Genomic DNA, 56,143 nt, shown 5'->3' with positions numbered 1-56,143 from the left:
AGGTTGGTGCGGAACACCCGCTCGAGCTCGGCGGTCTCGAGCTTGTCGAGTCCCTCGCGGTCCTTCTGGTACGCGGCGTTGAGCACGAGGATGTCGAGGCCGCCGAACTCGCCGACGGCGCGTTCCACGATCTCGGCGCAGAAGTCCTCCTCGCGCAGGTCGCCGACCAGCGGCAGCGCCCGGGCGCCCGCTTCGGTGATCAGACGCGCGGTGTCGTCGGCATCGTCCTGCTCCTCGGGCATATGGGTGAGTGCGACGTCGGCGCCCTCGCGGGCGAACGCGATCGCCGCGGCGCGGCCGATGCCGGAGTCGCCACCGGTGATGAGGGCACGCCGGCCCTTCAGTCGCTCGGCGCCGCGATACGACTCTTCGCCGTGGTCCGGTTCAGGGCGGGTCTCGTCGGTGAGGCCCGGCTGCTCCTGCTCCTGCGCGGGGAAGCCGTCGTCGTGGTGTGCGGTCGTCGGATCGGTGGGCGCAGGTCTGCTCATATCCGCGACGGTACGGGCGGCCGCGCCGGCGCTCACGGGGGTTGACTTCCCTGTGCGTCGCCTCTAGTCCGCCGGAAATCCGCGGCGTATCACCGGCGAAGGAGGCTCGTCAAGCCCCTACGAGGTGTGCCGCTCCGGTGCCACTGTCGAGGTGTGCCCAAGAGGCATTCGATGCATCCCGTGCACCGAGAGACAGAAGGAGAACCTCCCATGAACCTCGCCCTGATCATCATCATCGTCGTCGCGATCATCCTGGCGATCGTCGGCGGCCTCAACTCGGCGCTGAACTGGCTGCTGTGGGTGGCCATCATCGTCGGCGTGATCGCGCTGATCGTCTGGTTGTTCCGAGTGATCAGCGGGAACCGTACGCGCTGACCTGCATTGCCCCGGATTGAAGACAGACGGATGCCGCGGCCACTGCTGGCCGCGGCATCCGCCTTTCTCCGCGTGGACGACGTCACCCGCTACAGGTTCGCCTCCGCGTAGACGCGCAGCGCGTCGCGCACGAACTCGGCGCCGTGCGTGCCTCCGTGGCTCGTCGCGTAGTTGGCGCCGAAGCGCGGATCGGCGACGTACATCTCACCGAGCCCGAGTACGTACCCCTTGACGTCGGCACCTCCACCGGTCGCTGAGCCCGCCGAAGCGGCTGGAGTGCCGGGGATGCCGGTCAGCCACTCGACGTGGCGCTTCGCGATCGCCTGGGCCTCGTCGCTGTCGGGTGCGATCCCGGCCTCCGCGGCCGCGATCCAGTCGCGACCGAGATCCGAGACGCGCTGCTGCCACGCGGCCTTGTCGTCGGCGCTCATCGAACGCCACCAGCGGTCGCTGTCGGCGTACGCCTTCTTGCCCCAGCGCTCCTCGACCTCGTCCTTGTACTGCGTGTGGTCGAAGCCGTCGAACATGTTCTCTGCCATCAGTCGTTCACCTCCTCTCACGGCGTTGATGGTGTTCTCCACCGACGCGATCTGCCGCGCCAGGCGGTCCTGCTCCTGCCGCAGCCACGACAGGTGGGCTTCGAGCGCCGGCACCTCGCCGGTCTCGCGCTCCATCACCTTCGCGATCTGCGGCAGTCCGAGGCCGAGCTCGCGCAGCAGCAGGATGCGCTGCAGGCGCACGAGCGCGGCCTGGTCGTAGTAGCGGTAGCCGTTGTGGCCGACGCTCGACGGTGCCAGCAGCCCGATGTCGTCGTAGTGGCGCAGCGTCCGGCTGGTGGTGCCGGCGAGCTTGGCGATCTGCTGGATCGACCATTCGTCGGGCGTTCCCATGACGACCTCCTTCCTCTCGCGTCGTCGAAGACCACGCTAAAGGTTGACGTCGCGTCAATGTCAACGCCGATGTCCGCATCCTGCCCGGGAAGAACCTGGAAGCGGAGGCGAGCACTTGACACGAACACGATATATCGTGTTATTGTGCTAGCACGCGATATATCGCGATTCGGATCCCCATCGGACAACGTCAGGAGAAGGCAGTCATGACCCTGGAGAAGTGGATCATCCACCCGGGCGAGACACGTGTCATCGACATCGAGACCGCGCGCTCGCTCAAGATCGGCCTCGTCGGCGGCCAGATCGACGTGATCGCCCACGACGAGCCCGGCATCCGCATCGAGGTGCACGAGGTCACCGTCAAGGACCTCCGCATCGAGGTCGCCGACGACCGCGTCGAGATCGACCACCCGCAGCTGCGCTGGGACAACTTCCTCGAGGTGTTCCGCAACTTCGGCACCGGCGGGCCGAAGGCCGAGATCAGCGTCGCGGTCCCGCGCGAGATCGCGCTCACCCTCGGTGTCGTCAGCGCGAGCGGTCTGGTCTCGGGTCTGCGCGGCGACGCCTCCCTCAACACGGTGTCGGGCGACATCATCGTCGACGGCATCACGGGCGACCTCTCGGTCAACGCGGTGTCGGGCGACGTGCAGGTGCGGGAACTGGTCGGCGCCCTCAATGCGAACAGCGTCTCGGGCGACGTCGCGGCGACGGGGAGCCTGCGCAAGGCCACCATCGACACCGTGTCGGGTGCGCTGCTCGTGGACTCGACGGGCGACATCCTCTCGGTCGGGCTCAACACCGTCTCGGGCAACGTCACCGTGCGCCTCGACGAGGGCTATCCGGCCAATTACGTGGTCCGCAGCGTCAGCGGACGCGTGCAGATCGACGGCGTCGTGCGCTCGGGGACCGGCACCGGTCCCACCACCAACTACTCCGGCGCCGTCGGAGAGCTCAGCGGCAGCTTCGCCGACGTGCGCGCCCACAGCGTATCGGGCGACATCACGGTGCTGCGTCGCGCGGGTCTTCCGGTGACGGATGCCGCCTCCCCGGCCGCCGTGCCCGGCAGTGCCTCGCCTTCCCCCGAGGTTTCGGCCCCCGCCTCCGACGCGCCCCCTGCGTCGTCGGCTCCGGCCGCGGCCGCCGGCTCACCGGCGCCGGGTGCCGGCGACGACCCCGCCGGCGACGCGTCGACGGGCGTCGACCGAGGAGCGCTGTGATGATGGCCCCGGTCTTCTCTCACGGCGACCTGCGCCTGTACCTGCTGAACCTGCTCGACGAGGGGCCGCGCCACGGCTACGACATCATGCAGGCCCTGTCGGACCGCACCGGGGGCACCTATACCCCGAGCGCCGGCACCATCTACCCGCGTCTGGCGAAGCTCGAGGAGGAGGGCTTGGTGACCAAGACCGTCGACGGCCGCAAGACCGTGTACGCGATCACCGAGGCCGGCCACGCCGAGGTGCAGTCCCGCGCCGGCGAGCTCGAGGGCATCGAGGCGGGGCTCGCCGACTCGGTGCGGCTCATCGCCGACGAGGTGCGCGGCAGTGTGCGCGAGGCGATGAAGAGCCTCCGCGCCGACCTGGCGGCGGCCTCGCGCGAGGAGCGCAAGTCCACGCCGCATGGTCCTCGCGAGAGCGACGCGCGGGTGCTGGCGCGCGAGCAGCTGCAGCGCGCCGACGCCGCCGTCAACGAATTCCGCGCCCGCGTGCGCACCGACCTGCGCACCCATGTCGCGCAGGGCGGCGACCTCGCCGCTTCGCTCGTCGACCAGCTCGCGTCGGAGCTCGACCGCGTCGCCCGAGAGGTGACGCGCACGCTGCGCGGCTGAGCCGCGGCATCCGTTTCCGCAGACGAAGCGCCCCGGACCTTCTCGAAGGTCCGGGGCGCTTCGTCTCTGCGTTCCGCTCACCGCTCGCTCGACGGCCGGGTGTGCGGCTGCGCGGGGTCAGCGGCGGGCGAGGGCCACGGCGACCGGGCCGCCGTCGACGCCGCCCACCCGGAGCACCGCGTCGTCTCCGTCGCGCTCGACGATCGCATCGCCCGACAGCACGCGAGACCGCTCGGGGTCCACGCCGGCGCCGTCCAGCCGGTGCTCGCCGGTCGCGTCGACAAAGACGATGCGCTCGCTCGGCGTCCACCATTCCCGCCGCCAGCGGCCGTTGGACGGCAGGGACGGGTCGCGCCGCTCCGTCGTCTCGGCGGCACCGCCCAGCGCCTGCTTCCACGCGCCGAAGCCGCGGAGCGACTCCTGCTGCAGCTCCGGGATCACGCCCTCGGCCGTCGGCCCGACGTTGATGAGAAGGCGTCCGCCCTTGCCGACCACATCGATCCAGTGCTTGGCGAGGCGCTCGGAGTCGAGGATCTCCTTGGGCGACTCGAGCTGGTTGAACCCGAACGACCAGCCTAGGCCGCGGTTATTCTCCCAGACGTCCTTCGCCTCGTTCTCGCTCATCGCCGAGTACTCGGTGGTGGCGAAGTCGGAGTGGGTGTCGCCCCACCGGTCGTTGACGACGCCGTCGGGGTTCGCCGCGTAGTAGCGCTCGAAGAGCTCGTGCAACCCATCCGGGCCCCGGTGCTTGCCGGCGTCGGGCCACTCGATGTCGTTCCACAGCACGTCGGGCCGGTACCGCTCGATGAGGTCGCGCACGTGCGCCAGCGCGTAGTAGTGGTACGCGGCGTCGTTGGGGCGGAGCGAGTGCACCTGCTCTCCCGACCGGTGCGGCGGGAAGTCGGTGACCGACCAGTCCAGACCGCCCGAGTAGTACACGCCGAAGCGCATGCCCTCGGCACGGACGGCGTCGGCGATGTCGCCGATCAGATCGCGCCGCGGACCACGCCGGACGGTGTTGCGGTAGCCGGTGCCGGGCGCGTCCCACAGGGCGATGCCGTCGTGGTGCTTCGTGGTCGGCACGACGTAGTCGGCGCCCGCCTGCGCGAACAGCGCCGCCCACGCCGCGGGATCGAACCGCTCCGCCTTCCACTGGTCGAGGAAGTCGTCGTACGGCGCGCCGCCGTGCCGTGCGGCGTGATGCGCCTGCGCGGGGCTGCCGTCGATGCGGATGGTGTTGAAGTACCACTCCGCGTACGGGTTGTGGGCGAACCAGGTGTCGTCGTCCGCGATCTCGCCGAGCGCGCCGATCGGCTCCGCCCAGGCGGGGACCGAGTACGCGCCCCAGTGGATGAAGATTCCGAACTTCGCCTTCGCGAACCAGTCGGGAAGGGGACGCGTCAGGTCGTCCCAGGTCTCGTCGGTCATGAGGTCCTTTCGTTCAGCGGCCGCCGAGGCCGGATAGCGCGATCCCCTTGACGAGGTGTCGCTGGAGGAAGATGACGATCAGCGCCGTGGGGAGCATGGAGATGGTGGATGCCGCCATCAGCAGCTCCCAGCGGTTGCCCTGCTGGCCGAGGAAGGCGTTGAGCCCCAGCGGCACCGTCGCCATGTCCTGCGTGGAGATGATGATGAGCGGCCACAGGAAGCTGTTCCAGTAGTTGATGAATGTGAACACGGCGAGCACCGCGATCGCCGGCTTCGCGACGGGCACGATGATCGAGATCAGCGTGCGCACGCGTCCTGCGCCGTCGACGATCGCCGCCTCCTCGAGCTCGCGGGGCACGGTCAGGAAGAACTGCCGCAGCAGGAAGGTCCCGAACGCGGTGAACGCCCACGGCAGGATCAGCGCCTGATAGCTGTTCTGCCAGCCGAGCTCCTGCATGAGGATGAACATCGGGATGACGACGACCTCCTGCGGCACCAGCAGGGTGACGAGGTACAGCGCGAACAGCAGACCGCTCCCGCGGAACCGCATGCGGGCGAACGCGTAGGCGGCCAGGACGCTCGTCGCACAGACGAGCACCGTGCCGAGCACCGACACGATGACCCCGTTGAGCATGAAGCGTCCGAACGGCACGTAGGTCCAGGCATCCGCGAAGTTCTCCCACCGCAGCTCGCTGCCGAACAGCGTCGGCGGCGACGTGAAGACCTCGTTGCCCGGCTTGAGCGCCGTGGCGATCATCCAGACGAACGGCATGAGGAACAGCACCAGCACGAGCGTCAGGAGCACCTGCGAGATCACGCCGCGCATGCGGCGGCTGCGCCGGTGACGGCCGGCCGGTGCGAACTCCGGGCGACGGCGCGTCTTGGCTCGCAGAGGCTGGACGACCGTGCGAGTGGTCGTCTCCTCGAGCAGCGCTTCAGTCATAGTGGACCCACCTCCGTTGGCCGAGGAACTGAACAGCGGTGATCAGCGCGATGATCGCGAACAGCACGGTGGCCACCGCCGAGGCCGTCCCGAGGTCGAAGAGCTGGAATCCGCGCTGGTACAGGTACATGACCATGGTGGTCGTGCCCACACCGGGCCCACCGCCGGTCAGCACGTACGGCTGCGCGAACACCTGGAACGCCGTGATGAGCGTCATCACCGCGGCGAAGAAGATCGACGGCGACAGCATCGGCAGCGTGATGCGCCAGAACCGCTGCCAGGCGTTCGCCCCGTCGAGCGCGGCCGCCTCGTAGAGCTGCTCGGGAATGGAGTCGAGCCCGGCCGAGAAGACGAGCATGTTGTAGCCGAACCCCTGCCACAGCGACATCGCGACCACGATGGCCATCGCGCCGGCCTCGGTCCCCAGCGGGTTGAACTGCTCGACGCCGAACGTGGCCGCGATGTCGGCGAACACACCGTTGGGCTGCACGAGCAGCCGCCAGACCAGCGCGTTGGCGACGATCGGCGTCACGGCCGGCAGGAAGAACAGCAGGCGGTAGAGGCCGCGACCGCGGATCCGCGGCGAGATCCACACCGCGAGTCCGAGAGCCAGCAGGAAGTTGAGAGGGACGTAGAGCACGACGAACAGGAGCGTGTTCCCGACGGTCCGCCAGAAGATCGGATCGTTCGTGAAGATCCTGACGAAGTTGTCCAGCCCGGCGAACGAGCGCTCGCCGATCACCGGCCAGTTGAAGAATGCGATGACCAGCGACCCGATGATCGGCCCGAGCGTGAACACCAGGAAGCCGATGCCGCTGGGTGCCAGGAAACCGTAGGCGGCGAGACCGTCCCGGCGCCGCGAGACGCGCCGGGGCGCCGCCGCCTGTTCTGACGGCGCCCCGACCACGGGTGCGAGACTCACTGCGACGCGCCCGCTTCGGTCTGCGACTGCACGGTGCCGAGGAAGTCCTCGGCGGTCATGTCGCCGTTGAGTGCGCTCACGGCGTACTGGTTGAACAGCGCGTTGACCTGCGTGAAGTTCGACGTGGACCGCAGCGGCTGGCCGCCCTCCGCCGCGGCGGCCAGCGCCTCCTGCGCGACCTCGTAGTCGCCCTGGAAGTACGCGGGCTGCTCGGCGGTGCGCGAAGGGTAGGCGCGTCCCATCTCGGCCAGCGCGGTCTGCGCCTCGGGACCGGTGAGCACCGAGATGGCCTGGAGCGCCTCCTCGGGGTACTCGCACGAAGCGCTCACGCCGTAGCCCGATCCGGCGACCGGAGTCGCGGACCCGTCGGGGCCGGCCGGGATCGGCGCGACGCCGTAGTCGAAGCCCGCCTGCTCGGCGATGTACGCCAGCTGCCACGGACCGTCGACGGCCATCGCCGCGTCGCCCGCCACGAACGAGTTCAGGGCGTTGTACGAGTCGCTCGTCGCGGGAAGCTGGGGCGCGCTGCCGTCGGCGACGAGCTTCTGCATGAACTCGACCGCCTCGACCATCGCGGGGTCGTCCAGCTGCAGCGTGCCGTCCGCCGCGACGCCCTGCTCTCCCGCCAGCGTGAGCGACCAGGCGGTCGCCGTGTCGAGCGTCGGATTGACGGCGTAGCCGTACTTGCCCTCGCCCGAGAGCGCTGCGGCCGCCGCCTCGAAGTCTTCGACCGTCCAGTCCGCCGCCGGCGGCTCGACGCCGGCCTCGGCGAGCGCGTCGGCGTTGTAGAACACCACGAGGGGCCCGAGGTCGTAGGGCACGGCGTACTGCTCGCCGTCGACCTGGGTCGCCTCCACGATCGCCTGGTCGAAGTCATCGAGGTCGATCCCGGCGGCGCTCAGGGCGTCGGAGTCGAGGGGCAGCAGCAGATCCTTGATGCTGCTCGTGCGCGGCGACTGCACACCGAGGATGCACGCCTCGGTGCCGCCGCTGGCCTGCGCGGCCAGCCGGGTCCAATAGTCGTTGAACGGCGCGGTCTCGAGCTTGAGCTTGATGTCGGGGTACTCGTCCTCGACCATGCCGACCAGCGTCTCGAGCGCCTCGGTCTCGGGCGTGGACCCGGCCCACATCGAGAAGGTCAGCGTGGTCACGCCTTCCTCCTGACCACTGCCGCTGCTGCCGCTCGAGCCCGCACAGCCTGCGAGCAGAACGAGAGATGCAGAAGCTCCTACGGTTACAGCGACGTATCGTTTCACGCGCTTTCCTCTTCCTTGAGATCACGTCGGGGTCGACCCGGGCTGGGTGGGCCTTTGGTCGGATGTTTACCGGCTCAGTCTGAATTATCTGCACCGATACGTCAAGAGATCGCCCGAAACATCCGCTCAGTAGCATCAACGGTTCGCCGACACGGCATTCTTCGGGCGTTGCATGCGTCGTCCTTGTCGACCGGAGATAGCGTAACGTTTCGTGCACCCTCGCGACGGGCCGCCGGGGTAGCGTGAGCGGGGAGCACCATGGCGACGTACAAAGACATCCAGAGGGCGACAGGGCTGTCGCTGGCGACGATCTCGAAGTTCTACAACGGCGGCAACGTCCTGGCCGCCAACGCGGCCGCGATCGAGAAGGCCGCTGCACAGCTCGAGTTCCGACCCAACGCCTTCGCGCGCAATCTGCGCACGCGGCGGTCGCGCACGGTCGGCGTGCTGCTGCCGAGCCTCGAGAGCGAGTTCTACCTGTCGATCCTGGCGGGCGTGGAATCACGCCTGCGACAGCACGGCGTGAGCATGCTGATCAGCGCAGACCACGCCGCCGAGGAGGGCGGGGAGGACGCCGTCGGCGTGCTGGCCGACCGGATGGTCGACGGCATCATCACGGTTCCGACGGCGCGCGCCACGCCTGGTCTCGTCGCGCTGGCCGACCGGGGCACTCCGATCGTGGTCATCGACTGGACCACACCGGGGCTCGACGCCGACGCCGTCATCATCGACAACGAAGGGGCCGCGGCGACGGCCGTCCAGCGGCTCGCCGACCGGGGCCACACCCGCGTCGCCTACATCCGGGGTGAGGCCCTGCCGACCATGATGGCCCGCGAGCAGGGCTTCCGTCGTCAGCTGCGGGCCCGCGACATCCCACTCCCCGAGGAGTACGTCGTCTCGTGCCCGATGACCGTGGCCGGCGGCCGCGCCGCGATGCAGAAACTCCTCCTGCTCGAGCAGCGTCCCACCGCGGTGTTCTGCGGCAGCAACATGCTCGGCGTGGGCGCACTCACCGCCATCAGCGAGTCGGGCCTCCGGGTGCCGCGCGACATGTCGTTCGTCGGATTCGACATGACGAGCCTCAGCCGCATCATGAACCCCGCCCTCGACATGATCGCGCAGGACGTGGACGCCATCTCGCGATCGGCGGCCGACCTGATGCTCGCCCGCCTGGAGCGGGGAGCCGATCCGAAGGCCCCGCGTCGCACCGTGGTCGTCCCCGTCGACTACGTCGCAGGGGGATCGGTCGCCGACCTGAGGCCGCCGGCCGACTGACGCCGCCGCGCGGGTCGCGGTCAGGCGGGCCAGATCTCCTCGTCATCGGGCACGGGCTCGCCGAGCGGCACGATGAGGATCGGGCGGTGCTGACGGTGCGCGAGACGCGCGCCGACCGAGCCGGTGAAGAACTCCCGCACGGATTCGCCGAAGCCGCGCTTGCGCGTGCCGACCACCAGCAGCCGGGCGTCCACCTCGTCCGCGAGGTGCTTGATCGCCATCGCGGGATCGCCGACGAGCTGGCGCACTGTCCAGTCGAGACCGGAGTCGGCGAGGACGGATGCCGCGGCATCCTGCACCTTCGTCAGCTCGCCCTCGCCGGCCGCGATGTTCATGTCGATGGGTGCGGAATGCACGTACCCGTCGGGATCCTCGTAGGTGACGAACCGCGTCACATCGACATGGACGACCACGAGGGGCGCCTGGAAGAGCTTCGCGTAGCGGGCCGCCTCCTTGAGCACCCGCGGCGACTGATCGGGGATGACGCCCACGATCACGCCGCCGTGCAGGCTCTTGTCGGTCGTCGCATCGCCTTCCGGCTCGGATGCCGCGTCGGTCATATGTCCGCACTCCTCCTGCACCGGTGGGGTCGGAACCGCCGGGGTGCGGGGGCTCCGTGTTATCCTGAATGCTACTCTTACCGGTCCGAAGCCGGATTCGTGAATGCCCGGGTTTGCGCGCCAGAGAGCCGCAGAAAGCCCGCGATCCTAAATGAGGGGGTCTCGCATGGGGCGTGGCCGTCAGAAGGCGAAGCACACCAAGATCGCTCGTGAGCTGAAGTACGACACGTACAACGTGAACTACTCGGCGCTCGAGCGCGAGCTCGGCCACCACAGCGAGGACGAGTACGTCGACAAGTGGGCCGACCAGTACAACGACGAAGACGAGGACGAGACGTCGCCGCTCTCGTCGTCGCAGGCGTGACCACTTCCGTTCACGCCGTCACCTCGGCGGCCTGATCGGTCTCGCACGGCCCGTCGTGGCCGCGCCGACGTCCGGCGTCCCCCGAGCGCGCGTGCCGGCCGCGACGGATGCCTCGTCGGGCGCGGGACGTCGCGCCGAGCCTGCAGCGCCCGGAACGCCGCGCCGAGCCCCGGGCCGCCGGACCCGGGGGCCCGGCACAGCGCACCGAGCCCAGCCGCGCCCGGCCGGCGACCCAGCGCCCGGCCGCGGCGACCCCGCAGCGCTCTGCCTCACCAGGCTCCGTGCCGACGCTCCCAGTCGTCCTCGACGGTGTGCGGGCGCGCCGCGACGACCCCCGCGGGGATGGCGGCGGCCACGACGCACGCCAGCACGATGAGCGGCCCGGTCCAGGAGTCCGTCGCGTCGTGCAGGAGGCCGATGCCGACCGGGAACAGCGCCGCGATGGCGTAGCCGCCGCTCTGCGCGAACCCGCTGAGCGCGACCGTGCCCTCGTGCGTCCGCGTGCGCAGGCCCAGCAGCACGAGGATCATCGGGAACAGCAGGGGCGCGAGCCCGATCAGCACGACCCACAGCCACGGCGCGGCCTCGGGCGCGAACAGCAGACCGGCGATGCCGGCGAGGCCCGTGACGACCGAGACGCCGAAGAGCAGTCGGGTCGCGTTCCACCGCGTGACCAGCAGCGGCACCACGAGCGACGCGGGCAGGCCCATGAATCCGAAGAGCGACAGCAGCGCGCCTGCGGTCGCGGGCGTGACGCCGGCGATGTCGACGAGGATCTTCGGCAGCCACGCGAACGACGTGTAGGCGATCGTGCTCGACACGGCGAACGCGACGAGCAGCGCCCATGCGAGCGGGATGCGCCACATCCGCCCGAACACCCGCGGATTGGCCTCCTCGATGTCGTCGCCGTCGCCGTTGGCCGCCTCCGCCGCGCGGCGGCGCATCGCCAGTCCGACCCACGGGATCGTCGCCACCAGGGCGAAGACGGCCCACAGGCCGAGCGAGAAGTGCCAGTCCGCGGCATCCGCCACCGGAACGGCGATGAGCGGAGGCAGGAACGTCGACACGGCCATCGTGGTGGAGAACACCGTCGTCATGAGCCCGATGCGATCGGGGAAGTATCGCTTCACGAGGGGCGGCAGCAGGATGTTGCCCGTGCCGACCGCGGCGAACACCAGCGCCGTGCCCGCGAGCAGCAGCGCCGAGTTGGGCGCGAGGCTGCGGGCGACGAGCCCGATGGCGACGACGGTCATCGCCGCGACGGCCAGCCGCTCGAGGCCGAACCGGCGCTCGAGCGCGGGCGTCAGCAGCCCGAACACCGCGAAGCACACCGGCGGCGCGGTGCCGATGAGGCCGATCACCGCTGCCGGCAGCTCGAAGTCGGCGGCGATGTGATCGAACAGCGGCGACAGCGAGGCGACCGCCGAGCGCAGCGAGAACGCGAACAGCACGATGCCGACGAGCGCGAGGGTCCTCCCCTGCCAGAGCGGACGGGCAGGAGACGACTTCACTCATCCACCCTACGGGCGCCGTGGATGCGGCGGGTCAGGGTGTCAGCCGGGGCGCGCAGCATCCGTCTCCCAGATCAGGCGATCTGCCGGAGACAGGACGATCGGCGCGAAACGCCCCTCTCCTCGCCGGATCGCCTGATCCGGAGAAGGCTGGATGGACGGATGCCTCGGCCCGAGGCATCCGTTCGATCCGGCGTCAGCTCTCCTGCGAGCCCTCGACCCAGGCGAGGTACTCGTCGGTGACGGTGCCGGTGATGTAGCGGCCGTCGAAGCAGCTCATGTCGAGATCCTCGACGTCGGACCCCTCCAGGATCGCGGCCTTGAGGTCGTCGACCTCCTGGTAGACGACGAAGTCGGCGCCGAGCTCCTGCGCGATCTCGGGGATCGTGCGCCCGTGGGCGACGAGCTCGTGGCGCGACGGCATGTTGATGCCGTACACGTGGGGGTAGCGCACGGGCGGCGCGGCCGAGGCGAACGTGACGCTCTTGGCTCCGGCATCCCGCGCCATCTGGATGATCTCCTTCGACGTCGTGCCGCGCACGATGGAGTCGTCGATGAGCAGCACGTTCTTGCCCTTGAACTCGGTCGACATCGCGTTGAGCTTCTGACGCACGCTCTTCTTGCGCACGGCCTGCCCGGGCATGATGAACGTGCGGCCCACGTAGCGGTTCTTGTAGAAGCCCTCGCGGTACTCGACGCCGAGCTTGCGGGCCACCTGCATCGCCGCCGGACGCGACGAGTCGGGAATGGGCATCACGACATCGATCGCCTCGCGGGGCGTGTACTTCGCGATGGTGTCGGCGAGGCGGTCGCCCATGCGCAGCCGCGCCTCGTACACCGAGATGCCGTTCATCACCGAGTCGGGGCGTGCGAGGTACACGTACTCGAACGAGCACGGGACGAGCTGCGGGTCGGTCGCGCACTGCCGCGTGTGCAGGTTGCCCTCGAGGTCGATGAACACGGCTTCGCCCGGGTCGACGTCGCGGACGACCTCGAACTCGCCGTTCTCGAGCACGAGCGACTCGCTCGTGACGACCCACTCGTAGTGGCCGTCCTCGTTCTTGCGCGTGCCGAGGATCAGGGGACGGATGCCGAACGGGTCGCGGAACGCCAGCAGACCGTAGCCGGCGATCAGGGCGATCGCGGCGTACGACCCCTCGACCCGCTCGTGCACGCGGCTCACGGCGTGGAACACCTGTGCCGGGTCGAGCTCGAGGCCCGAGATCGACGACTGCAGCTCGTTGGCGAGCACGTTGACGAGCAGCTCGGTGTCGGAGGACGTGTTGAGGTGGCGGCGGTCCTTGTGGAACAGCTCCTGCGTGAGCTCACGCGTGTTCGTGAGGTTGCCGTTGTGCACGAGGACGATGCCGTAGGGCGCGTTCACGTAGAACGGCTGCGCCTCTTCCTCATTGGATGCGGTGCCCTTGGTGGCGTAGCGCACATGGCCGAGGCCGATCTCTCCCAGCAGCGCCCGCATGTCGCGGGTGCGGAACGACTCGCGCACCTGGCCCTTGACCTTGTGCATGTGCACGACGCCGTTGCGCTCGGCGGTCGAGATGCCCGTGGAGTCCTGACCGCGGTGCTGCAGCAGGAGAAGGGAGTCGTAGATCTCCTGGTTGACGGACCCACGGCCCACCATCCCGACGATTCCGCACATGGGTGTTGCTTGCTCCGTAGGTTCGTTCTGCGGCTCAGCGAGCCGCGTGGTCTGCGTACGAGCCGACGAGGCGCACCGCGCCGCCGTCGACGCCCTTGGCGCCCTGCTCCCAGTGGTCGGCCCCACCGTCACGGTCGGGCGCCGGCCGGTCGCCGCTGTGCACGACGCCCACCTGCCACGTCGCGATGCCTTCACGGGAGAGAGCGGATGCCGCGGCCTCCGCCTTCTCGGGCGCCACGACGGCGAGGAACCCGACGCCGAGGTTCCAGGTGCCCTCGGTCGCCTCGAGTTCGAGCCCGCCGAGGTCGGCGAGGACGCGGAAGACGGGCGAGGGCGACCACGTGGAGCGGTCGATCTCGACCCACGTGCCCTGCGGCAGCACGCGCGCGAGGTTGGCGGCGATCCCCCCGCCCGTGACGTGGCTGAGCGAGTGGACGGCCGGCACCGTTGTGCCTCCGGCGGTCTCGGCGGTCTCCGTGATGAGGCGCAGGAGCGGCAGCGTGTAGAGGCGCGTCGGCTCGAGGAGGGCCTCGCCCCACGTCGTGCCGAAGTCGGGGGCGTTGTCGCCGTACTGGATGCCCGAGTTCGCGACGATGTGGCGCACGAGTGAGTAGCCGTTGGAGTGCAGGCCCGAGCTCGCGAGCGCGAGCACGACGTCGCCCTCGCGGACGCGATCGGCGCCCAGCACCCCCGAGGCCTCGACCACGCCGGTCGCAGCACCCGCGACGTCGTAGTCGTTGACGCCCAGCAGCCCGGGGTGCTCCGCGGTCTCGCCGCCGACGAGGGCGGTGCCGGTCGCCGCGCAGCCGTCGGCGATGCCGCGGACGATGTCGGCGATGCGCTCGGGGAAGACCTTGCCGCACGCGATGTAGTCGGTCATGAACAGCGGCTTCGCGCCGACCACGACGATGTCGTCGACGACCATGCCGACGAGGTCCTGCCCGATCGTGTCGTGCTTGTCGATGGCCTGCGCGATGGCGACCTTGGTGCCGACGCCGTCGGTGCTGGTGGCCAGCAGCGGCTTGTCGTAGGCCTTGAAGGCGGTCGCATCGAAGAGCCCGGCGAAGCCGCCGACGCCCCCGAGCACCTCGGGCCCGTGCGTGCGACGCACCGCGGATTTCATCAGCTCGACTGCGAGGTCGCCTGCGGCGGTGTCGACGCCCGCAGCCTGGTACGGGTTCACAGGCTGTGAGGGGCGGGAGGGGGCATCGCGTTCGGATGAGGCCACGGCTACCAGCCTACCGGCGGCGCGCCTGAGCGGATGCCGGGGGTCGCGGCTCGTTACGCCGCCCGCAGCGGCCCCGAACCGGTGTCGGCGAGCGATCGCCGGGGTGCGGCGATTCCGCTGTCCGGTTGCGCTTCGACAGGGCGCGGCGTCCGAGCCCGGATCTAGAATGGGCCGCATGGGCGGCGCCGGTGCTCCGGAGTGGCTGATCCGCGAAGACGCCGGTCAGCCGGTTCTTCTCGCCCTCTATCTTCGGCAGGTGCTCGGCATCCGCTCCCCGGAAGAGCTGCCGCACCTGCGCGGCATCCCGCCCCGGGTGAACGACCGGTCCGAGACCGCGCAGGCGCTGCTCGAGCGTCAGTGGCGAGAGTTCTGGGCGATGACCGTCGAGCCGCAGGCCCATCCGTCGCCCGTGCCGCTCGATCTGGTGGACGGTTTCGAGACCGTGCTCGCCCTGCCCGTCGAAGGCTGCGACGAGCTGCGGGCCGCCTTCGTTCCGCACGCCGCCGATGCGCTCGCCTACGCGCGCGACGCGCACGCCCGCTACCGCAAGGAGGCGTCGCACAGCACCGGCACCGCCTACCGCGCGTACGCGGGTGCGATCGCGGAGCACGAGCGGCAGGTGGGTCGCCGCGCGCACTCCTTCGAGCTCAACGTGCAGGTTCTGCCGCTGAATCAGCGCGGCGTGTGGTGGATCGGCTCACTGACGATCGCCGTCACCGACGGACTGCGCGGCGATGTGGCCGCCTTCGACGCCGCCATCCACCCGATCATCGCCGAGCTGGCGTAGCCGCGCCCTCAGGCGGCCGAGCTGGCGTCGCCCGCCCTGCGTCGGCCGAGCTGGGCCGATTCGGCGGGCTCAGTCCACCGAACCGCGGCCGTCGGCGCCGGACTCCGGATCGACGTGGACGGACTCGTGATCGACCGCGATCTCGCGCGTCCGACGCCGCGAGCGGCGGTCGAGCACGAGTGCGACGATGCCGCCGAGTGCGAGGCCGACCGGCACGCAGATGAGGGTGAGGAACCCGAACACCTGACCCTGCGAGTACTCGCCGCCGGTGTTGGGGCTGGCCTCGGCCGTGCCGTTGAAGGCGAAGGTGAGGATCATCGCGACCAGCACGCCGAGTGCGGCGCCGAGGATGAGGAACACCGAGATCTTCGGCGCGCGGCGCACGCTCACGGTCTCGATGCGGTCCTGGCTTCGCTCGGGCATGCTTCATTATCCCTCGGGTCGGCGGGGGCTCGACCCGTCGGGGCGGTCGCTCCGCAGGTCCTCGGCATCTTGCACCCATTTCGGCACGTCGTCGGTGACGGGCGACACGAGGTCGTCGGTGAGGGTGGTCGCGTGCTCCGCGATGACCGACCGCCGGCGGCTCCCGACCACGCGGTCGAGCACGAGGACGGTGACGGACGCGACGAGGAGGCCGGCTCCGACGCAGATGACGGCGAACACCCCGAACACCCGGAGGTACCCCGATGCGCCCGTCGACAGCGGTCCGCCCGGGGTCTCGGTGACGGCCGCGCCGACGGTGAGCACGAGTGCGGCGACCAGCCCCAGCGCGATGCCGCCGCCCATGATGTGGCCGATGCGCGGCGCGCGCCGCACACCGACGGACTCCCACTCCTCATTGATGACGTGCTCGTCGGGGTCGTCGGCTCCGGCGGCGCCGGTGCGCGCGCGGGTCATGGGTCCATTGTCCCACCGTCCGTGCCCGGGCGCTCGGCTCAGGGGCGCAGCGGCAGGAGGTCCGAGATGTCGGCGCGCGTGCCCGAGGCGACGATGCGGCCGGCGGTCGCGGCATCCGTCCAGTGCTCTGCACCGGTCGCGATCGCGATCCAGGTCGCGGGATCGGTCTCGACCACGTTCGGCGGCGTGCCCCGGGTGTGCCGCGGGCCCTCCACCACCTGGACCGCACCGAACGGCGGCACGCGCACCTCGACGGAGTTGCCCGGCGCCTTCTCGGCGAGCAGCTGCAACAGGTAGCGCACGGCCGTCGCGTTGTCGGTGCGGGCGGGAGGGGCGGATGCCGCCACCGCCGCCGCGACCGCGCTCAGGGCGGCGCGGCCGTCGTCGGTCGAGATCTTGCGGGCTGCCACCCTGCCAGGCTAGCTCCCGCACCCGTTCGCAACTCCGGAGAAGCGGAAGGCGCCGCGCCGAAGACCCGCGTCTTCTCGGCGGTCCGCCGCGGGGCGGCGCGCAATCATCCGGAGTTGCGAACGCGGTCACCGTCGGCGCCTGCCCGAAACCCCGGGAAACGCCGCCGGTAGGCTGGAGCCCGTGAAGATCCTGGTCCTCGGCTCGGGCGCGCGAGAGCACGCCATCATCCTCGCCCTGCGGTCGGAGGAGGTCGAGCACGAGATCTTCGCGGCTCCCGGCAACGCCGGCATCGGGCAGGACGCGCAGCTGGTCGCCCTCGACCAGAACGACCCCGTGGCGGTCAGCCAGTTCGCGATCGACAACGACATCGCCCTCGTCGTGATCGGCCCCGAAGCCCCGCTCGTCGCGGGCGTCGCCGATGCCGTGCGCAAGCGCGGCATTCCGGCGTTCGGGCCGGGCAAGGAGGCCGCGCAGCTCGAGGGATCAAAGACGTTCGCCAAGCGGATCATGGATGCCGCCGGCGTGCCCACCGGCCGCGCTGTGCGCGCACACACGCGGGCCGACGTCGAGGCGGCGTTCGACGAGCTCGGCGCGCCGCACGTCGTGAAGGCCGACGGACTGGCCGCGGGCAAGGGCGTCATCGTCACGTCCGACCGCGAGGCGGCTCTCGCGCACGCCGACGAGTACCTGCCGTCGGGCGCCGTGCTGGTCGAGGAGTTCCTCTCGGGCCCCGAGGTGTCGCTCTTCTTCCTCAGCGACGGCGACCATGTGCTGCCCCTCAGCCCCGCGCAGGACTACAAGCGCCTCCTCGACGGCGACGAGGGCCCGAACACCGGCGGCATGGGCGCCTACTCGCCCCTGCCCTGGCTCGACGGCCGATTCGGCAGCGAGCGCGAGTTCGTCGAGCTGGTCACCCGCGACATCGCCGAGCCGGTCATCCGGCAGCTCGACGCCGAGGGCACCCCCTTCATCGGCCTCCTCTACGCGGGCCTCATCCTCACCGACGACGGCGTCAAGGTCATCGAGTTCAACGCGCGCTTCGGCGATCCCGAGACCCAGGTCGTGCTCCCCAGGCTGGTCGACCCGCTGTCGGAGCTGCTTCTGGCTGCGGCATCCGGTCATCTCGAGGATCTTCCGCTCCCCGCCTTCGCGGCCGACGTCGCGGTGACCGTCGTGCTGGCGAGCGAGGGCTACCCGGCCGCGCCCGTCACCGGGCGCGCGCTGACGAACCTGCGCGAGGCGGAGGCCGTCGACGGCGTGCACCTCGCTCACGCGGCGACGTCCGAGACCGACGGCGGCCTCGTGGCCACGGGCGGCCGCGTGCTGAACGTCGTGGGCGTGGCGACGACCTTCGCCGAGGCCCGCGGCCGCGTCTATCGCGCACTTGATGCGATCGACTTCGAGGGCGGCCAGCACCGCACCGACATCGCCGCCCGGGTCGCCGAAGGGCTGTGATCGTGCGTCGTCGCGCGATCGCACTCGCGGCCGCCGTGCTCGCGGTGACCCTCACGGGCTGCGCGGGCGTGGAGGTCGACGCGCCCGGCAAGGAGCTGATGGATCAGGCGCAGCAGGTCGCCGACGAGGCGCTGGTGGCGGCGGCCACGACCGGGCTCGAGGCGCTTCAGGCCACCGGTGCCGTCACCGAGGAGGCGGTGAGCGACGCGCTCGAGGCTGCGGGAGCGGCCGACGTCGAGACGCGCGTGGTCGGCGACGGCCTGCTGTTCGGCGCCCAGGTGGCGGGAGGCTGCGTGTACGGCACCATCGACACCTCGGCCGGCGTGACGGTCGATCTCGGCGGTCTGAACGCCGACGGCGGGTGCCTGCGCGAGCCGTGAACTGACGCGCGGGCACGGAGTACGCCGGCACCCACGCCACGCGGTGAGTCCGGGGCGGCACGTTCTCGGCCTTTCGGACGAGGCGGTTGAGACCGGGCGGCCGATGCGGCGCGGCATCCGTCCCCGCGAGCATGGCGGCATGACAACCACCGCCGTCCGCCCGCCGGTCGCGCGCCGCCGCCCCGAGTGGCTGGTGCCCGCCGGTCTGATCGCCCTCAGCCTCGTCCCGATCGTGGCCGGGTCGAGCCGCCTCGCCCAGCTGACGACGGGTGCGACGGTGACCGCCGAGAACGCCCGCTTCTTCGACTCGCCGATCCCCGTCGTCGCGCACATCGTCGGTTCGAGCGTCTTCCTCGTCCTCGGCGCGCTGCAGTTCGCGCCGTCGCTGCGACGGCGGCGCTGGCACCGCCTCGCCGGACGCATCGTGGCGCCGGCGGGACTGGTGTCGGCGCTGTCGGCGCTGTGGATGACGGTGTTCTACGACATGCCCGCCTCCGTGACGGGGCCCGGGCTGGCGGCGGTGCGGCTGGTGCTCGGCACGGCCATGGCCGCCGCTCTCGTCGCCGCGTTCGTCGCGATCCGGCGAGGCGATGTGCGCACGCACAGCGCGTGGATGACGCGCGCCTACGCGATCGGCCTGGGCGCGGGAACGCAGGTCGTCGTCTTCCTGCCCTACACACTGCTCGCCGGCACGCCCGCGCCGCTGACGCACACGCTGCTCATGACCGCGGGCTGGGTGATCAACCTCGTCGTCGCCGAGGTCGTCATCCGGCGACGAGCCCGCACGCCGCGCCGGCGCAGCACCCCGATGACGGCGACCGGTGCACGCCTATCATGAGGGCATGACGAGCCCCGTCCGCGCGCTCTGGGACGCGCCCGCGGCGGTTCCGGCGCCGCCCCGGCGGGTGTGGCGCGACTGGGTGCTCGTCGCCGCGATCCCGGCGATCGCACTGTTCGAGGCCTCCGTCCGCACCGATGTGCCGTGGCGCTGGCTGTGGACTGCCGTGCTCGCCGCGCTGGCGCCCACCCTGCTGTGGCGTCGCTCGCGCCCCTTCGCGATGCTCGCCATCGCCTTCGCCGTCGGCACCGGCGTGGGCGTCGCGACCGCGGGCGACCCGCAGCTGTACACGACCGTGTACTTCCTGATCCTGCTGTACGCGGTGTTCCGGTGGGGCTCGGGCCGGGCGATGATCGCAGGCGGCGCACTCGTCGTGCTCGGGATGCTGCTCACCTTCCTGGCGACGCCGCCGGAGGTGGCCGATGTCATCGGCGGTGTCGCGGTGGCGGTGACCACCGCCACGCTCGGCCTGGCCGTCCGCTGGCGGCGTCGCGCCCGCACCCGAGAGCTCGAGCAGGTGCGGCTGCTCGAGCGCGAGCAGCTCGCCCGCGACCTGCACGACACGGTCGCCCACCACGTCTCGGCGATCGCGGTGCAGGCGCAGGCGGGCACCGCCGTCGCCGCGAAGGATCCGGGGGCGACCGCGCAGGTGCTGCACGCGATCGAGGCCGAGGCATCGCAGACCCTCCGCGAGATGCGAGCGATGGTCGGCTTGCTGCGGGCGTCCGACTCCGCGCTGGCGCCGACGCCGGGGCTCGCCGACGTCCGGTCGCTGGCGGCGACGGCTGCAGTCCCGGCCGTCGCCGTGCGGCTCGACGGCGACCTCGACGCCGTGCCGCCGGCGGTCGCCGCCGCGGTGTTCCGGATCGCGCAGGAGGCGGTGACGAACGCGCGCCGTCATGCGCGTGAGGCCACGCGGATCGACGTGCACGTCGCCGTCGACGCCGACGGCGTGCGGCTCGAGGTGCGAGACGACGGCCGGGGCTCGGCCGCCGGGCCGAGCCCCGGCCGGGCGAGCGCGTCGACATCTGCGGCCCCGGCCGGCTACGGCCTCACGGGCATGCGTGAGCGCGCCGCACTGCTCGGTGGAACGTGCGAGGCCGGTCCCGCGCCCGACGGCGTCGGCTGGGCGGTCGTCGCGGTGCTGCCGCGAGCGAGGTGGACCGCGTGACCGTGCGCGTCGTGGTGGCCGACGACCAGGATCTGGTGCGGACGGGGCTCCGCATGATCCTCGACGCGCAGCCCGACATCGAGGTGATCGGCGAGGCCGCCGACGGCGCCGAAGCGGTCGCGCTCGCACGCGACCTGCGGCCGGACGTGTGCCTGCTCGACATCCGCATGCCCGTGATGGACGGACTCGCGGCGACCCGCGCCCTCGCCGGCGCGGACGTCGTCGATCCGATTCCCGTCGTGGTCATCACGACCTTCGACCTCGACGAGTACGTGTACGAGGCGCTGCGCTCAGGGGCGCGCGGGTTCCTCCTCAAGGACGCCGGCGCGGTGCTGCTCGCGGAGGCGGTCCGCGCGGCCGCGCGCGGCGACGCGCTCATCGACCCGAACGTCACCGTGCGGCTGATCGAGGCGTTCGCCGGCGCGACGCCCGCACCGCCCGCGCCGCCGTCGAGCCCTCTCACCGATCGCGAGGAGGCCGTGCTCGCCGCCGTCGCGCGCGGCCTCGGCAACAGCGAGATCGGCGACGAGCTGCACGTCTCGCTCAGCACGGTCAAGACGCACCTCGCGAGCATCATGGCCAAGCTCGGCGCCCGCAACCGCGTCGAGCTCGCGATCTGGGCCCACGAACGGGGGCGCGGACGCCGGGACGGAATCGCGAAGGGGTAGGTCTCCGCACGCGGCGACGCGGGGAGACCTACCCTTTCGCGGCTCTCCGAACGGATTTCGCGGGCCGCACAGAGTGAGACGCCGGCGCCGCATGCTGGGGAGGCATGCGGGCCGGCGTCCTTGCGACACCTGGGGTCCGAGGGACCCTGCGGGCGTCCGAAGACCCGAGCTGGGGGACTCAGGTCTGGCGACGAATGAAGCGCATCAGCCAGGCGATCACCGCGATGACGATGATGACGAGGCCGATCCACAGCAGGAACTGCGCGGCTTCGATGAACACGCCCAGCAACAGCAGGACGATTCCGACGATGAGCAGGATCACTGCGAGTCCGGTCATGCCACCATGGTCCGCGGCATCCGGATCGGCAGCCAACCTCTTGACATCAGGCCACGCACGGGGTTAACCGGCCTCACCACCCGACGGCGCAGGGGGCGGCGAGCAGCGTCAGTCGCCCGCGACGGCGGCGTTCTCGGCCTGCCACCCCTCGGTCGACGTCGCCGGGGGGCGACGCAGGAACAGCACGGCGACCACGCCGACGAGCAGCACGGCGGCTGACAGCAGCACCGACTGCGCCATGGCCGTCGCGAAGGGCGCTGCGACGGCATCCGGGAGCGCGCCCGACCCGAAGCTGCCGCCCGGCGCCTCGGCCGCACCCGGGATGTTCGCCTCGATCCGGCTCTGCATGAACACGGCGATGGCCGCCGAGCCCAGCACCGAGCCGACCGTGCGCGTCGTGTTGTAGATGCCCGCCCCGGCCCCCGCCTGCCGCGGCGCGAGATTGCGGGTCGCGGTGGTCGCGAGCGGACCCCACATGCCGGCGTTGCCGATGCCCATGATGAACGACGGGATGAGGAAGACCCAGACCGGGGTGTCGAGGTTCATCAGCACCGAATACAGCACCAGCGAGCCGGCGACGAGGAGGAGGCCGGGCACCAGCAGCACGCGCGGATCAGTGCGGTCGAGCCATCTGCCGGCGATCGGCGAGAGGACGCCGGCGGCGACCGCCATCGGGATGAGCAGCAGCGCCGACTCGGTCGGCGTGAGGCCGCGCGCGAGCTGCAGGAAGAACATGAGGGGCAGCGACATGCTCGTGACCGTGAAGCCGACGGTCGCGATGCCGATGTTCGCGACCGAGAAGTTGCGATCGCGGAAGAGGTCGAGCGGCACGAGCGCCTCGCTCTTGGTCTTCGCCTGCTGCCAGAGGAACAGCGCCATCACGACGACGCCGGCGAGGATGAGCCCCCACACGGTGATCGGCCCCCAGATGACGCCCCAGTCGTACGTCTCGCCCTCCTGCAGGCCGAACACGATCAGGAAGAGCCCGGTTGCGCTGAGGAACACGCCGACCAGGTCGAACTTGTGCGGGTGGGTCTCGAGCTTCGGCACGAGGATCCACGCGAGCACGAAGCCCACGATGCCCACCGGGATGTTGACGAAGAAGATCCACTCCCACCCGAGGCCGTCGACGAGCAGACCGCCGGCGAGGGGGCCGACCAGCATGGCGACGCCGGATGTCGCACCCCAGAGCCCCATCGCGGCCCCGCGCTGGTTCGGCGGGAAGGTGCGCGTGATGATCGCCATCGTCTGCGGCGTCATGAGCGCCGCGCCGAGCCCCTGCACGGCCCGGAACGCGATCAGCGCGCCGAGCGTCGGCGACAGGCCGCAGCCGAGCGAGGCGAGCGTGAAGATCGCGAGACCGCCCAGGTACATATACTTCGGACCGAACCGGTCGCCGAGGCGCCCGGTGATCAGCAGCGGCACGGCGTATGCGAGCAGGTAGGCCGACGTGACCCACACGACGTTGTCGAGGTTGTTCGTCTCGGGATCGAGCGCGGCCTTGATCGCCGGGTTCGCCACCGAGACGATCGTCGTGTCGACGAGGATCATGAAGAAGCCGATGACGAGCGCCCACAGGGCGGGCCAGGGGCTGCGGGGCCGAGGCCCGTCAGCGGAGACGCCGGTGCGCCCAGGGGCCGCGGAGGCGGTTCCGGATGCCGCGCCCGCCGCATCCCCGGTCGCTGAGCTCGTCGAAGCGTCGGTCATTGTCGTGCTGCTTTCCTCTGGGCGAGATGGCGTGCCGCGGGTGTTGCGTCGCGGGCCCGGCCGAAGTCGGGACCGTCGCGCCCGCACGGGACCGAGCTGGACGGCTGCGCCGCGGCGCAGCGACCTTTCGCGCGGGCCCGGTGGACTCTACGCCCGATTCGGCCGGCGCGCATCCTCGACTCTCTGGCGCGATGTCGGGCGCCCGCCGTACCGTGTGGGCATGGCTGACAAGGGCGCCGCGCGCAGGGAGAAGTTCCCGGAGTCGTATGCGATCTTCGACCCGATCGCGGCGGAGTGGACCGCTCGCTCCGACGTCTCGCTGGGCGCGATGTTCGGGTCCGAGGGCCTCAACGTGCGCGGAAAGGTGTTCGCCTTCGTGACCTTCGACGGCGCACTGATGGTGAAGCTGCCCGAGAGCCGCGTCGGCGAGCTCGCCGAGGCGGGCGAGGCGCAGCCGGCCGTCATGCGCGGTCGGCCGATGCGCGAGTGGGCGACGCTGGGGACGGATGCCGCGGCCCGCTGGCGCGCAGCCGTCGCCGAGGCCTACGCGCACGTGGACGCGATCACTCCCTGAGCCCTCGGACGCTCACGCTGAAGCCTCGGATGCTCACGCCACCCGCAACCCGCCGCGGCCAGCCGGGATAATGGACGGGTGACGGCTACCCCCACCCCCACGACCGAGCTCTCCGGCTGGCGCCACGTCTACTCCGGCAAGGTGCGCGACCTCTACGTCCCCGAGGCGACGGCGGAGGGTGCGACGCCGGAGCGGATGCTCGTCGTGGCGAGCGACCGCGTCAGCGCGTTCGATCACGTGCTGTCGCCCGGCATCCCGGGCAAGGGCGAGCTGCTGACGACGCTCAGCCTCTGGTGGTTCGACCGGCTCGCGGGCGCCGACGGCGGGCGCGGCATCCCGAATCATCTCGCGGCCTCGCACACGCTCACGCGCGGTGCCGACGGCGTCGCCAACACCGCCGACGACCTGCAGAGCCTGATCCCCGACGAGGTCATCGGTCGCGCGATGGTCGTGAAGAGCCTCGACATGCTGCCGATCGAGTGCGTCGTGCGCGGCTACCTGACCGGCTCGGGCTGGGCGGAGTACCGCGAGAGCGGCACGGTGTGCGGCATCGCCCTCCCCGACGGGCTGTCGAACGGCGACCGGCTGCCCGAGCCGATCTACACCCCCGCGTACAAGGCCCCGCTCGGCGAGCACGACGAGAACATCTCGTACGAGCGCACCGTCGAGCTCGTCGGCGCCGAGAACGCGGCCGCGCTTCGCGCCCTGTCGCTCGAGATCTACGCCCGCGCGGCCACCACCGCCGAGGCGCACGGCGTGATCCTCGCCGACACCAAGTTCGAGTTCGGCCTCGACGAGAACGGCGTCCTCACGCTCGCCGACGAGGTGCTCACGAGCGACTCGTCGCGATACTGGGATGCCGCGGCCTGGGCCTCGGGCACCACCCCCGCCGAGCGGATGGCGAGCTTCGACAAGCAGATCGTCCGCGACTGGCTCGCCGCCAACTGGCCGGCGCCGCGCGAGGGCGAGCCCCCCGCGCTCCCCGCCGAGATCGTGGAGCGCACCGCCGATCGCTACCGCGAGCTGCTCGCGCGCCTCACCTCCGCCTGACGCCGCGGCGCGGCATCCGCCGGATGGAGTGCTCGCTCTGCCCGCGGATCGCGATCATCGGCTCGGTCACGCGTTCTTCATCGCCTTCAGCCGCGCGAGGAGGACCGGCCCGGTGCCGTCGAGCATCCGCCCGCCGAGCAGGATGCCGCCGACGAGCACCGCGAGGCCGAGCACCACCCCGACGGCGCAGGCGACGCCGCTGAGTGGGGCGTTCTGCGTGAAGAAGGCGATGAGGCCCAGGATGATCGCGGGCGCCGACAGCGCGAGGGCCACCAGCCAGATGCCGAAGAACGCCAGGCCCTGCAGGAAGGTCGTGCCGGGGACGCGCTTGAAGGGGTTGTCGCCCGAACCCGCCACCGGCACGACGAGCTGAGCCGACGTCACGGCGCAGACGCCGTAGCAGGTGAGGAGGATCCCGAGCGCCATGCCGAGCACGCCCGGGAACTGGGACCAGTCCCCCGCGAACGCGAACGGCAGGATCGCCGCCAGCACGACCAGCGGCACCGCGAGCGCCGCCGCACCGAGGACGCGTCCGATCCGGTCGGCGCGGCCCGGCGCGCCCGTCGCAAGCTCGGTGCCGTACGCCGTGCCGTCGTACGAGATGTCGGCGTAGACCACGATCCCGATGATGAAGGCGATGATCGGGGCGGCGAACGCCAGCGCGACGAGCGGATCGCCGCCACGGGCGTAGAACCAGAGAAGCACCGGCACCAGCGGCACGGCGATGAGCTGACGGAGGTAGCGCGGATCGCGCGTCCAGTACGTCAGCGACCGCGCGAAGATCGCCCCCGCAGGGCCGGTCGGCACGCGACCGAACCAGCCGAGCGACCCCGGGCGCACCGCCGCCGCCGACGTGAGCCGCGGACGGGCGAGGGAGCGAGCGAGCGAAGCGCGCCACAGCAGCCACAGCGCCGCCAGCGTCACGACCGCGATCACCAGCTTCGCCGCCGCGGCGGCCAGGTCGCCGGCCGCGGCATCGGCCGGCACCGCCCACGCGGCGCCGAGCGGCGTCCAGCCGAGGAAGGGCACCAGCTGGGCGAGCGTGTCGGCGTTCACCGCGACGCCCGAGAAGAAGCCGATGATGATCGGGCCCGCCAGGATGAGCGGGACGAAGACGAGGATCCCCACGATCTCGCGGAAGCGCCGGCCGCTGCCGACGCCGGCGGCGATCGTCGACACCGCGCGGGACGCGACGACAGCGGTCAGCACCGCCAGCGGCGTGCTCACCAGCCAGGCTCCGATCGCGAGCGGCCAGTGCGCCCACGTCGCGAGGGTCGCCAGCGCGGCCGCGGAGGTGATGATGCCGGGGATGCCGCACACCGCGACGACGGTCAGCGCGACCATCATGCGGGACGTTGACATCGGGAACACCACGAGCCGCTCCGGGTCGAGCGTCGTGTCGACGCCGAACGCGACGAGCGGGATGAGCGCCCACCCCAGCGTCACCAGCGATCCCGCGCCGACGATGACGGTGCCCGCGAGGCGAAGGTCGCTGAACCCGAGCAGCACGAGCGCCGCGACGATGCCCGCCAGCACCAGGACGCCGTACAGCGCGCCGAAGATGAATCCGACGAGCTGCCACGGGCTGCGCGCGAGCTGATTGCCGAGGACGCGGAACCGCAGCCTCAGGAGCGTCGCAACCATTCGGGCCCCTCCGTGTGGCGGCGACCGCCGACGAGCTCGACGAAGCGGTCCTGCAGCGACCGGCCGCCGCGCACGTCTTCGACGGCGCCGGCGACGAGCAGGCGCCCGGCGGCGACGATGGCGACGTGGTCGCACATCCGCTGGACGAGGTCCATCGAATGGCTCGAGACGATGACCGTGCCGCCGCCGGCGACGTAGCCGGCGAGGATGTCCTCGATGTTGGCGGCCGACACGGGGTCGACCGACTCGAAGGGCTCGTCGAGCACGAGCAGGCGCGGCGCATGCACCAGGGCGCACGCGAGCGCGATCTTCTTGGTCATGCCTGCCGAGTAGTCGACGACCATCGTGCCCGCGGCATCCGTCATGTCCATCAGCGACAGCAGATCCGCGGTGCGCTGGGCGACCTCATCGTGCGGCAGGCCGAACAGCAGGCCGTTGTAGGTGACGAGCTGCTCGCCGGTGAGGCGGTCGAACAGCTTCACGCCGTCGGCGAGGTTGCCGACCATCGCCTTCGCCCGCACCGGCTCGCGCCACATGTCGACCCCGTGGACCACCGCCTGACCGGCGTCCGGCGCGAGCAGCCCCGTCGCCATCGACAGCGTCGTGGTCTTGCCGGCGCCGTTCGGGCCGACCAGCCCGTAGAACGACCCGACCGGCACGCGCAGGCTGAGGTCGGCGACCGCGAGCTTCTGGCCGAACCGCTTGTGGAGCCCGCGAAGCTCGAGCGCCGCGACGTCGTCGCCAGCGGGGTGGGCGGGGTCGGCGGCGGGGTCGAGCCCTTCTGCGGGCGCCCGTCCGGCAGGAGGTGCGGGCGGCATCGGCGGGGTCGCTGGGTCGGTCACATCTCTCCGTCGGATCGGCGTCGAAGTCCCGGGCGCACGCCGGGTGTGCCCAGCCTCTCGGATGCCGTGTGGCGGCGGCAACTCGCACACGGCGCGCGGGCCTTCGGATGCCGCGTGGCGGCGGCCCCTCGCGGGCCGCGCGCGCCAGTAGGGTGATGCTCGCACCAACCCCCCGAGCGCAAGGAGCGCACATGCCTCTGTGGACCCTGCACGGCAACGGCCGGACCGTCGAGCCCGGCAAGGTGGTCAAGCCCGACGAGCGCCTCAACTGGCCCGCCACCATCGCGATCGGCGCCCAGCACGTCATCGCCATGTTCGGCGCGACGTTCCTCGTGCCGGTGCTCACCGGCTTCCCCGTCTCGACGACGCTCCTGTTCTCGGGCATCGGGACGCTGCTGTTCCTGCTGGTCACCAAGAACCGCCTCCCCAGCTACCTCGGCTCGTCGTTCGCGTTCATCGCGCCGGTCACGGCGGCGACCGCGTCGCAGGGCGTCGGATCGGCGCTCGCCGGCATCGTCGCAGTGGGCGTGCTGCTGGCCGCCGTCGGCTTCGTCGTGCAGTTCGCGGGGCTCGGCTGGATCGAGAAGCTCATGCCGCCGGTGGTCGCCGGTGCCATCGTGGCCCTCATCGGCTTCAACCTCGCACCCGTCGCGTGGCAGAGCTACCAGCAGGCGCCGGTCACCGCCACCATCACCCTCGTCGCGGTGATCCTCTTCAGCGTGCTGTTCCGCGGCTTCCTCGGCAGGATCTCGATCTTCCTCGGCGTGATCGTGGGCTACATCGTCGCGCTGCTGTTCGGCGAGGTGAAGTTCGACGCTGTCAACGAGCTCGTCGCGAACGGGCAGTGGTTCGGCTTGCCGACCTTCCAGTTCCCGACCTTCGGCGACCCCGGCACGTGGAGCGTCATCGCCATGTTCCTGCCGGTCGTGCTGGTGCTCATCGCCGAGAACGTCGGACACGTGCGCGGCGTCGCGACGATGACCGAGGCATCCGTCAACCAGTACACCGGCCGCGCGCTCATCGCCGACGGCGCGGCCACCGTGCTCGCGGGCACGTTCGGCGGCTCGGGCACGACGACGTACGGCGAGAACATCGGCGTCATGGCCGCGACCCGCGTGTATTCGACGGCGGCCTACTGGGTCGCCGGCCTGTTCGCGATCCTGCTGTCGCTCTCGCCCGTGGTCGGCGCGGTGTTCAACTCGATCCCCGCCGGTGTGCTGGGCGGCGTGACCACGGCGCTGTACGGCCTCATCGGCATCATCGGCATCAAGATCTGGGTCGACAACCGCGTGGACTTCTCGCGCCCGGTGAACCAGTACACCGCCGCCGTCTCGCTCGTGATCGCGATCGCGGGCTTCACCATGGTGTGGGGCGACTTCCAGCTCGGCGCGATCGTCATCGGTGCGGCCGCTGCGCTGCTGATCTACCACCTCGGCAACGCCATCGCGCGCTGGCGCAAGACCGGCGCCGACGACGGTGGCCCGCTCCCTGCCGTCGGCCAGCTCGGCGGCGACCCCGAAGAAGCACGGGAATGAGCGACGGGTGCCGGAGGTTCTCATTCATGTGAATGCAGAACTCCCGGCATCCGACCGTCTGGCCGCCGACACCTCCATGGGCGCGGTGACGCTGCTGGTCGGCGACCTCGACGGCATGACGGCGTTCTACCGCGGTGTGATCACCCTCCAGGTGCTGTCGGCCGTGGGCGATGAAGTGGTGCTCGGTCGAGCCGGGCGCCCGGTCGTAATGCTGAAGCACGAGCCCGCTCTTCGTCACGCCGTACCGGGAGCGGCCGGCCTGTTCCACACCGCGATCCTCTTCGAGACGCAGGAGGCCCTCGCCGCCGCGCTGTACAGCGTCGCGCAGCGCGCGCCCCAGACCTTCACCGGCTCGGCGGACCACCTCGTCAGCCAGGCGTTCTACCTCACCGATCCCGAGGGCAACGGCATCGAGCTGTACTGGGATCGCGCCCGCACCGAGTGGTCATGGACCCACGGCAGCGTCGAGATGGCGACCCTGTACCTCGACCCGAACGCCTTCCTCCGCGAGCACCTGACCGAGCGGGCCGCGGGCGGCGCGACCACGCAGGACGCGGCATCCGTCGGTCACGTCCACCTCTCGGTGGGAGACGTCGCGAGCGCCCGCGCGTTCTACGTCGATGCGCTGGGCTTCGACCAGACGGCGGCGATGGGCGACCAGGCGCTGTTCGTCAGCGCCGGCGGCTACCACCATCACATGGCGATGAACGTGTGGAACTCGCGCGGCGCCGGCCCCCGGATGCCCGCCCTCGGCCTCGGCCGCGTCGACCTCTCGCTGCCCGACGCCGACGCGCTCGGCGAGCTCTCGGAGCGCCTGCGCCACCACGGACTCGAGGTGCGCGACGACGGACGCACGCTGTCGTTCGACGACCCGTGGCGCAACCTGCTGCACGCGACGGTCCCCGGCCGCGGCTGAGCGAGCTCAGACGGAGTCGCGGATGACGAGCTCCGTCTCGAGGATGGTGACGTGGCGCGGATGCCGCCCCGCGAGGAGATCGAGCAGGACCGTGGCCATGCGCTCTCCCTGCGCGAACGAGGGCTGGCGCATGGTCGTCAGCGGCGGCAGGACCGACGTGGCGACAGGCGAGTCGTCGAAGCCGATGACGGCGACGTCCTCGGGGACGCGGAGACCCTCGGTGGCCAGCACGGTCAGCACGCCGCGTGCCATCAGGTCGCTGGCGACGAATACGGCGTCGGGCCGCGCGCCGGAGGCGAGCACGCGACGCATCGCGTCGGCGCCGCCGTCGGCCGTGAAGTTGCCGTCTTCGACGGCGATCTCGTCGAGGTCCCACGCGGTGAGGGCGTCGCGGTAGCCCTGGAGCCGGTCGACACCCGCCGGCATGTCGCGCGGACCCGTGATCGTCGCGATGCGGCGGCGCCCGCTCTCGATCAGGTACACCGTCGCGTCGTACGCTCCGCGCACGTTGTCGACGTCGACGTAGTAGTCGCGGTCGCGCTCGCGCACCGGGCGGCCGCCGTAGACCACCGGCACCGCGCTCGCGATGCGATCGATGAACGTGTCGCTGGTGTGGTGCGAGACGACGATCGCCCCGTCGACCGCGCCGCTGCGCACGTAGCTCGTGGTCTTGTCGCCCGGGTCGTCGCTCGCGATGAAGAGGTTGAGCACGTAGTCCGAACGGCTCAGTCGCGAGTTGATGCCCGACACGATGGCCGCGAAGAAGGGGTCGCCGAAGAACCTCGTGGTGTCCTCGGGCACGATCAGCGCGATCGCGTGGGTCTTCTGGCTCGCCAGCGATCGTGCGGCGCGATTGGGAACGTAGTTGAGGTCCGCGATGGCGCGCTTCACCGACTCCAGCGCCTCGGGGCTGACAGCGGTCGAGCCGTTCACGACGCGCGAGACCGTCGACCGCGACACGCCCGCTGCCGCGGCGACCTCTTCGATCGTCACGGTCTGAGCCACGCCCGGCTTCCGCTGGCTCTGGCGCACGGCGTCGGTGCTCATCCTGTCCCCTCCTCCCCGGACGTTGCGACCTGGGTGCTACGACCCTACGACGACGCGCGCCGGCTGGAGGTCGAGCGCGCGGGCCCCGATGATGCGGCGGTATTCGAGGGCGCTGTCCTTGGGGGTGCGCTCCTGCGTGTCGTAGTCGACGCGCACGATGCCGAAGCGCTTCTCGTACCCCCACGCCCATTCGAAGTTGTCGAGGAGCGACCAGTAGAAGTAGCCCCGCACGTCGACGCCGGCCTCCGCCGCGTCGAGCGTCGCACCGAGGTGTCCTCGCAGGAACTCCACGCGTTCGGCGTCGTGGACGCGCTTCTCGCCGCCCTCGATCTCGAGCTCGTCGTCGTAGGCGGCGCCGTTCTCGGTCACGTACAGCACCGTGCCGGCGGACTCGGCGTACTCGTCCCACACGCGGCGCAGCAGCGTGGTCAGCCCCTCGGGCTGCACCTCCCACTGCATCGGCGTGCGCGGCAGTCCCCGCTCGTGCCAGAAGATGCCCTCGTGCGAGGGGTACGGCGACCCGGCGCGACGGTCGGTCGGCGCGTCACCGCCGATGGGCGGGTCCGCCGGCTCGTGACCGCCGACATACTCGCCGTGGTAGTAGTTCACCCCGAGCGTGTCGATGGGCGTCGCGATCGTCTCGAGGTCACCCGGACGCACGGCGGTCTCCCACGCGGCGACGGCTGCGGCATCCACCTTCCGGAAGTCTTCGACGATGTCGGCCGGGTACTGCGCGCGGAAGATCGGGTCGAGGAACCAGCGGTTGAACTGGCCGTCGATCCGGCGCGCGGCGTCGGCGTCGGCCGGGTCGTTCTCGTCGACGGGTTCGGCGACGGTGAGGTTGAGCGTGATGCCGAGCTGGAGCGACTCGTCGCGCGCGCGCAGCTCGCGCACCGCCTGGCCGTGGCCGAGCAGCAGGTGGTGCGCCGCGAGCACACCCTCTTCGACGCTGTAGTGACCCGGCGCATGGATGCCCGCGGTGTAGCTGAGGAACGACGAGCACCAGGGCTCGTTGAGGGTCGTCCACACGTTGACGCGGTCGCCCAGCGCGTCGTGCATCGTCAGCGCGTACTCGGTGAAGAGATCCGCGGTGTCGCGGTTCGCCCAGCCGCCCTTCTCCTGCAGCGCCTGCGGCAGATCCCAGTGGTACAGCGTCAGCCACGGGAGGATGCCGGCGCCGAGCAGCTCGTCGACCAGTCGCTTGTAGAAGTCGACGCCCTGCGGGTTGACCGCGCCGCCGTCGGGCCGCACGCGCGACCACGACGTCGAGAAGCGGTACGTCTGCAGCCCCAGGTCCTTCATCAGCGCGACGTCATCGCGGTAGCGGTGATAGTGGTCGCACGCCACGTCGCCGTTGTCGGCGTTGATGACGGCGCCCGGCACCCGGCTGAAGGCGTCCCAGATGGAGGCGCGGCGGCCCTCTTCGAAGGCGGCGCCCTCGATCTGGAAGGCAGCGGTCGCCGCGCCGAACAGGAAGTCGGACGGGAAGGCACGCGGGATCGCGGTCGTCATGAGGGGAGGCTTCCTCTCTCGAAGCGTGTCAATTCAGGATGTCGCAGGCCGTGGGCAGGCGGTAGGCCTAGCCCTTGACGGCGCCGGCCATGATGCCGCTGACGAGCTGCCTGCCCGTGAAGGCGAAGACGATGAGCAGCGGGATCGTGGCCAGCAGCACGCCTGCCAGCACGATGGAGTAGTCGACGAAGTAGTTCGACTGGAGGAGCGAGAGCGCCACCGGCAGCGTCGGGCTCTGCCGGTCCAGCACGATGAAGGGCCAGAAGAACTGGTTCCACGCACCGACGAAGGTGAAGAGGAACAGCATCGCGGCCGCAGGGCGCGCGGCGGGCACACCGACCGTCCAGAACGTGCGGATCATGTTCGCACCGTCGACGCGGGCCGCCTCGATGAGCTCGTCGGGCACGGTCTGCGACAGGTACTGCGTCATCCAGAACACGCCGAACGCGCTGGTCAGGGCGGGCACGATGATCGCGCCGATCTGACCGGTCCAGCCCAGCTCCGAGAAGAGCAGGTAGAGCGGCACGACGCCGAGCTGCATGGGCACGGCCATGGTCGCGACCACGAAGGCCAGCAGCCACTTGCCGCCCGGGAAGCGGAGCTTCGCGAACGCCCAGCCGGCGAGCGTGGAGAAGAGGACGACGGATGCCGAGATCACGGTCGAGCTGAAGATCGAGTTCCACAGCGCCAGCCAGAAGTTGACGGCCGGTTCGTTGATGACCTTCAGGGCATTGTCGATGAAGTTGCCGCCGGGCAGCCACGACATGTTGGGGTCGTTGATGGTGGACGAATCACCCGAGCCGATCAGGAACGACCAGTAGTAGGGGAAGATCGCCGAGGCGACGACGACTCCGAGGCCGGCGTAGATCCAGAAGCCGGCGCGGACGCCGCGGATCTTCGTGGTCCGCCGGCTGCGGCGGGCGTTGGGGAGGTTCTCCTCCACGACGGCGAGAGGCGGGGTGTTGATGGCGCTCACTGCTGGGCTCCCTTCCGGCCGCGGCGGCGGCGCTGGATCACTCCGCGGCCGCCCTCGTCGCGTACCAGGCGACGCGTGATGGCGAGGTTGATGAGGCCGATCGCCAGGATGATGATGAAGAGGATCCACGCCAGTGCGGCGGCGCGGCCGAAGTTGAACTCGCCCCAGCCGATGTTGTAGAGGTACAGCGTGATCGTCAGCCACTGGTTGGCCGCGCCGCCGCGGCCGAAGGTGTCGAACATGCGCGGCTCGTCGAAGATCTGCAGGCCGCCGATCGTCGATGTGATGATCACGAAGATGAGCGTCGGCTTCAGCGACGGCAGCGTGATGCTCCAGAACTGGCGGAAGGCGTTCGCACCGTCGACGGTGGCGGCCTCGTAATACTCGCGCGGCACGGCCTGCATCGCAGCGAGCAGGATGAGCGCGTTGTAGCCCGTCCAGCGGAAGTTGACCATCGTGGCGATGGCGATGTGGCTCCAGAACGGGTCCTTGTGCCACTGGATGGGCTCGAGTCCGATGCTGGTGAGGATGTTGTTCACCAGGCCGTGGTTGTCACCGAACATGTTGCTGAAGATCAGCGCGACGGCCACCGGCGCCATGACGTACGGGAGCAGGACGCTCATCCGCCAGAAGGTCTTGGCCCGGATGTTCCGGTCGAGCATCGCTGCGATGAAGAGCGCCAGGATGATCTGCGGCACCGAGGAGAGCAGGAAGATGCTGAAGGTGTTGCGCAGGGCGGTCCAGAACTCGGCCTGCGACAGGATCCAGATGTACTGGTCGAAGCCGACGAAGGTGCCGGAGTTGCGGACGAGGTCCCATTCCTGGAACGAGATGACCGCCGTGTAGACGATCGGGAAGAGTCCCACGATCGCGAACAGGATGAAGAACGGCGAGATGTAGAGGTAAGGCGAGATCTTCAGATCCCACCTGCTCAGCTTGTGCGAGAAGGAGAGGACGCGCGGCTCGCGCTCGGGAGTGGGCCGATCGGCCGGCCCCGACGACGCGGGGCGGGTTGCGGTCGAGGTCACCGGTGGCTCCGATTCGGGTGTGGAGGTGGAGTGGGCGGGAAGAGCGGAGTGCGCGCGAGCGGGGGGCACCCGCGCGCACTCCGCGCTGTCGTCGGATCACGTCCGCCTCAGCGGCCGCGATCCTCCGGGTCGGTCTCTCAGAAGGCCTCGACCTCGGCGACGTACGTGTTCCACGACGTCTCCGCGTCCTCCACGCCGTCGAACACGCGCGTGATGGCGTCCTGCAGAGCGGTGTTGTACTTGAAGTAGTCCGCGCTCTTGTAGGGGGTGACCGTGATCGCCTCGGAGCGGTCCGCGAAGATCGTGCCGGTGGGCGCGTTCGCGAAGTACTCGTTGGTCGAGTCGGTGATCGACGAGGCGCTCTGCGCGTCGACCGCGCTGGGGTAGGCGCCGACGTTCACGAAGGTCTTCTCCTGCTGCTCCGGAGCGGTCAGCCAGTCGGCGAGCTTGAGCGCCTCATCGACGTTCTTGCCGTTGGCCGGAACGGTCAGGTATGAGCCGCCCCAGTTGCCGCCGCCGTTGGGGAACGCGTTGGCGATCTCCCAGCCGGTCACGTCCTCGGCGTTGCCCGAGATGATGCCGAGCATCCACGGCGGGCACAGCATCGCGGCGAACTCGCCGTTGGCCATCGACGCGTTCCAGTCGTCCGACCACTGGCCCGAGTAGGCCGAGTTCGGGATGCCGCGCTCGACGACCAGCTGGTACGCGGCCTCGAGGTCGGGGTTCTCGGTCGCGACGACGGTGCCGTCGGGCTCGTCGTACGGGAACTCGATCTGGTTGACGATGCCCTGGAAGGCGGAGTTCGCCGAGTCGAGCATCGGCTTGCCGGTCGCGGTCTTGTACTGGTCGGCCAGGTCGAAGAACGTGTCCCAGTCGCCGTCGATCGCCGAGGCGACGTCGTCGGGCGTCGAGGGCAGACCCGCGGCGGCGAACAGGTCGGCGCGGTAGCAGACGGCCTGCGGGCCGATGTCCGTGCCGAAGCCGACGAGGCGTCCGTCGGCGTCGGTGGCAGCCGCTTCCTTCCACTCGACCCAGCGGCCCTTGGCGCTGTCGGGCACCTCGGCGAGCAGGTCGGAGTACTGCATGGCCTCGGCGAACCAGTCGACCTCGACGGCCTCGATGTCGGCGAGGCCCTCCTTGCCGAGCTTCGAGAAGTAGTTCGCGCGAGCGTCGTCGGTGATCGCGGCCTTGTTGTGGACGATCTTGATGTTCGGGTTCTCGTCCATGTACTCCTGGAGGAGCTCATCGTCGTACCCGAAGTCGTTGAACGTGGCGAGGGTCAGCGTGATCTGGCCGTCTTCGCCGCCGGCTTCGTCGTCGTTGCCGCCGCCGGCGCAGCCGGCGAGGACGATGGCCGTAGCCGAGAATGCGGCGATTGCCACAGCGCTTCTGCGGAAGGCGCGTGCGTTCACTGTCACTCCTTTGTGTTGTCAGGGTCGTGTGTGTTGCAGGACCGGCGCGGACGGGTGCCGTGCCGTGGTGTTCGTGGGAGCGTTCCCACCGAACGAGACGCAACGTTATGGGATCGCTCCCACGAAGTCAAGGGAGCGCTCCCATGGTTTGATCACGGTTGCGTCACGGCGGCTTCGAATCGCGCACTTGGTCGTGAATCGGGCCCCGCGGCTGCAAAGTGCGCGATTCGAGATCGCACGACGCGACGCGGGAGCGAGCGGCGGGGAAACCCCGGAACCGGGGGTCGTAGACTGGACATGACCCTTCCCGCGACATCCGGCGTTTCGACTCCTCGCTGCGCTCGTCGCTCAACGACCGATAGCTGCGGCCTCCGGCCGCCAGGAGGACCTCAATGCCCACCATCGTCGTCGACGTCATGCCCAAGGCCGAGCTGCTGGACCCGCAGGGGAAGGCCGTCTCCGGCGCGTTCGCCCGCCTCGGGGTCGACGAGTTCAGCTCCGTCCGCATCGGCAAGCGGTTCGAGCTCACCGTCGACGGCGAGGTCACCGACGAGGTGCTCGCAAAGGCCAAGCGCGTCGCCGACGAGATCCTCTCGAACTCCGTGATCGAGGACGTCGTCGGCGTCGAGGTGGTCGAATGACCGCTCGGATCGGGGTCATCACGTTCCCCGGCTCGCTCGATGACCGCGACGCGCAGCGTGCGATCCGCGTGGCCGGCGCCGAACCCGTCGCCCTGTGGCACGGCTCGCACGACCTCGACGGCGTCGACGCGCTCGTCCTCCCCGGCGGCTTCAGCTACGGCGACTACCTGCGTGCCGGCGCCATCGCGGCGCTCGCGCCGATCATGTCGGAGGTGAAGGATGCCGCAGCCAAGGGCATGCCGATCCTCGGCATCTGCAACGGCTTCCAGATGCTCGTCGAGGCGCACCTTCTGCCGGGCGGCCTGATCCGCAACGCCCACCAGCAGTTCGTCCGCCGCGACCAGCGCCTGCGGGTCGAGAACAACGACACCGCGTGGACGAGCGACTTCGCCTCCGGCCAGGAGATCGTCATCCCGCTCAAGAACGCGGACGGCGGCTACATCGCCTCCGAGTCCGAACTCGACCGCCTCGAGGGCGAAGGGCTGGTGGCGTTCCGCTATCTCGGTGTGAACCCGAACGGGTCGCTGCGCGACATCGCCGGCATCGCCAACGAGCGCGGCAACGTCGTCGGCCTGATGCCGCACCCCGAGCACGCCGTCGAGCCCGGCTTCGGCCCCGACACCGCGGCCGCCATGCGGTCGGGCGTCGACGGGCTGGCGTTCTTCACCTCGGCGGTCGCCGCCGTCGTGGGCGCCGCGGCCTGAGCCGCGGCATCCGTCCTCGCTAGACCGTGCCGGCGGGCGGCCAGACGCCGATGATCACCGCCATCACCACGATCGTCACCAGCTCGTGCGCGATGTTGAGGACGGTCAGCGACGACGGGCGCCCCTCGAAGGCGTCGTGGGTGATGAAGCGCGCCGCGGTGAAGCCCGCCCAGAGGATGAGGCCGGTCAGCACCGCCGCCCACAGGTAGCTGCCGCCGTAGAAGTGCCAGGCGATCGATGAGGCCCCGGCCAGCACCCAGGCTGTCACGAAGCTCACGACGAGGGTCACGACGATCGGCACGACGGCGCTCGCGCCCGGCCGGTCCATGTCGACCTCGGCGAGCCGCGCCCACCGCGTGCCGAACACCTTCGGCGTGTACCAGATCGAGCCCACCACCATGCTCGACAGCGTGGCCAGCAGCACGGCCCAGTAGTTGATCTCGGGAACCATCTCCGCCTCCTCGATGGGACGCCGCTCGGGCCGCGGCGCCCGTTCGACGCGAGCGTAGCGCCGGACGATGACCCCGCGTGCGCACCCCGCCGGTAGCGTGGACAGGGTGAGCAGTGGCATCCGCAATCTCGTCGTCAGCGTCCCCACCCCAGAACTCGCCGCCGATGTGGGCGAACTCCCCGCGGGAGTCGAGCTGGTGGTGTGGCCGATGGATGCCGCCGCCCCGCGTGATCGGTTCGACATCGTGGTGCCGCCGTACATGTCGATGGCGAAGGTGCTGGAGCGTCTCGATGGCGTCGAGGTGGGTCTCGTGCAGGGCCAGTCGATCGGCTACGACGGCGTCGCCGACATGCTGCCCGAAGGCCTCACGTTCGCCAACGCCGCCTCGGTGCACGAGACCTCGACCGCCGAGCTCGCCGTGGGCCTCGCGATCGCGGCGCAGCGGCACCTCGACGCCTTCGCCGTCGACACCGCGGCCGGTCGCTGGGCGCCGGTGTTCGCGCAGAGCCTCGCCGACCGGCGCGTGCTGCTGCTCGGCTACGGCGGAGTCGGCAAGGCGGTGGCCGACCGGCTGGCGCCGTTCGAGGTCGAGCTGACGCCCGTCGCGTCACGAGCACGCGAGGAGGACGGCGTCGCGGTGCACGGCATCGACGAGCTGCCGACGCTCCTCCCCCGCGCTGAGATCGTCATCGTCACGCTCCCCGGCGGCGACGCGACGCAGAACATGGTCGACGACGCGTTTCTGTCAGCCCTCCCGGACGGCGCGCTGATCGTCAACGTCGGCCGTGGCACGATCGTCGACACCGATGCCCTCGTCGATCACGTGCGGCGCGGCCGCATCCGCGCGGCCCTCGACGTCACCGACCCCGAGCCGCTGCCCGAGGGACACCCGCTGTGGGGCCTGCCGGGCGTGCTCATCGCGCCCCACGTCGGCGGCGCGTCGAGCGCGATGCGCCCGCGCGTGGCCAAGCTCGTGCGCGCGCAGATCGAGCGGCTCGCCGCCGGCGAGCCACCGCTCAACGTCGTGCTCGGCGGCTGACGCGCGCCACCGCTGCACTTCCCTGCGAGTGCTGCGTCGTTTCGCGCAGCGGTCGCAGGAAGCGGCAGCGGTCGTGGCCCGAGTCCCGCGCGGGCCGGTCCTACGCGGCGCCGGGTCGCACAAGGCCCATCTCGTACGCCGCGACGACCGCCTGCACGCGGTCGCGCACGCCGAGCTTGGCGAGCAGACGCGTGACATGCGCCTTGACCGTCGCCTCGCTGAGGTAGAGCTCCTGACCGATCTCGAGGTTCGACCGGCCGCGTGCGATGAGCAGCCAGATCTCGCGCTCGCGCGGCGTGAGGTCGGCAGGCGGACGGGCATCGGGCGGCGGCGCCCCGAGATACCGCTCGATGAGGCGCCGCGTGACCTCCGGGGCGAGGAGCGCCTCGCCCGTGGCGACGGTGCGCACCGCGTCGACGAGCCTCTCGGGCGGCGCGTCCTTCAGCAGGAAGCCGGATGCCCCGGCCGCAAGTGCGCGGTAGACGTATTCGTCGAGGTCGAACGTGGTGAGCACGAGCACGCGCGGTGCGCCGGGCTCGCCCGCGATGACGCCGGTGGCCTCGATGCCGTCCATGCCCGGCATCCGGATGTCCATCAGCACCACGTCGGGCCGCAGCGACCGCACCGCGTCGACCGCCTCGCGGCCGTTCGCGGCTTCGCCGACGACCTCGAGGTCGGACGCCTCGAGGAGCCCTCGGATGCCCGACCTCACGAGCGCGTGGTCGTCGGCCACCAGCACCCGCACCGCCGCCGCCGGCCTCTCGTCCGCAGACGCTGGGTCGTGCACAGGCGAGACGACGCCGTCTTCGACACTCATGCCGCCTCCACGGGGATGATCGCGCGCACCCGCCACCCGCCGGCGGGCGTCGGGCCGGACTCCAGCCGGCCGCCGTAGAGCCGCGCGCGCTCGCTCATGCCGGGCAGGCCGTTGCCGCCGCCCGCCACCGAAGCCGCGAGGGACCGGGTCGGCGGTCCGTTCTCGACGCGCACCTCGAGCTCACCGGCGCCCGCGGTCACGCCGACCTCCACCTCCGCGCCCGGGGCGTGCTTGCGCACGTTCGTCAGCGATTCCTGCACGATGCGGTAGACGGCGAGCGCGAGTCCGTCGGGAAGACCGTCGGTCGCGGCATCCGTCATCAGCGTGCACCGGTGTCCGGCCGCCTCGGTCTCGGCGATGAGGTCGGGCAGCGCCGACAGCCCCGGCTGCGGCACGTACGACGCCTCGTCCTCGCGCAGCACCTCGAGCAGGTGGCGCATCTCGTCGAGCGCGCCCTGCGCGGTGCGGCGCGTGAGCTGCAGGTGGGTGCGGGCGCGGGCCGGGTCGCGCTCGACGAACTGCTCGGCCGCCGCGGCCTGCAGCGCCACGATCGAGAGCGAGTGGGCGACGATGTCGTGGAGCTCGCGGGCGATGCGGCGACGCTCGGATGCCGCAGCCTCGGCCGCCCGCTGCGCGGAGCTGTCGCGGGTGCTCTGCAGCGACAGCGCACGGTGGCGCACGATGCGACCGGCCGTCCACGTCGAGCCGACGAAGAACACGAGGAACAGCGCGCCGGCGGTCTCGATGCCGACCGCGCCGAAGTAGCCGAGCGCGTGCGCACCGAGCATCGCCGCGATGGGCACGAGGCCCAGCAGCGCTGCGAGCGGCCACGGCCGGACGCGCTCGGCGACGGTGAACGTCGCCACCAGCAGGCTCGGGAAGGGGTTGAAGGTGGCGTCCGCGCCCGCGAGCGCGGCGTGCAGCACGAGCGCGGCCGCCACGACGAGCATCACGGTCGCGGGCAGCCTGCGCCGCACCGCGAGCGGGAGCGAGATCGCCACGGCGAAGCCCACCTGCGCGACCGGGTGCGCCGACGGCACGAGCAGCGCCTCGAGCATGGCCCACACGCCGATGCCGCCCGCGATGGCGAGGTCGAGCGGCGAGGTCCACGCCCGCCACCCCGTTCGCCCGGCCGGGTCCGCGGCGCCGGCGTCCGCGCGCGCCGGGGCGGGCGCGGAGGCGGCGGCGGCGGCGAAAGGCATGATCACGGTCCGATGCTAGGGGCGCGCACGCCCGGATCCGTAGCGACGAAGGTCGACATCCGCCACGACGCCGGTATCGCGCCGCTGCGCCGCGGGTCGGCGCGACGACGACACCTCGGGCGCACCGTTCGCCGACCTGCGTGCGATGTCGGCCGGACTCGCGCCTCAATAGCTTCGTCTCGTCGCTCCGGATCGCCGGTCCGCGGCATCTCGACTCGACAGAAAGGCCGGCCATGGCTGCCGTCACCACACCCGCCCCTCACACCGCCTCGGTCGCCGCGACCGCCTACCCCCGCGACGGCCGGCTCATCGGCCGCGTGAGCAGCCGCCTCGCCGGCGGCGCCGCGCTGACCGCCGGCATCCTCTCCATCGTCATCGGCACGCTGCAGTTCCTCTTCCCCCAGGACGAGGACCCGGCCATCGACCCCCGTACTCGGCTGATCCTCGTGATGTTCACCGTCAGCCTGTGGGCCTTCGCGGTGCTCTTCCTGGGACTCGCCCGCTACGCCCGCTCGACCTGGGGCGCGGTCGTCGCCGGCACCGGAACCGTGCTGCTGACGCTGGGCACGATCACGAGCGCGGCGAACGGCATCGACCTGGACTTCTTCCCGGTCGTGGCGATGGCGGCCAATGCGCTGTGGCTGGTCGGCGTGATCGGCCTCACGGTCTCGCTCGTGCGCGCCCGGCAGATGAGCCTGTGGCTCGTGCTGCCGCTGCCCATCGTGCAGGTCTTCCTGCTGTTCTTCTCGCAGACGGGCGGCGGTGTGCCCGCGGGCCTGTTCGTGTCGGCCCTCGGGGTGGTGCTGCTCGCCGGCGGCGCGCAGTCCCGCGCACGACGTCGCGCGGCGCGCTGACGCCACGGCGGGATCCGGAGCGCAGGGCCGGGGCGGATGCCTCGGCCCTGCGCTGTGCGCACCCGGCAGCTGGTGCGCACCGCCCTTCACTTCCGCACGCAGGTGGGGTATGACCGAAGGGAGGGTGATGAGCACATGAAGGATTCCTCGGCAGACCGCACGACGAGGGTGGAGCGCCTCCCGGCATCGACCTGCTGGGAGCTCCTGCAGTCCGCGCAGCTCGGCAGGCTCGCCGTGGACAACGCGGACGGCGCGCCCGACATCTTCCCGGTGAACTACGTCGCGCACGAGGGCGCACTCTTCATCCGCACCGCGCGCGACGCGAAGCTGCTGCACATCGCCCAGCATCCGATGGTCGCGTTCGAGGTCGACGGCGAAGTGGAGGGCTCGCACTGGAGCGTCGTGATCCGCGGCCGCGCCGAGCGCGTGACGCGCGACGACGAGATCCGCGAGAGCGGGGTGCGGGATCTCGTGTCGTGGAGCCCGACCGTGAAGCTGTTCGTGATCAAGGTCGTCGCGAACGCGGTCACCGGCAGGCGGTTCCCGGCCCACGCCGGCCGCGCCGACGAGCCGGTCGCGTTCGAAGGGGATGCCGCACCGGCAGCGGCAGCCGAGGCGTCCCCGCAGGCGCGCGGCGAGCGCCCTGCTCCGATCCCCCATTTCAGCCCGCGCACGGGGACGAACCCCGTGGTCCCCGGCTCCGAGCCGGAACGCTGACGGCTCCGCCGGCCCCAGGCTGAGGGCTGCCGCCCCGAGGCCGAAGGCGGCGGTCAGGCGGTGAAGACGGTGTGGACGTCGCCGACGACCTCGCGACCCCCGAGTGCCGTGAGCTCCATGAGCACCGCGGTGCCGACCACGAGGCCACCGAGCGACGCGACGAGCTCGTGCGCGGCCACCAGCGTGCCGCCGGTGGCGAGCACGTCGTCGACCAGCAGCACGCGGGTGCCGTGCGCGATGTCGTCGTGCGCCTCGATCGTGGCGGTGCCGTACTCGAGCGCGTAGGTGACGGATGCCGCGGGCAGCGGCAGCTTGCCGGCCTTGCGGATCGGCACCAGGCCGACGCCTGCCTCCATCGCCACGGCGCCCGCGAGCAGGAACCCGCGCGCCTCGACGCCGGCGACCACGTCGAACGACCCCTCGAACGGGGCGATCATCGCGTGGATGACGGTGCGAAGGGCCGAGGCATCCGCCAGGAGCGGCGTGATGTCGCGGAACAGCACCCCGGGCTCGGGGTAGTCGGGGATCGTCCGGATGAGGGATTCGGCGCGCGTGAGGGCTTCTGACAGCACCCGCCCACCCTACGCCGGTCCTCGAATGAGAAGCGTTGCCGGAATGAGGAGCGAATCGCGGCTGTCCCTCCTCATTCGGGCTCAGATCCTCAATTGAGGACGCGGTCGCTCCGGAGCGACACGGGACTGTAAGCGCTTGCAGTACACTGGCCGGATGACTTCCGCAGACACCGTCGAGCGCACGGACGCGTTCCTTGCCCCCATCGGCGGCGAATGGTGGCGCACCGCCGTCATCTACCAGATCTACCCCCGCTCGTTCGCGGATGCCTCGGGCGACGGCATCGGCGACCTTCCCGGCATCACGTCGCGCCTCGACGACCTCAAGAGCCTCGGCATCGACGCCATCTGGCTGAGCCCGTTCCAGCGGTCCCCGCAGAAGGACGCCGGCTACGACGTCAGCGACTACTGCGACGTCGACCCGCTCTTCGGCACGCTGGCCGACTTCGACCTGATGCTCGCCGCCGCGCACGAGCGCGGCATCCGTGTGATCGTCGACCTCGTCCCCAATCACTCCTCCGATCAGCACGAGTGGTTCCAGCAGGCCCTCGCCGCCCCGCCGCACAGCGCGGAGCGCGCGCGCTACATGTTCCGTGAGGGCAAGGGCGAGAACGGCGAGCTGCCGCCGAACAACTGGGAGTCCGTCTTCGGCGGTCCCGCGTGGACCCGCGTCATCGAGGCCGACGGCACCCCGGGCCAGTGGTACCTGCACCTCTTCGACTCGTCGCAGCCCGACTTCGACTGGTCGAACGAGGAGGTGCGCGAGGAGTTCCGCCGCATCCTGCGCTTCTGGCTCGACCGCGGCGTCGACGGCTTCCGCGTCGACGTGGCCCACGGTCTCGTGAAGGCCGAGGGTCTGCCGGACTACATCCCCGACCCCGAAGCCGGCTCGATGGGCGGCGAAGAGGCGAACGTGCCTTACTGGGGTCAGGATGCCGTGCACGAGGTGTACCGCGACTGGCGCAAGATCATGGAGGAGTACCAGGGCGACCGCGCCCTGGCCGCCGAGGCGTGGCTTCCCACCGCCGAGCGCACCGCGGAGTGGGTGCGCTCCGACGAGATGCACCAGGCTTTCAACTTCCCGTACCTGTCGACGGAGTGGAACGCCGCCGACCTGCGCGAGGTCATCGACGTGTCGCTGCGCGCGTTCCCCGGCGTCGGCGCTCCGAGCACGTGGGTGCTGTCGAACCACGACGTCGTGCGGCACGCGTCGCGCCTCGCGCTGACCGCCGAGAACCCCCAGGGCCACGGCATCGGGCCGGAGTCGCCGGGCCAGCCGATCCCCGAGGTCGGCCTCGCCCGCGCCCGCGCGGCGACGACCCTCATGCTCGCCCTCCCGGGCTCGGCCTACCTGTACCAGGGCGAGGAGCTCGGCCTGCCCGAGGTCATCGACATCCCCGGTGAGGCGCGGCAGGACCCCACCTGGTTCCGCACGAACGGCGAGCGCTACGGCCGCGACGGCTGCCGCGTGCCGATCCCGTGGAGCGCCGACGCCCCCGCGTACGGTTTCAACACGACAGGCGCCTCGTGGCTGCCGCAGCCCGCCGAGTGGGCCGGGCTCGCGCGCGACGCGCAGTCGGGCGTCGAGGGCTCCACGCTGGAGCTGTATCGCACGCTGCTCGCCGAGCGCCGCTCGCGCTCGCTCGGCGCCGGCTCGCTGGAGTGGATCGACGGCTACGGCGACGACGTCGTGGCATTCCGCAACGGGAATGTCTCGGTCATCGCGAACACCGGTTCCACGCCCGTCACGGTGCCGGACGGTATCGTGATCGCGTCGAGCGGTCCCCTCGCGCAGGGCGAGGTGCCGGCCGACACCACGGTGTGGATCGAAGGCGCCTGAGCCCCCGGCATCCGCTCCTCCGCCCATCCTTCTCGAGAACCAGGTGACGACGTGGTCAGCATCGACGAGGTCGCCCGCGCGGCGGGCGTGTCGACGGCGACCGTCTCGCGCGCGCTGAGCGGGCGCGGCCACGTCTCGGTCGCGGCCAAGGCGAAGGTCGAGGCGGCGGCGAAGAGCCTCGGCTACGTGGTCTCGGCGTCGGCCTCGAGCCTGGCCTCCGGCCGCACGCGGAACATCGGCGTGCTGGTGCCGTTCCTCGACCGCTGGTTCTTCTCCACGGTGCTGAGCGGCATCGCCTCGGCGCTGATGCGCCGGGGCTACGACATCACCCTGTACAGCCTCACGGCAGACCGCGCGGAGCGACACGACATCTTCGACACCTTCCTGCGACGGCAGCGCGTCGACGGGGTCATCGCGATCTCGCTCGAGCTCGGCGAGGAGGAGACGGAGCGCCTCGTCGAGCTCGACCTGCCCGTGATCGCGATCGGCGGACCGAACCCGCACCTGACCACGCTCACGGTGGACGATGTCGCGGTGGCGCGCCTCGCGACCGAGCACCTGCTGGCGCTCGGACACCGCGAGATCGCCCACATCGGCGCGAGCCCCGAGTTCGACATCGACTTCCACATCCCCACGCGGCGGCGGCAGGGATTCGAGCAGGCGCTGGCGGATGCCGGGATCCCCGTGCGTCCGTCGCTGTTCGAGCCCGCGGACTTCACCATCGAAGGCGGCTTCCGCGCGGCCAAGCAGCTGCTGGGCCAGCCGGGCGGACGGCCCACGGCGATCTTCGCGGCGTCGGACGAGATGGCGATCGGTGCGCTGCTGGCCGCGCGCGACCTGGGGTACCGCGTGCCCGAGGACCTCTCGGTCATCGGCATCGACGGCCACGAGCTGGGCGAGTTCTTCCGCCTCACGACCGTCGACCAGTTCCCGCTCGGCCAGGGCGAGCGCGCCGCCGACGCGATCCTCGAGGCGCTGGAGTCCCCCGACGCGGAGAGCCCCACGCACCGCCCGGGCGAGCTGCCGTACGAGCTGATCGTCCGCGGGTCGACCGCGCGCCTGGCGCAGTGATCGCGCACCTTAGAATCCAGGGGTGAACGCCCTCGAGTCCCGTGTCCGAGTGACGGCCGCGCGGAACGGGGTCGCGGTCCTGTTCATCGCGAACGCACTGGTCTTCGCGACGATCGTGACCCGCTATCCCGAGCTGAAGGACCAGTTCGGTCTCACCGAGCTGACGTTCGGCCTGATGGTCGCGTGCGGCCCGGTGGGCTCCGTCGTGGGGAGTCTGCTGGCGGGCCGGCTGGTGGCCCGGCTCGGCGCCGTGCCGGTCGCCGTCACGTCGTCCGCGGTGCTGGGCGGGCTGCTGATCACCGCCGGTTTCGCCGGCACACCGGTTCTCTTCGCGACGGTCCTGTTCGCGATCGGATTCGGCGACGCCACCGGCGACGTCGGCAACAACGCGCACGGCCTGGCCATCCAGCGGATGCTGGGCCGCTCGATCATCAACGGCCTGCACGGAGCGTGGAGCGCGGGAGCCATCGCCGGCGCGCTGCTCGGAGCCCTCGCACTGCAGCTCTCGATCCCCATCTCGGTCCACCTCCCGGTCATGGGGATCGGCATCATCGTCGGCAGCCTGGCAGCCCTGCCGCTGGTGCGGCTGCGCACACCGCCGATGCCGGCGCCCGAGACCGCCGGCTCGCATCGGCACCGTCGGATCAGCGCGATCCTCATCGCGGCGTGCGCCATCGCCGCGATCGGCGCCTTCCTCGAGGATGTCGGCTCGACCTGGGGCGGCGTCTACGTCGTCACCGAGACCGGCGCCGGTGCGGCGGAAGCCGCGATCCCCTTCGCCGCACTGATGGGTGCGCTCACGCTCGGCCGATTCGCCTCGGATGCGCTCGTCGACCGGATCGGTGCCGTGGGCACCGTCCGGCTCGGCGCGGCGGCGGCCTTCGTCGGACTGCTCACGGCCGTGCTCGCGCCGCAGACGTGGGTCGTGGCGGTCGGCCTCGGCCTGCTGGGGCTCGGGATCGCGCCCATGATCCCGCTCGCGATGGACGCCGCGGAACGCGCCCCCGGCCTCGACCCCGGCACCGGGCTGGCCGCCGCGGCCACGGTGATGCGCGTGGGCCTTCTGGCAGCGCCGCTCGTGGTCGGAGCCCTGGCCGAACTGACGGGCCTCCGCCTCGCGATCGCCGCGTGCCTGCTCGTCCCTGTGGCGGCACTGCTGCTCGCCGGCCGGCTGCGCGATCCGCAACCGGCGGCGACCCCGCGATCGGCCGACGTCGGTCACTGATCCGCCGGACCCCGGTGCGGAGGTCGGGGATAGTGTCGTATCCGAGCCTCGCTGTTCGTGGACTTGGCAGGCGCACCCGTACGGGCGCCGCGACGGAGGCCGCGAGCCGGCTCTCGTCCCACTGAGAGGAGACGACAATGCCCAACTACCTGATCGCGTTCAACGATGAATGGGTGCCCGCACAGACGGCCGACCAGCTGCAGAGCAAGAGCGAGTCCTCGCAGGCTCTGCTCGAGGAGATGAAGCACGCCGGCGTCTTCCTCTTCGCGGAGGGCGGGATCGACGCCTCCACCGCCGTCTGCAGCGTCGTCAGCGAGAACGGGAAGCCGGTCTTCACCGACGGGCCGTTCGTCGAGACCAAGGAGCACCTCGGCGGGTTCACCGTCGTGAACGTGCCGGACGATGAGACCGCCCGCTACTGGGCGGGCCGGCTGGCCGTCGCCCTGGACTGGCCCCAGGAGGTGCACCGCTTCCCCTCCGACATGGCGGAGATCGTGGAGCGTCACGCGTCCGACGGGTCGTGACCGGCTCCCGCGTCGCTGACGCGATCGCCCGCGCCCACCGCGAAGAGTGGGGCCGGGTGGTGGCCGGCCTGGCCCGTCGTTTCGGCGACCTCGACCTCGCCGAGGACGCGGCCGCCGAGGCGTTCGTGACGGCCGTGGAGCGGTGGCCCCGTGACGGCGTGCCGCCCAGCCCGGGCGCGTGGCTCACCACGACCGCGACGCGGAAGGCGATCGACCGTCTGCGGCGGGAGTCGCGGCGCGACGACAAGCACAGGGCGGCGCAGATGCTGTCGGACGACACTCCTCCCGAGCCGACCGGACCCGTCGACGACGACCGTCTCCGGCTGGTCTTCACCTGCTGTCATCCGGCCCTCGCCATGGAGGCGCGGGTCGCGCTGACCCTTCGGCTGCTCGGCGGTCTCACGGTCGCCGAGATCGCTCGCGCCTTCCTCGTGCCCGAGACCACGATGGCGCGGCGGATCACCCGCGCGAAGGCCAAGATCGCGGCGGCGCACGTGCCCTACCGGGTACCGTCGCCGGCCGACCTCCGGGTGCGACTCGACGGCGTGCTCGCGGTGGTCTATCTGATCTTCAACGAGGGCTATCTGACGACCGGCGGCGACCCGCTTCGGGCCGACCTGACGGACGAGGCGATCCGTCTGGGCAGGCTCCTGCACACTCTTCTGCCCGACGAAGGAGAGGCGACCGGGCTGCTGGCCCTGATGCTGCTCATCGACGCGCGACGCAGCGCCCGCGTATCGCACTCCGGCGAACTCGTGACCCTGGAGGAGCAGGACCGCGGATCGTGGAACCGGGAGCTGATCGTCGAGGGCCACGCGCTCGTCCGAGAGCGGATCGCGGCGGTCGCCGCCGGCGCGGAGCCACCGGGGCGGTACCAGCTCCTCGCCGCGATCAACGCGGTGCACACCGCTGCCCCGTCGGCGCGCGACACCGACTGGCCGCAGATCGTCGCGCTCTACGACCGCCTGGCGGGGGTCGATCCGTCCAGTATCGTGCGACTCAATCGCGCCGTCGCCGTCGCCGAGCTCGACGGTCCCGGCGTGGCCCTCGCCGAGCTCGACCGGCTCGGCGAACCGCTCGACGGTTATCACGCCTACCACGCCGCGCGCGCCGACCTGCTGCGCCGCCTCGGCCGGAGCAGCGAGTCGCGGTCGGCCTACGACCGCGCCGTGGAGCTCGCCGGCAACCCCGCCGAACGGGCATACCTTGTTCGGCGGCGCGACCAGCTGGTCTGGTGACGCGGGTTGCAGCCGGCCGCGCGACCAGCTGGCCGGTGACGCCGTCAGCGCTCCGGAGGACCCGCGGATAGGCTCGACCCCATGACCCTCGACCTCGAAGCGATCTACGTCGATCTGCACCGGCATCCGGAACTGTCCTTCCAGGAGACCCGGACGGCGGGAGTGATCGCGCAGCACCTCACCGCGCTCGGCATCGAGTTCGAGGAGGGGATCGGCAAGACGGGCATCGCGGCTCGCATCGCCAACGGCGACGGGCCGGTCGTGTGGCTGCGGGCCGACATGGACGCGCTGCCGGTGCCCGAGCAGACGGGGCTCGAGTACGCGAGCACCGCGCGCGGCACCGATCCCGCCGGCAACGACGTGCCGGTGATGCACGCGTGCGGCCACGACATGCACGTCACGGCGCTGCTGGGCGCGCTCGAGCGCCTCGTCGCGGCCACGGACGAATGGTCGGGCACGGTCGTCGCCGTGTTCCAGCCGGCCGAGGAGTACGGCGCGGGGTCGCAGGCGATGATCGCCGACGGCGTGCTCGACCGGTTCCCGCGTCCCGACATCGTGCTCGGTCAGCACGTGACGCCGCTTCCCGCGGGCACCATCGGCGTCCGCAGCGGCACCCAGATGGCGGCGTCGGACGGGCTGACCGTGACGCTGCTCGGCCGCGGCGGCCACGGATCCCGCCCGCAGGCGACGATCGACCCCGTCGTGATGGCGGCGGCCACCGTCATGCGGCTGCAGACGATCGTCTCGCGCGAGGTCGACCCGCGCGACGTGGCCGTGGTCACCGTCGGATCGATCCACGCGGGCCTGAAGAACAACATCATCCCCGCCGAGGCCAAACTCGAGCTGAGCCTGCGCTACCCTGACGACGAGGCCCGCGCCCGCGTGCTCGAGAAGGTGGAGCGGATCGTGCGCGCCGAGGCTCAGGCATCCGGAGCCGAGCAGCCGCCCGTGATCGCCGTCGATCACTCGCTTCCGCCCACCATCAACGACGCCGACGCCACGGCCCGCCTCACGGCCGCGTTCGACGCCGCCTTCGGCGACGGCACCGTCATCGACCCGGGCATGTTCACCGGCAGCGAGGACGTGTCGTGGTTCGCGCGCGAGGCCGGCGTGCCGCTGGTGTTCTGGTTCTGGGGCGGCGTCGACGCGACCGCCTTCGCCGAGGCGCTGGCGGCCGGAACCGTCGAGCGCGACATCCCGACCAACCACTCGCCGTTCTTCGCACCCGTCCTTCAGCCCACGCTCGGGCGCGGCGTCGACGCGCTCGTGGTCGCCGCGCGCGAGTTCCTGGGCGGCCCCGCCGTCTAGCAGAGGGAACGGATGCAGCGACCCGGGCCGCGGCAGGAGAGCGCCGGTCCCGGCCCCAGCGCCTACGAGCCGGGCAGACTTGCCGGGTCTGCGGCATCCGGATCGTCGAACTCACGGGCGTCGACCAGGCGCTGGCCCGAGACGAGGCCGGGGAGCCCGCGGTACCCCTTCGTCCACAACACGAGCAGCAACGAGACAACCGCGAACACCCCCGCCACGAAGCCCCAAGCGCCGGGCAGCGCGCTGAGCACGAGGTAGCCGCCGATCCCGCCGGCCCAGCGCAGGAAGCGGGCGAGGCCGATCGGCAGCGAACCGCCCGCGAAGCGCAGCTGCACCGTGTGATCGCCGACCGTCGCACCCGTCGCGAGCGTCACGACGAGCCACACGACCACGGTCACGGCCTCGCCGACGAGGCTCGCCGCCGAGCCGTCGCGCACAGCCGCGTCGGCGCCGAGCAGGGAGAGCACGAGCTGCACGGCGACCGAGACCGACAGGCTCAGCACCCACGCGGCGACCACGTCGCACACCATGCCGAGCACGCGTCGTGAGCGCGTGACCGGCTGCGGCAGGTCGGCACCCGGCAGTCGGGGCGATCCGCGACGGCTGCGTGGAACGATCAGGCCGAGCAGCGAGCCGAGCACGGCGCCCAGCGTGTTGGTGAGCAGGTCGTCGACGTCGAACACGCGGTACGCGCACGGGTACAGGCCCCAGACGCCGGTGTACTGCGTGAGCTCGACGAAACCCGACACCGCGACGCCGGCGACCAGGGCGGTCACCACGCCGCGGCCGCCGAGCACGCGGAGGAAGAAGCCGAGCGGCACGAACAGCAGCACGTTGAGCAGCAGCTGGAGCACCGCCGGATCCGTCGCCGCGGATGCTCCCCGGCGCGCGATCGCACCGCGGATGTCGTCTACGAGCGCCGTGAAGTCGAGGTTCACCCCGGCGCAGCGGATGGTGTCGGGGTCGGGCAGCGGCAGCAGCGTGTAGGTCCACAGCGCCATGACGTAGACGAGCGCCGCGCCCCACAGCACGAAGCGGCCGACGCCGAAGCCTCCGCGCCGTCGGTAGCTCAGCGCGACGAAGGGCACGAACAGCAGCACGCCGACGACCAGTCCGAGGGTGATCGCGAGCACGCCGAGGATGATCTGCTCGTCCACGTTCCGAGTCTCGCAGAGGAGTCCCGCATGGATTTCGTGAGGATCGCCGGGCGCAGCGAGACGCGCGGGTAGCGTGGCCCGCCGTGACGAACCAAACCAAGGCGCCGACGGTCGATGAGGCGCCCATCGCCAAGCGCCTGATCCTCGGCGATCCGCTCGCGTCGAGCGACTCCGAGGAGCACCTGCTCCCGAAGAAGCGGGCGCTGCCGATCTTCGCGTCCGACGCGCTGTCGTCGGTCGCCTACGCGCCGCAGGAGCTGCTGCTCATCCTCCTCACCGGAGGCCTGGCATTCCTCGCGTTCGCACCGTGGATCGCCGCCGCGGTGGTCGTCCTCCTGCTCGTCGTCGTCATCAGCTACCGGCAGCTGATCAAGGCCTACCCCTCCGGCGGCGGCGACTACGAGGTGGCGCGCAAGAACCTCGGCGAGGTGCCCGGCGTGATCGTCGCCTCAGCGCTGCTGGTGGACTATGTGCTGACCGTGGCGGTGTCGGTCGCCTCCGGCGTCGACAACATCATCTCGGCGCTGCCCGCGCTCCACCCGTGGCGGGTCGAGCTGGCCGTCGGGTTCGTCATCCTCATCGTCATCGTGAACCTGCGCGGCGTTCGCGAGGCATCACGGGCGTTCGCGATCCCCACCTACATCTTCATCGGCTCCGTCGCCGTCATGATCGTGGTCGGCCTGTTCCAGATCGCCACCGGGAACCCGCCGGTCGCCTCCAGTGCCCAGTACGCGGTGCAGGCCGAGAGCATCACGCAGGCCGCCGTCATCCTGCTGATCCTCCGCGCCTTCTCGAGCGGGTGCTCGGCGCTGACCGGCGTCGAGGCCGTGTCCAACGGCGTGCCGGCGTTCCGCCAGCCGAAGGTGCGCAATGCCCAGACCACCCTCGCCCTGATGGGCGGCATCGCGATCCTGCTGTTCTCGGGCCTCACCGCGCTCGCGCTCGTCTCGGGCGTGCACTACGCCGAGAACCCGTGCGACCTCATCGGCTTCGACTGCGCGAACAATCCGCAGCCGAGCCTGATGGCGCAGGTCTCGTCGGCGGTGTTCGGCATGGGCTCGATCCCGTTCTTCATCATCCAGGCCGCCACGGCGGTCGTGCTGCTGCTGGCCGCGAACACCGCGTTCAACGGGTTCCCGCTCCTCGGGTCCGTGCTCGCCCGCGACGGCTACGCGCCGAAGGCGCTGAACACCCGGGGCGACCGCCTGGTGTACTCCAACGGCATGGTCATCCTGGGACTCGCCGCCATCGGCGTGCTGATCGTCTACCAGGCCAACCTCACCAATCTCATCCAGCTGTACATCATCGGCGTCTTCGTCTCGTTCACGCTCGGGCAGATCGGCATGATCCGGCACTGGACGCGCGGCATCCGCGCGATCCGCGACCTTCCCGCCGACGCGCGGCGCAGCGCCTCGACCCGCACCGACCTGTTCGCCCTGCGGAAGGGACTCGTCATCAACTCGGTCGGCGCCACGATGACGGCATCCGTGCTCGTCATCGTGACGATCACGAAGTTCACGCACGGCGCGTGGCTCGTGTTCCTCGCGATCCCGCTGCTGTCGTTCCTGATGGTGGGGGTGCACCGCTACTACCGCGACGTCGAGCACGAGATCGCGATGGACGACCGCACGCACTTCGGCTCGTCGGGCGATGTGGCGCTGATCCTCGTCAACCGGCTGCAGAAGCCCGTGGTGAAGGCCGTCGACTACGCGCTGGCCGCGAAGCACGACAAGACGTTCGCGGTGCACATCTCGGTGACCAAGGAGGATGCCGCCGCCCTCGAGGCCGAGTGGCGCGCGCACCGGATGCCCATCCCGCTCAAGATCATCGAGTCGCCGTACCGCACCTACGCCGGGCCCATCGCAGAGTTCGTGAAGGCCTACCGCGAGCAGCATGGCCCCGGCGTCGTGACGGTCTACCTGCCGCAGTACATCGTGGGCCACTGGTGGGAGTCGCTCCTGCACAACCGTCGCGCCCGGCGCATCGCGCAGCAGCTCATGCTCGTGCACGGCGTGTCGATCACGCTCGTGCCCTGGCTCCTCGACTCGTCCGAGCTCATCTACGGGCGACGGTCCCGCGCGCTGCCCGGCGACGACCGCGCCGGCCGCGGCGCGATGCCCGAGGTGCACCGCGTGGGGCGACGGGCGATGCGACCGGCGGGCCCGCCGGCGCCCGAGCCGCCCTCCGCGCCGATCCGGCCCGCGGGCTCGGCCGAGCCGACGCGGCCCGCGGGCTCGCCCGCGCCGGAGGGCACGGCGTCCGGATCCTCGAAGGTCTGAGGCGCGCGAGCGACGACGTGTCGCACCCCTCCCGCCGGCGGACGTGTCGCACCCCTCCCGCCGGCGGACGTGTCGCACCCCTCCCGCCGGCGGACGTGTCGCACCCCTCCCGCCGGCGGACGTGTCGGCGAGAGGGGTGCGGGTCGGGGGGATCGGGGTCGCTCAGCCTCCGTACGTCTCGAACTCGGCGACGCGCGGGGTGGCCGTCGAGCTCGTGATCTCGAAGTTGATCTTCGTGAGGCTCACCGCGGGGAACGTGATCGTGCCGGCGCCGGTGCCGGTCGCGAGGACCGCCCCGGTGTCGTTGTTCACCAGGCGCCACGCGCGGATGCTGCCGACCGCGCCGGAGGCCTCACGGATCACGACGGACGACACGGTGCGCGAGCCGTCCCACTTGACGGAGATGCGGCCGGTCGACGATGCGGGCGACCAGTACGTCGACGTCGAGCCGTCGATCGCGTTGCCGTAGCTCGTGCCGGACGCCTTGCTCGAGCCGTCCGATCCGGCGCCGAGGCTGAGGTTCTGGCCGCTCGGCGCGGGCGTGGTCGGGGTGGGCGTCGGCACCGGCGTGGTCGGTGTCGGGGTCGGCGCGGGCGTCGTCGGGGTGGGGGTGGGGTCAGGGTTCTGCGGCGTGCACGACCCGTCCGACACCTTCAGTCCGCGATTCGCGCCCGCGGTCGCCGCGACGATGCTCGGCACGCACGACGCCGAGTCGAGGCGATAGGAGTACGGGATCGACACCGTCGTCGTCGACGTCACCGCGGGACCTGCCGGGTTGTAGTCGTCGCCCTGGGGCGACCACGTCACGTTGTCGAAGATGTTGCCGCTCACCTGCCACGTGCCGGCGGCGTCGGTGTAGAAGGTGCCGAGCACGTCCTTCGAATCCTCGAAGTAGTTGTTGTCGACCTTCGCCTTGGCTCCTGCGCGGGAGTTGATGCCCGACTCGTTGAGGCTGCGGTAGTGGTTGTTGTAGATGTGGGCGACGCCGCCGCGCAGCAGCGGCGCGCGCGAGTCGATGTTCTCGTAGTAGTTGTGGTGGAAGGTCACGAACCCGTTCGACACGTCGCTCTCGCTCGAGCCGATGAGTCCGCCGCGACCGGAATTGCGCAGCACGCTGTACGACAGCGTGACGTACTGCGTGCCGCTCTTCATGTCGAAGAGGCCGTCGAAGCCCTCCGACTCGCCGCCCGACGCCTCGAGGGTGACGTGGTCGACCCACACGTTGCGCACGTCGCTCTCCATGCCGATCGCGTCGCCGCCGTTCGAGGTCGGCGACCCCGACTTCTTGACGTTCCGCACGGTCACGTTCTGGATGATGATGTTCTCCGACCCGCGTATGTGGATCCCGACCTGGTCGAAGGTGGCGCCGCCGCCGACGCCGATGATCGACACGTTCTCGATGTCTTTGAGCTCGATCACGCCGTCGGCGGTGTTGCAGCTCGCTCCCGACACCTTCGACGTGCCGGAGTGTGTGATGGTGCCCTCGACCTCGATCACGATCGGGGTCGTCGCGGATGCCCGCGAGCACAGGGCGGCGTGGATCTGCGTGCCGGTCGTCGCGCGGACGACCTGACCTCCGGCACCGCCGGTGGTCCCGCCGTTCTGGGTGGCGTAGCCCGTCGCCGAGCCGGTGGCGGCATGGGCGGCCGGCAGGCCCAGTCCCATCACCCCCAGTGCGGCCACGAGGGCTCCTGTCGCCAGGGTCGCGATGATGCGGGGGAGGTGTGTTCTTCTCATTGCTTTCTGTCCTTCTCGTCGTTGAGGTGGGGCACTCGCCAGCGAGTCGGGCGTACGTCGTCGCACGCCCGTGAGGGTCTGCGAAGACCCTGGGCCTGCTCGGCGTCCGCTCCGAGAAAGCGTTTTCCCGGGTATCATACGGCGCAACCGCGCATGGCCTCAAGCCCCAGTTCCGAGCCGGGGTCGCGGCATCCCGCATACCCTTGAAGGGTGACCCTTCCCGCTTCCGCCTCCCCGGCTGCCGTCCTCGACGCCGACGCGCTGCGCGCGGACTTTCCGCTGCTCGGCCAACGGGTGAACGGCGAGCGCCTGGTCTACCTCGATTCCGGGGCGACGAGCCAGAAGCCGCAGGTGGTCATCGACGCCGAGGTCGACTTCCTCACCCGCGCGAACTCCGCGGTGCACCGCGGCGCGCACACGCTGGCGGCAGAGGCGACCGAGTTCTTCGAGGACGCCCGTGCGACGGTGGCCGGCTTCGTGGGCGCTCGGCCGGAGCAGCTGGTCTGGACGAGCGGCGCGACCGCCGGCCTGAACCTCGCCGCGTACGCGGTCGGCAACGCCTCGGTCGGCCGCGGCGCCCCCGACAGCGCGCGGTTCGCCCTGCGCCCGGGTGACGAGATCGTCGTGACCGAGAGCGAGCACCACGCGAACCTCATCCCGTGGCAGGAGCTGGCCGCCCGCACCGGCGCCGTGCTGCGCCACATCCCGGTCCACGACGACGGGACGCTGGACACGGATGCCGCAGCCGCCGTGATCGGCGAGCGCACGCGGGTCGTCGCCTTCACGCACGTCTCGAACGTGCTGGGCATCGTGAACCCGGTCGATCGGCTCGTCGCGCTCGCGCAGGGCGTGGGCGCG

At 71.1% G+C, this 56,143-nt stretch carries 55 protein-coding genes and 1 pseudogene (2 of these 56 cut by a window edge); 28 read left to right on the top strand and 28 right to left on the bottom strand.

The window, feature by feature from the left end:
- On the bottom strand, nt 1–488 hold the 5' portion of the coding sequence (locus IM770_RS10070; protein ID WP_203580989.1) for an SDR family oxidoreductase. Its footprint begins 400 nt before the window's first position; only the first 488 of its 888 coding nucleotides appear in the window; its start codon is at nt 486–488; its stop codon lies off the left edge, out of view.
- 210 nt (nt 489–698) lie between these two features.
- Between IM770_RS10070 and IM770_RS10065 the strand changes: the two genes are divergently transcribed.
- The gene (locus IM770_RS10065) at nt 699–863 is read left to right on the top strand and encodes a hypothetical protein (protein ID WP_194398908.1); all 165 of its coding nucleotides are present in this window, start codon (nt 699–701) and stop codon (nt 861–863) included.
- An 89-nt stretch (nt 864–952) separates the two neighbouring features.
- Here IM770_RS10065 and IM770_RS10060 read toward each other — a convergent pair whose 3' ends face one another.
- On the bottom strand, nt 953–1,753 hold the full coding sequence (locus tag IM770_RS10060; RefSeq protein WP_203580988.1) for a MerR family transcriptional regulator: 801 nt from the start codon (nt 1,751–1,753) through the stop codon (nt 953–955).
- 206 nt (nt 1,754–1,959) lie between these two features.
- Here IM770_RS10060 and IM770_RS10055 point away from each other — a divergent pair.
- Both IM770_RS10055 and IM770_RS10050 read left to right on the top strand, forming a co-directional pair.
- Nucleotides 1,960–2,838: pseudogene (locus IM770_RS10055) on the top strand (DUF4097 family beta strand repeat-containing protein); the annotation flags it as partial.
- 134 nt (nt 2,839–2,972) lie between these two features.
- Nucleotides 2,973–3,581 carry a PadR family transcriptional regulator gene (locus IM770_RS10050; RefSeq protein ID WP_203581084.1) on the top strand — a complete coding sequence of 203 codons (609 nt, stop codon included), beginning with the start codon at nt 2,973–2,975 and terminating at the stop codon, nt 3,579–3,581.
- Nucleotides 3,582–3,698: 117 nt separating this feature from the next.
- Here IM770_RS10050 and IM770_RS10045 read toward each other — a convergent pair whose 3' ends face one another.
- The 4 genes from IM770_RS10045 to IM770_RS10030 are packed head-to-tail and all read right to left on the bottom strand — an operon-like array spanning nt 3,699 to nt 8,025.
- The gene (locus IM770_RS10045; protein WP_203580986.1) at nt 3,699–5,009 is read right to left on the bottom strand and encodes an alpha-L-fucosidase; all 1,311 of its coding nucleotides are present in this window, start codon (nt 5,007–5,009) and stop codon (nt 3,699–3,701) included.
- Nucleotides 5,010–5,022: 13 nt separating this feature from the next.
- Entirely contained in the window at nt 5,023–5,952 is a 930-nt protein-coding gene (locus tag IM770_RS10040; RefSeq protein ID WP_239065982.1) for a carbohydrate ABC transporter permease, read from the bottom strand.
- Entirely contained in the window at nt 5,945–6,874 is a 930-nt protein-coding gene (locus IM770_RS10035) for a carbohydrate ABC transporter permease (protein WP_203580985.1), read from the bottom strand. Before IM770_RS10035 ends, IM770_RS10040 begins: the two co-directional genes overlap by 8 nt.
- The gene (locus IM770_RS10030; RefSeq protein WP_203580984.1) at nt 6,871–8,025 is read right to left on the bottom strand and encodes an ABC transporter substrate-binding protein; all 1,155 of its coding nucleotides are present in this window, start codon (nt 8,023–8,025) and stop codon (nt 6,871–6,873) included. The genes IM770_RS10035 and IM770_RS10030 overlap by 4 nt, the downstream gene beginning before the upstream one ends.
- 363 nt (nt 8,026–8,388) lie before the next feature.
- On the opposite strand from IM770_RS10030, the gene IM770_RS10025 reads away from it, so the two are divergent.
- Entirely contained in the window at nt 8,389–9,405 is a 1,017-nt protein-coding gene (locus IM770_RS10025; protein ID WP_203580983.1) for a LacI family DNA-binding transcriptional regulator, read from the top strand.
- 20 nt (nt 9,406–9,425) lie between these two features.
- Here IM770_RS10025 and IM770_RS10020 read toward each other — a convergent pair whose 3' ends face one another.
- Complete coding sequence (locus IM770_RS10020) at nt 9,426–9,965, bottom strand: universal stress protein (RefSeq protein ID WP_203580982.1); 540 nt, start codon at nt 9,963–9,965, stop codon at nt 9,426–9,428.
- A gap of 166 nt (nt 9,966–10,131) precedes the next feature.
- Here IM770_RS10020 and IM770_RS10015 point away from each other — a divergent pair, with 166 nt between their 5' ends.
- The gene (locus IM770_RS10015) at nt 10,132–10,329 is read left to right on the top strand and encodes a DUF3073 domain-containing protein (protein ID WP_203580981.1); all 198 of its coding nucleotides are present in this window, start codon (nt 10,132–10,134) and stop codon (nt 10,327–10,329) included.
- A 269-nt stretch (nt 10,330–10,598) separates the two neighbouring features.
- Here the strand turns inward: IM770_RS10015 and IM770_RS10010 are convergent, their stop codons facing one another.
- From IM770_RS10010 to purM, 3 genes are all read right to left on the bottom strand, one after another.
- Nucleotides 10,599–11,840 (bottom strand): CynX/NimT family MFS transporter, encoded by a 1,242-nt coding sequence (locus IM770_RS10010; protein ID WP_203580980.1) that lies wholly within the window; start codon nt 11,838–11,840, stop codon nt 10,599–10,601.
- 196 nt (nt 11,841–12,036) lie between these two features.
- Nucleotides 12,037–13,497 carry an amidophosphoribosyltransferase gene (gene purF / locus IM770_RS10005; RefSeq protein ID WP_203580979.1) on the bottom strand — a complete coding sequence of 487 codons (1,461 nt, stop codon included), beginning with the start codon at nt 13,495–13,497 and terminating at the stop codon, nt 12,037–12,039.
- Between the two features lie 34 nt (nt 13,498–13,531).
- Complete coding sequence (gene purM, locus IM770_RS10000; RefSeq protein ID WP_307785427.1) at nt 13,532–14,725, bottom strand: phosphoribosylformylglycinamidine cyclo-ligase; 1,194 nt, start codon at nt 14,723–14,725, stop codon at nt 13,532–13,534.
- Nucleotides 14,726–14,900: 175 nt separating this feature from the next.
- Here purM and IM770_RS09995 point away from each other — a divergent pair, with 175 nt between their 5' ends.
- Nucleotides 14,901–15,512: a zinc-binding alcohol dehydrogenase gene (locus tag IM770_RS09995; RefSeq protein WP_203580978.1), complete on the top strand. Its 612-nt coding sequence runs from the start codon at nt 14,901–14,903 to the stop codon at nt 15,510–15,512.
- Between the two features lie 69 nt (nt 15,513–15,581).
- Here IM770_RS09995 and IM770_RS09990 read toward each other — a convergent pair whose 3' ends face one another.
- Genes IM770_RS09990 through IM770_RS09980 form a run of 3 tightly spaced genes read right to left on the bottom strand, consistent with a single transcriptional unit; the run spans nt 15,582 to nt 16,819 of the window.
- Nucleotides 15,582–15,935 (bottom strand): potassium transporter Trk, encoded by a 354-nt coding sequence (locus tag IM770_RS09990; protein ID WP_203580977.1) that lies wholly within the window; start codon nt 15,933–15,935, stop codon nt 15,582–15,584.
- A 6-nt stretch (nt 15,936–15,941) separates the two neighbouring features.
- Complete coding sequence (locus tag IM770_RS09985; protein ID WP_203580976.1) at nt 15,942–16,409, bottom strand: hypothetical protein; 468 nt, start codon at nt 16,407–16,409, stop codon at nt 15,942–15,944.
- A 38-nt stretch (nt 16,410–16,447) separates the two neighbouring features.
- Nucleotides 16,448–16,819 carry a sterol carrier family protein gene (locus IM770_RS09980; protein ID WP_203580975.1) on the bottom strand — a complete coding sequence of 124 codons (372 nt, stop codon included), beginning with the start codon at nt 16,817–16,819 and terminating at the stop codon, nt 16,448–16,450.
- A 181-nt stretch (nt 16,820–17,000) separates the two neighbouring features.
- Here IM770_RS09980 and purD point away from each other — a divergent pair, with 181 nt between their 5' ends.
- The 5 genes from purD (at nt 17,001) to IM770_RS09955 (ending at nt 21,332) form a co-directional block, all read left to right on the top strand.
- The gene (gene purD / locus IM770_RS09975) at nt 17,001–18,275 is read left to right on the top strand and encodes a phosphoribosylamine--glycine ligase (protein WP_203580974.1); all 1,275 of its coding nucleotides are present in this window, start codon (nt 17,001–17,003) and stop codon (nt 18,273–18,275) included.
- Nucleotides 18,276–18,277: 2 nt separating this feature from the next.
- On the top strand, nt 18,278–18,655 hold the full coding sequence (locus IM770_RS09970) for a hypothetical protein (protein WP_203580973.1): 378 nt from the start codon (nt 18,278–18,280) through the stop codon (nt 18,653–18,655).
- A gap of 139 nt (nt 18,656–18,794) precedes the next feature.
- Nucleotides 18,795–19,493, top strand: coding sequence for a DUF2306 domain-containing protein (locus IM770_RS09965; RefSeq protein ID WP_239065981.1), 699 nt, complete (start codon nt 18,795–18,797; stop codon nt 19,491–19,493).
- 4 nt (nt 19,494–19,497) lie between these two features.
- On the top strand, nt 19,498–20,664 hold the full coding sequence (locus tag IM770_RS09960; RefSeq protein ID WP_203580971.1) for a sensor histidine kinase: 1,167 nt from the start codon (nt 19,498–19,500) through the stop codon (nt 20,662–20,664).
- Entirely contained in the window at nt 20,661–21,332 is a 672-nt protein-coding gene (locus IM770_RS09955) for a response regulator (RefSeq protein ID WP_203580970.1), read from the top strand. Before IM770_RS09960 ends, IM770_RS09955 begins: the two co-directional genes overlap by 4 nt.
- A gap of 178 nt (nt 21,333–21,510) precedes the next feature.
- On the opposite strand, the gene IM770_RS09950 is transcribed toward IM770_RS09955, so the two are convergent.
- Nucleotides 21,511–21,669: a hypothetical protein gene (locus tag IM770_RS09950; protein WP_203580969.1), complete on the bottom strand. Its 159-nt coding sequence runs from the start codon at nt 21,667–21,669 to the stop codon at nt 21,511–21,513.
- Nucleotides 21,670–21,777: 108 nt separating this feature from the next.
- Nucleotides 21,778–23,376, bottom strand: a complete 1,599-nt coding sequence (locus tag IM770_RS09945; protein ID WP_203580968.1) for a DHA2 family efflux MFS transporter permease subunit — start codon at nt 23,374–23,376, stop codon at nt 21,778–21,780.
- Nucleotides 23,377–23,596: 220 nt separating this feature from the next.
- Between IM770_RS09945 and IM770_RS09940 the strand changes: the two genes are divergently transcribed.
- On the top strand, nt 23,597–23,950 hold the full coding sequence (locus IM770_RS09940) for a hypothetical protein (protein ID WP_203580967.1): 354 nt from the start codon (nt 23,597–23,599) through the stop codon (nt 23,948–23,950).
- A gap of 78 nt (nt 23,951–24,028) precedes the next feature.
- Nucleotides 24,029–25,000 (top strand): phosphoribosylaminoimidazolesuccinocarboxamide synthase, encoded by a 972-nt coding sequence (locus tag IM770_RS09935; RefSeq protein WP_203580966.1) that lies wholly within the window; start codon nt 24,029–24,031, stop codon nt 24,998–25,000.
- 66 nt (nt 25,001–25,066) lie between these two features.
- On the opposite strand, the gene IM770_RS09930 is transcribed toward IM770_RS09935, so the two are convergent.
- On the bottom strand, nt 25,067–26,644 hold the full coding sequence (locus IM770_RS09930) for a hypothetical protein (RefSeq protein ID WP_203580965.1): 1,578 nt from the start codon (nt 26,642–26,644) through the stop codon (nt 25,067–25,069).
- Nucleotides 26,626–27,462, bottom strand: coding sequence for an ABC transporter ATP-binding protein (locus IM770_RS09925; protein ID WP_203581081.1), 837 nt, complete (start codon nt 27,460–27,462; stop codon nt 26,626–26,628). The genes IM770_RS09930 and IM770_RS09925 overlap by 19 nt, the downstream gene beginning before the upstream one ends.
- Before the next feature lie 215 nt (nt 27,463–27,677).
- Here IM770_RS09925 and IM770_RS09920 point away from each other — a divergent pair, with 215 nt between their 5' ends.
- Together IM770_RS09920 and IM770_RS09915 are read left to right on the top strand one after the other, a co-directional pair.
- Nucleotides 27,678–29,021, top strand: coding sequence for a uracil-xanthine permease family protein (locus tag IM770_RS09920; protein ID WP_203580964.1), 1,344 nt, complete (start codon nt 27,678–27,680; stop codon nt 29,019–29,021).
- A 76-nt stretch (nt 29,022–29,097) separates the two neighbouring features.
- A complete protein-coding gene (locus tag IM770_RS09915) occupies nt 29,098–29,937 on the top strand; it encodes a VOC family protein (protein ID WP_203581080.1) in 840 nt (279 codons plus the stop codon).
- Nucleotides 29,938–29,943: 6 nt separating this feature from the next.
- Here IM770_RS09915 and IM770_RS09910 read toward each other — a convergent pair whose 3' ends face one another.
- From IM770_RS09910 to IM770_RS09890, 5 genes are all read right to left on the bottom strand, one after another.
- Nucleotides 29,944–30,984: a LacI family DNA-binding transcriptional regulator gene (locus IM770_RS09910; RefSeq protein WP_203580963.1), complete on the bottom strand. Its 1,041-nt coding sequence runs from the start codon at nt 30,982–30,984 to the stop codon at nt 29,944–29,946.
- A gap of 36 nt (nt 30,985–31,020) precedes the next feature.
- Nucleotides 31,021–32,496, bottom strand: a complete 1,476-nt coding sequence (locus tag IM770_RS09905; RefSeq protein ID WP_203580962.1) for a GH1 family beta-glucosidase — start codon at nt 32,494–32,496, stop codon at nt 31,021–31,023.
- Nucleotides 32,497–32,563: 67 nt separating this feature from the next.
- A complete protein-coding gene (locus IM770_RS09900; RefSeq protein ID WP_203580961.1) occupies nt 32,564–33,472 on the bottom strand; it encodes a carbohydrate ABC transporter permease in 909 nt (302 codons plus the stop codon).
- A complete protein-coding gene (locus tag IM770_RS09895) occupies nt 33,469–34,500 on the bottom strand; it encodes a carbohydrate ABC transporter permease (protein WP_203580960.1) in 1,032 nt (343 codons plus the stop codon). The genes IM770_RS09900 and IM770_RS09895 overlap by 4 nt, the downstream gene beginning before the upstream one ends.
- Nucleotides 34,501–34,637: 137 nt before the next feature.
- The gene (locus tag IM770_RS09890) at nt 34,638–35,882 is read right to left on the bottom strand and encodes an ABC transporter substrate-binding protein (protein ID WP_307785425.1); all 1,245 of its coding nucleotides are present in this window, start codon (nt 35,880–35,882) and stop codon (nt 34,638–34,640) included.
- Between the two features lie 422 nt (nt 35,883–36,304).
- On the opposite strand from IM770_RS09890, the gene purS reads away from it, so the two are divergent.
- Both purS and purQ read left to right on the top strand, forming a co-directional pair.
- Complete coding sequence (gene purS, locus IM770_RS09885; protein ID WP_203580958.1) at nt 36,305–36,553, top strand: phosphoribosylformylglycinamidine synthase subunit PurS; 249 nt, start codon at nt 36,305–36,307, stop codon at nt 36,551–36,553.
- The gene (purQ, locus tag IM770_RS09880) at nt 36,550–37,257 is read left to right on the top strand and encodes a phosphoribosylformylglycinamidine synthase subunit PurQ (RefSeq protein ID WP_203580957.1); all 708 of its coding nucleotides are present in this window, start codon (nt 36,550–36,552) and stop codon (nt 37,255–37,257) included. Before purS ends, purQ begins: the two co-directional genes overlap by 4 nt.
- Nucleotides 37,258–37,276: 19 nt before the next feature.
- Here purQ and IM770_RS09875 read toward each other — a convergent pair whose 3' ends face one another.
- A complete protein-coding gene (locus IM770_RS09875; protein ID WP_203580956.1) occupies nt 37,277–37,708 on the bottom strand; it encodes a DUF1761 domain-containing protein in 432 nt (143 codons plus the stop codon).
- Nucleotides 37,709–37,814: 106 nt separating this feature from the next.
- Here IM770_RS09875 and IM770_RS09870 point away from each other — a divergent pair, with 106 nt between their 5' ends.
- Nucleotides 37,815–38,747 carry a 2-hydroxyacid dehydrogenase gene (locus IM770_RS09870; protein ID WP_203580955.1) on the top strand — a complete coding sequence of 311 codons (933 nt, stop codon included), beginning with the start codon at nt 37,815–37,817 and terminating at the stop codon, nt 38,745–38,747.
- Between the two features lie 100 nt (nt 38,748–38,847).
- Here the strand turns inward: IM770_RS09870 and IM770_RS09865 are convergent, their stop codons facing one another.
- Together IM770_RS09865 and IM770_RS09860 are read right to left on the bottom strand one after the other, a co-directional pair.
- Nucleotides 38,848–39,564, bottom strand: coding sequence for a response regulator (locus tag IM770_RS09865; protein WP_203580954.1), 717 nt, complete (start codon nt 39,562–39,564; stop codon nt 38,848–38,850).
- A complete protein-coding gene (locus IM770_RS09860) occupies nt 39,561–40,766 on the bottom strand; it encodes a sensor histidine kinase (RefSeq protein WP_239066049.1) in 1,206 nt (401 codons plus the stop codon). Before IM770_RS09860 ends, IM770_RS09865 begins: the two co-directional genes overlap by 4 nt.
- Before the next feature lie 233 nt (nt 40,767–40,999).
- On the opposite strand from IM770_RS09860, the gene IM770_RS09855 reads away from it, so the two are divergent.
- Both IM770_RS09855 and IM770_RS09850 read left to right on the top strand, forming a co-directional pair.
- Complete coding sequence (locus IM770_RS09855) at nt 41,000–41,620, top strand: hypothetical protein (RefSeq protein ID WP_203580952.1); 621 nt, start codon at nt 41,000–41,002, stop codon at nt 41,618–41,620.
- 135 nt (nt 41,621–41,755) lie between these two features.
- Nucleotides 41,756–42,337, top strand: coding sequence for a pyridoxamine 5'-phosphate oxidase family protein (locus tag IM770_RS09850; RefSeq protein WP_203580951.1), 582 nt, complete (start codon nt 41,756–41,758; stop codon nt 42,335–42,337).
- Between the two features lie 53 nt (nt 42,338–42,390).
- Here IM770_RS09850 and IM770_RS09845 read toward each other — a convergent pair whose 3' ends face one another.
- Nucleotides 42,391–42,909 carry an adenine phosphoribosyltransferase gene (locus tag IM770_RS09845; RefSeq protein WP_203580950.1) on the bottom strand — a complete coding sequence of 173 codons (519 nt, stop codon included), beginning with the start codon at nt 42,907–42,909 and terminating at the stop codon, nt 42,391–42,393.
- Between the two features lie 154 nt (nt 42,910–43,063).
- Here IM770_RS09845 and IM770_RS09840 point away from each other — a divergent pair, with 154 nt between their 5' ends.
- From IM770_RS09840 to IM770_RS09815, 6 genes are all read left to right on the top strand, one after another.
- Complete coding sequence (locus tag IM770_RS09840; protein ID WP_203580949.1) at nt 43,064–44,746, top strand: glycoside hydrolase family 13 protein; 1,683 nt, start codon at nt 43,064–43,066, stop codon at nt 44,744–44,746.
- Between the two features lie 51 nt (nt 44,747–44,797).
- Complete coding sequence (locus IM770_RS09835; RefSeq protein WP_203580948.1) at nt 44,798–45,817, top strand: LacI family DNA-binding transcriptional regulator; 1,020 nt, start codon at nt 44,798–44,800, stop codon at nt 45,815–45,817.
- Nucleotides 45,818–45,839: 22 nt separating this feature from the next.
- A complete protein-coding gene (locus IM770_RS09830) occupies nt 45,840–47,042 on the top strand; it encodes an MFS transporter (RefSeq protein ID WP_203580947.1) in 1,203 nt (400 codons plus the stop codon).
- A 137-nt stretch (nt 47,043–47,179) separates the two neighbouring features.
- Complete coding sequence (locus tag IM770_RS09825) at nt 47,180–47,566, top strand: YciI family protein (protein WP_203580946.1); 387 nt, start codon at nt 47,180–47,182, stop codon at nt 47,564–47,566.
- Nucleotides 47,563–48,804, top strand: a complete 1,242-nt coding sequence (locus IM770_RS09820; RefSeq protein ID WP_203580945.1) for an RNA polymerase sigma factor — start codon at nt 47,563–47,565, stop codon at nt 48,802–48,804. The genes IM770_RS09825 and IM770_RS09820 overlap by 4 nt, the downstream gene beginning before the upstream one ends.
- An 81-nt stretch (nt 48,805–48,885) precedes the next feature.
- Entirely contained in the window at nt 48,886–50,112 is a 1,227-nt protein-coding gene (locus IM770_RS09815) for an amidohydrolase (protein WP_203580944.1), read from the top strand.
- A 62-nt stretch (nt 50,113–50,174) separates the two neighbouring features.
- On the opposite strand, the gene IM770_RS09810 is transcribed toward IM770_RS09815, so the two are convergent.
- Nucleotides 50,175–51,269 (bottom strand): VanZ family protein, encoded by a 1,095-nt coding sequence (locus IM770_RS09810; protein ID WP_307785424.1) that lies wholly within the window; start codon nt 51,267–51,269, stop codon nt 50,175–50,177.
- Nucleotides 51,270–51,352: 83 nt separating this feature from the next.
- On the opposite strand from IM770_RS09810, the gene IM770_RS09805 reads away from it, so the two are divergent.
- Nucleotides 51,353–53,548 (top strand): APC family permease, encoded by a 2,196-nt coding sequence (locus tag IM770_RS09805; RefSeq protein WP_307785423.1) that lies wholly within the window; start codon nt 51,353–51,355, stop codon nt 53,546–53,548.
- Nucleotides 53,549–53,710: 162 nt separating this feature from the next.
- Here IM770_RS09805 and IM770_RS09800 read toward each other — a convergent pair whose 3' ends face one another.
- A complete protein-coding gene (locus IM770_RS09800; protein ID WP_203580943.1) occupies nt 53,711–55,285 on the bottom strand; it encodes a pectate lyase family protein in 1,575 nt (524 codons plus the stop codon).
- 210 nt (nt 55,286–55,495) lie between these two features.
- Between IM770_RS09800 and IM770_RS09795 the strand changes: the two genes are divergently transcribed.
- Nucleotides 55,496–56,143, top strand: the 5' portion of a protein-coding gene (locus IM770_RS09795; protein WP_203580942.1) for a SufS family cysteine desulfurase. 672 nt of this gene lie beyond the right edge of the window; the window shows 648 of its 1,320 coding nt (coding positions 1–648); the start codon lies at nt 55,496–55,498; its stop codon lies off the right edge, out of view.

The sequence above is a fragment of the Microbacterium hibisci genome (assembly GCF_015278255.1).
GTDB classification, from domain to species: domain Bacteria; phylum Actinomycetota; class Actinomycetes; order Actinomycetales; family Microbacteriaceae; genus Microbacterium; species Microbacterium hibisci.
The sequence above is the reverse complement of the archived record's forward strand: the minus strand, read 5'-3'. Positions and strand labels throughout refer to the sequence as shown.

Coding starts and splice junctions, on each gene's coding strand:
- IM770_RS09875 (WP_203580956.1), bottom strand. CDS start 37,708: ATGGTTCCCGAGATCAACTACTGGGCCGTGCTGCTGGCCACGCTGTCG.
- IM770_RS09850 (WP_203580951.1), top strand. CDS start 41,756: ATGAAGGATTCCTCGGCAGACCGCACGACGAGGGTGGAGCGCCTCCCG.
- IM770_RS09865 (WP_203580954.1), bottom strand. CDS start 39,564: ATGAGTGTCGAAGACGGCGTCGTCTCGCCTGTGCACGACCCAGCGTCT.
- purQ (WP_203580957.1), top strand. CDS start 36,550: ATGACCGCTCGGATCGGGGTCATCACGTTCCCCGGCTCGCTCGATGAC.
- IM770_RS10060 (WP_203580988.1), bottom strand. CDS start 1,753: ATGGGAACGCCCGACGAATGGTCGATCCAGCAGATCGCCAAGCTCGCC.
- IM770_RS09855 (WP_203580952.1), top strand. CDS start 41,000: ATGGCTGCCGTCACCACACCCGCCCCTCACACCGCCTCGGTCGCCGCG.
- IM770_RS09905 (WP_203580962.1), bottom strand. CDS start 32,496: ATGACGACCGCGATCCCGCGTGCCTTCCCGTCCGACTTCCTGTTCGGC.
- IM770_RS10040 (WP_239065982.1), bottom strand. CDS start 5,952: ATGACTGAAGCGCTGCTCGAGGAGACGACCACTCGCACGGTCGTCCAG.
- IM770_RS09995 (WP_203580978.1), top strand. CDS start 14,901: ATGGGCGGCGCCGGTGCTCCGGAGTGGCTGATCCGCGAAGACGCCGGT.
- IM770_RS10020 (WP_203580982.1), bottom strand. CDS start 9,965: ATGACCGACGCGGCATCCGAGCCGGAAGGCGATGCGACGACCGACAAG.
- IM770_RS09860 (WP_239066049.1), bottom strand. CDS start 40,766: ATGCCTTTCGCCGCCGCCGCCGCCTCCGCGCCCGCCCCGGCGCGCGCG.
- IM770_RS09930 (WP_203580965.1), bottom strand. CDS start 26,644: ATGGTTGCGACGCTCCTGAGGCTGCGGTTCCGCGTCCTCGGCAATCAG.
- IM770_RS10045 (WP_203580986.1), bottom strand. CDS start 5,009: ATGACCGACGAGACCTGGGACGACCTGACGCGTCCCCTTCCCGACTGG.
- IM770_RS09940 (WP_203580967.1), top strand. CDS start 23,597: ATGGCTGACAAGGGCGCCGCGCGCAGGGAGAAGTTCCCGGAGTCGTAT.
- IM770_RS10015 (WP_203580981.1), top strand. CDS start 10,132: ATGGGGCGTGGCCGTCAGAAGGCGAAGCACACCAAGATCGCTCGTGAG.
- IM770_RS10025 (WP_203580983.1), top strand. CDS start 8,389: ATGGCGACGTACAAAGACATCCAGAGGGCGACAGGGCTGTCGCTGGCG.
- IM770_RS09840 (WP_203580949.1), top strand. CDS start 43,064: ATGACTTCCGCAGACACCGTCGAGCGCACGGACGCGTTCCTTGCCCCC.
- IM770_RS09800 (WP_203580943.1), bottom strand. CDS start 55,285: ATGAGAAGAACACACCTCCCCCGCATCATCGCGACCCTGGCGACAGGA.
- IM770_RS09925 (WP_203581081.1), bottom strand. CDS start 27,462: ATGCCGCCCGCACCTCCTGCCGGACGGGCGCCCGCAGAAGGGCTCGAC.
- IM770_RS09945 (WP_203580968.1), bottom strand. CDS start 23,376: ATGACCGACGCTTCGACGAGCTCAGCGACCGGGGATGCGGCGGGCGCG.
- IM770_RS09910 (WP_203580963.1), bottom strand. CDS start 30,984: ATGAGCACCGACGCCGTGCGCCAGAGCCAGCGGAAGCCGGGCGTGGCT.
- IM770_RS09825 (WP_203580946.1), top strand. CDS start 47,180: ATGCCCAACTACCTGATCGCGTTCAACGATGAATGGGTGCCCGCACAG.
- IM770_RS09920 (WP_203580964.1), top strand. CDS start 27,678: ATGCCTCTGTGGACCCTGCACGGCAACGGCCGGACCGTCGAGCCCGGC.
- IM770_RS10050 (WP_203581084.1), top strand. CDS start 2,973: ATGGCCCCGGTCTTCTCTCACGGCGACCTGCGCCTGTACCTGCTGAAC.
- IM770_RS09985 (WP_203580976.1), bottom strand. CDS start 16,409: ATGACCCGCGCGCGCACCGGCGCCGCCGGAGCCGACGACCCCGACGAG.
- IM770_RS09965 (WP_239065981.1), top strand. CDS start 18,795: ATGACAACCACCGCCGTCCGCCCGCCGGTCGCGCGCCGCCGCCCCGAG.
- purF (WP_203580979.1), bottom strand. CDS start 13,497: ATGTGCGGAATCGTCGGGATGGTGGGCCGTGGGTCCGTCAACCAGGAG.
- IM770_RS09990 (WP_203580977.1), bottom strand. CDS start 15,935: ATGCCCGAGCGAAGCCAGGACCGCATCGAGACCGTGAGCGTGCGCCGC.
- IM770_RS09915 (WP_203581080.1), top strand. CDS start 29,098: ATGGGCGCGGTGACGCTGCTGGTCGGCGACCTCGACGGCATGACGGCG.
- IM770_RS09960 (WP_203580971.1), top strand. CDS start 19,498: ATGACGAGCCCCGTCCGCGCGCTCTGGGACGCGCCCGCGGCGGTTCCG.
- IM770_RS10065 (WP_194398908.1), top strand. CDS start 699: ATGAACCTCGCCCTGATCATCATCATCGTCGTCGCGATCATCCTGGCG.
- IM770_RS09815 (WP_203580944.1), top strand. CDS start 48,886: ATGACCCTCGACCTCGAAGCGATCTACGTCGATCTGCACCGGCATCCG.
- purS (WP_203580958.1), top strand. CDS start 36,305: ATGCCCACCATCGTCGTCGACGTCATGCCCAAGGCCGAGCTGCTGGAC.
- IM770_RS09950 (WP_203580969.1), bottom strand. CDS start 21,669: ATGACCGGACTCGCAGTGATCCTGCTCATCGTCGGAATCGTCCTGCTG.